Source organism: Schaalia turicensis ACS-279-V-Col4 (assembly GCF_000296505.1).
Lineage (GTDB): Bacteria > Actinomycetota > Actinomycetes > Actinomycetales > Actinomycetaceae > Pauljensenia > Pauljensenia turicensis_A.
The window spans coordinates 115343-173013 of record NZ_JH815210.1; the positions used below are offsets into that span (position 1 = coordinate 115343).

The following is a 57671-nucleotide window of genomic DNA, read 5'->3' on the forward strand; positions in this document are numbered from 1 at the left end:
TCATCGTGGGGGCAATCACTGTTGCGCGAGCCTCTACCCTAGCGGGCAAGTCCAACACCAGAGCGGGAGCCGTCTTTTCCGGTTCAACGCTTGGTGTGGTGACAACACGCCTGCGCGTCTTTCGAGGCGTAGATGCGGACGGTGCTAAGTGAGCCGACGCCGATCGCGCGCGAGTCTTGGACCCGCTTGCCTTCTGAGCTTCAGGCTCGTTCGCCGGCGTAGCATGTGCTATGGGCTCGCTCACATCCGGCTGGGCAGAATCCATCAAGACTGCCCTACGACGGTGACGAGGCCGCGCAGTCTTTTCAGACTTATTGTCTGTCTGGCCCGCGGAACCGGACTCAACCGGTGTGACCTGAGCGGTGGCATCAGCTTTCGATTCGCTCTTTTCAGCCTCAGTCGAAGAGGAGAGTGTTTCTTCTGACGACACGCGGACTGCGCGACGCGGACGACGCTTCTTCACAGGCTGTTCCTGTTCACTTTCGCCCGTTTCAACAGCAGGTGAAGCAGAGTCAGCGACGGTCGAACCGGCCTTTTCGTGCACACGCTTGCGTCCCTTAGCACCCTTTGATTCGGGAGCAGATTTCTCACCCGCGGAGGCGGCCTCGTTGACCGGAGAATCAGCGGAGGCAGACGCGTCGGATTCATCAGACTTGCGCGATGCGGCGGCGATAGCGGACAGGGCCTGCTTGGCCTTTTCGTGCTCGGCGGAGTCTTCGATGCGCTCAGCCTTCTTGCGCTTATTCGACTTCGGAGCAGACCCCGTGTGGTACTGCGAGCCCGAGAGCTCAACCGGATGCTCGTGAACGATGAAGCCACGGCCTTCACACGCTTCGCACGGGGTTGAGAAAGCTTCGACGAGGCCCTCACCCACGCGCTTACGCGTCATCTGCACCAAACCGAGAGAAGTAATCTCTGTGACCTGGTGACGCGTACGATCACGACCCAAGCACTCGACCAGACGGCGAAGAACCAGATCGCGGTTGGATTCGAGCACCATGTCAACGAAGTCGACGATGATGATGCCACCGATATCACGTAGACGCAGCTGACGTACGATCTCTTCGGCAGCCTCAAGGTTGTTGTGCGTCACGGTTTCTTCCAGCGTGCCACCGGCGCCAATGAACTTACCGGTGTTGACATCAATGACCGTCATCGCTTCCGTACGGTCAATGATGAGCGTGCCACCCGACGGCAACCAGACCTTGCGGTCCATACCCTTCGACAGTTGCTCGTCAATGCGGTGAGCAGCAAACACGTTATCGGTGCCCACCCACTTTTCGACGCGGTCAGACAGTTCCGGTGAAAGTTCATCCACGTAAGACTTGACGGTTTCGAAGGTTTCATTTCCTTCAATCACAAGCTTAGAGAAGTCTTCGTTGAAGATATCGCGGACAACGCGGACAGCAAGCTCGGGTTCGCCACGCAACAGCGTCGGAGCGGTCTTCGTATTCTTCTGCTGTTCTTCGATTGACGCCCACTGCGCGCTCAAGCGTGCGACATCGTCACGAATCTGTTCTTCGGTTGCACCTTCAGCTGCGGTACGTACGATGACGCCCGAACCGGTGGGAACAACCTGCTTCAAGATCTTCTTCAGACGGGTGCGCTCACGATCGGGCAACTTGCGCGAGATACCCATCATGGAGCCGTTCGGGATCAGCACCAGGTAACGTCCCGCCAGCGTGATCTGACTGGTCAGACGCGCGCCCTTATGGCCGATCGGATCCTTGGTCACTTGGACCAAAACCGGGTCACCCGACTTCAGAGCAGACTCGATGCGACGCGGCTTGCCTTCAAGACCAACGGCATCCCAGTTCACTTCACCGGCATAGAGGACGGCGTTACGACCACGGCCAATATCAACGAATGCGGCTTCCATCGAGGGCAACACATTCTGCACGCGACCGAGGTAGATGTTGCCGACCATCGACTTCTGGGTGCGACGAGCAACGTAGTGCTCCACCAGCAGATCATCTTCGAGGATCGCGATCTGATCCAGACCATCATGATCTCGGATCACCATCTGACGATTCACGGACTCGCGACGAGCCAGGAACTCCGACTCAGTAATACCGTGGCGACGGCGACCTTCACGACGGCCTTCCTTGCGACGCTGCTTCTTCGCTTCCAGACGAGTCGACCCCTTGAGAGCCTTCACCTGGTCGTTAACGTCACCATCGTCGGATGCGGTGGAACGTGTGCGACGACGGCGACGACGGCGCGTTGAGGTCTCTTCCCCATCGTCTTCTAACTGCGTAGCATCCGACGATGCAGCGTCTTCCGCCTGGGCCTCTTCACCTTTGTCCGCATCTGTCTGAACCGTGTCATTCGACTTGGTACGACGACGCGCGCGTTTCGTATCAGGAGCTTGAGAGGCTTCTGCAGAATCAGTTGCCTCTTCAACCTGGGCTTCACCGGTATCGGCATCAGCCTTTGCGGTCTTACGAGTCTTACGAGAACGCTTTTCACGCGTGGGGGTTTCCGCAGGGGCCTCGTCGTTTGAACGAGACTGCGAGCGCGACGAACGAGCCGGGGCGGGTTGCTCGACAGGTGCGTGAAAAACGGGAGCCTGGAACGCAGGCTGCTGGAACAGCAATGACGCTGCAGGCGCTGAAGGTGCCGAAGAGGCATTCTCAGTGGTCACAATTCTCCATTTGTGAGGGCACGGTCCCACACCGGGCCAGCCCTCGGCCTCGCCCTCTAGGGGCGGAAATCCTGACGGTTACCGCTAATCGCGGTCGAAACGTCGGCGCATGAGGCGTCTTCGACGTTTATCTCATTGCGAAGGTGTGTCCGCAATGTCCGATACACACTCAAGTTTGCCACATTTTTACCCGAGCCGTTTAAAGGGGCACAGTTATATACGGCGCATATATACGACGCGTCTCGTCCTCGTAAATTTATAAAACCAACTGTGAGCTAAATACCCACTTGAACATTGCCGAAGCACCATCTGAAAACTGGCAAGACGGGACTTTCGAGCCAAAAAACAGCCCAAATAATGACGAAAGTATCGGGTCTGTCAGATAACGGCCTTTTTCACAAAAATCAACTCAAAAGAGAACAATCATGGGCTAAATTGACAGGTAAGCACGTGACGATAGTCCCGCTTGTTGGGCCCAAAGTCACTACGCGCACCATCCATCAACGAACTATTTGAGGGAAGGCGAGCACAATGACCCTCGCGCAGGCAGCGCTCGACTCTGTCATGCTCGGCAGGTGGCAGTTCGGTATCACTACCGTCTACCACTTCGTGCTGGTTCCACTGAACATCGGACTGGCACTCCTTGTCGCACTTATGCAGACGTTCTGGCACAAGACCGGAAAGCAGGAATGGCTCCACGCCACCCGCTTCTTCGGCAAGCTCCTAATCATCTCTTTCGCACTGGGCGTTTCCACCGGTATCGTCCAGGAATTCCAGTTCGGTATGAACTGGTCAGAATACTCCCGCTACGTCGGTGACATCTTCGGTGCACCGCTCGCAGTCGAAGCACTCCTTGCATTCTTCATGGAATCCACCTTCCTGGGCCTCTGGATCTTCGGTTTCGGTCGTCTGAAGAAGGGCATGCACCTGGCTACAATCTGGCTGGTCGCCATCGGCACCGCCGTTTCAGCCGCATGGATCCTCGGCGCAAACTCCTGGATGCAGCACCCGGTCGGCGCAAAGTACGACCCCGAAGCTGGACGCGCAGTCCTCGACGGTTCCATGAGCTTCTTCAAGCTCCTCACAAACCCGGCGCTCATCTGGGAATACACCCACGTCATCACCACCGCATGGCTTGCCGCAGGCTCTTTAGTTGCCGGCATCTCCATCTGGTGGATGGTTCGCGCACAGCGCGAAGGAAGCGAAGAAGCAACCAGCCAGGCAAAGAACGTCTGGCATCCCGTTGCACGCTTCGGCCTGATCGCCATGCTTGTCGGCGCTCTCGGCGTCATGGGCACCGGCCACTTCCAGGGCCAGGAACTGGTCAAGCTTCAGCCGATGAAGATGGCAGTCGCCGAAGGCATCTGCGTCGACACCGATGGCGCTGCCTTCACCGTCGCCCAGTTCGGTTCCTGCCCACTGGATTCCTCCGGCGAAGCACCCACCAAGTTCATTGAGGTCCCCGGCGTTGCTTCCTTCATGTCGCACAATGACTTCAGCGCAACCTCCGCAGGTGTCGCTGACGAGCAGGCGCGCATGGTCGAACTGCTGAACTCGAACGCTGACTTCACCGCCAAGTACGGCGATGCAGCTCAGTACAACTTCGTTCCCCCGCAGATGGCAACCTTCTGGTCGTTCCGCCTCATGATCGGCCTTGGCATACTCTCCCTGCTCTTCGCACTCTGGGGCCTCTGGGCTACCCGCAAGGGCAACGTCCCCGGTTCGAAGTCACTGTCGACGATGGCACTGATCAACCTGACTCTGCCGTTCCTGGCAGCATCCTTCGGTTGGATCTTCACCGAAATCGGTCGTCAGCCGTGGGTTGTCGTCCCGAACATCGCAGGTCTTTCGAACGGCGATCCGGTCGGTTCCGTCATGCTGATGACCGACACCGGTATTTCAACGGCAGTTCCCGCCGGACAGGTTCTTGCAACCATGATCGGCTTCACGCTGCTCTACGCTCTGCTGGGCGTTATCTGGTTCCTGCTCATGCGTCGCTACGTGCGCGAGGGCATCCACACCGCTAAGAAGACAGAAACCGACGCTCCCGCCGGCGACCTGTCCTTCGGATACTGAGAGGCGGCGAAACTGCAATGACACTTTCAATCCTCTGGTTCATCCTCATCGCCGTTCTTTGGACCGGCTACCTGTTCCTCGAAGGCTTTGACTTCGGCGTTGGCATCCTGCTGAAAGTTATCGGCAAGAACGACGAAGAACGCACGCAGATGTTGCGCACCATTGGCCCCCACTGGGACGGCAACGAGGTCTGGCTGCTCACCGCCGGTGGCGCCACCTTTGCAGCATTCCCAGAGTGGTACGCCACGATGTTCTCGGGCATGTACCTTGCTCTGTTCCTCATCCTCTTCTGCCTGATCCTGCGCATCTCCGCTCTTGAGTGGCGCGCAAAGATCGCAACGGCAAAGTGGCGTAGCACGTGGGACACCATCCACACCGTGACCGCTGTCCTGGTTCCCGTTCTGTTCGGTGTTGCATTCGCAAACCTCGTTCAGGGCATGAAGATCGAGGTCGTCGATGAGATGACCGGCGCTGTTGTCACACCCGATATGGTCACTCAGTCGCTTGCAACCGCAACGCACCAGCTGACCGGTGGCTTCTTCTCACTGCTCACCCCGTTCACCATCCTCGGTGGTGTCGCAATCCTGGCCGTCTGCACGGCAGTCGGTGCACAGTTCCTGGCGCTCAAGACCGAAGGCGATGTGCGTGAGCGCGCAAACGGCCTAGCAGCTCCCCTGTCGATCGCAGCAACCGTCGTTGCCGCAATCTTCCTGATCTGGGGTCAGTTCGCTTACTCGGCTAACGTCCTGGCATGGATCCCCTTGCTCGTCGCAGCACTCGCGATCATTGCTTCGACCGCATTCAGCCAGAAGGCACTGCGTCGCGAAGGCCTGTCCTTCATCCTGATGGCTGTCGCAATCGCTTCGACCGTCACCTGGGTCTTCTCGGCGATGGCTCCGGCCGTCATGAAGTCCTCGATCGATCCGGCGTACTCGCTTTTGATCGACCAAGCATCGTCCTCACCGGCAACCCTGGTTGTCATGTCTATCGTTGCTCTGATCTTCACGCCGATCGTCCTGATCTACACGGCATGGTCCTACTGGGCTTTCCGCAAGCGCGTGTCGGTTGGCGACGTCGATCAGAACCCTGGCTTGATTCCCTCCAAGATCCGTCTTGGTGAGAACTTCCTTGCTGGCTGATCTTTAAAACACTTCGGTGGCCCGGTGCATCAGTGCCGGGCCACCGTTGTGTTTCACCACGATTGCAGTGCCACATTCACCACCATCTGGATACCGGTCTTTCGCACCTCGATTCACCCCGCGTTCCAGCCGTGTCCGCACTGTTTTTCAGTTACCGCTTCCCCTAGAAATTACGGCAAAATAGTTCAATGCGACCTTTCGATCCACGGCTTTTGAAATACGCGCGTTCTGCACGAATGCCCATCATTATTACGGGGCTCATCGGCACGCTGATTGCTATCGTCGTCATCACTCAGTCCCTACTGATCTCGGCAGCGCTCTCCCCTGTGATCACCGGCAACGCTCGTCTTGGTGACGTTGCAGGTTTCATTGTTGCGCTGGTGATCGTGATCATTATTCGCGGGTTGCTTGTTGGGGTGCGCGATTCGCTCGGTCAGCGCGCTGCAGACAGTGCCATCCGAGATCTTCGCTGCGAGGTTTTGCGTGCGACCGAAGAACTCGGTCCCCGCTGGCGCGCAGTTCACGGCGCCGACACGACAACGCTTTTGACGCGTGGCTTAGATGATCTGGGCCCGTACTTCGTAAAGTTCCTTCCTCAGCTTGTCCTGACGATGACGGCAACTCCTTTGGCTTTGGCTGTCATGCTCTATTTGGACGCATGGTCGGGCGTCATCGCGCTCTTCGTCATTCCGTTGATTCCAATTTTCATGGCGTTGATCGGTCGTTTTACTCAGGATTCGTCGAAGGCGAAGCTCGTCGCGATGGAGCGTCTGGGCTCGCAGCTTCTTGACCTCATGGCGGGCTTGCCTACCCTGCGCAGTCTGGGGCGCGAGAATGGACCTCGCGGACACCTTGAAGCCCTGGGCAAAGAAAACACGCGCACCACAATGGCAACCCTGCGCGTCGCGTTCCTGTCGGGTGCAGCCCTTGAATTCCTTTCCACCCTGTCGGTTGCTCTTGTTGCCGTCGAGGTCGGTATGCGCCTTGTCGCCGGCAACGTCACCCTCTTTACCGGCCTCGCCGTCATCATGTTGGCCCCCGAAGTCTTCGAACCGCTTCGTCAGGTTGGCGCGCAATTCCACGCTTCCGCGAACGGTGTGACCGCCGCACAAAGCGCCTTCGAGATCATCGAGACCGAGCGCCCGCAGGCTTCGCGTATCGTTTCACCCCTCGTTTCTTCCCCCAGTAACGAGGCCACGCTCACCACTTCAACTTCTTTCCCCAGTTCAGGGGCGGATGGGGACAGCACTTCACCTGTTTCTTTGCGCCAAGCTCCCCCAATTTCATCATGCACGATTGAGCTGGAAAATCTGAGCGTGGCGGCTCGCGGTACTTGGGCTCCTCACAATCTTTCAGCTTCGATTCAGCCGGGACAGTTGACCGTTCTTGAAGGTGCGTCAGGGGCCGGTAAGTCAACAACTGTTCTGACGATTCTGAACCTGCTGACTCCGACAAAGGGGCGCGTTGTCCTTGCTCCTCTTGACGGGGCTACACCACCCTGCGACGTCAGCGACTGCGATGCACACTCATGGTGGACGCAAATCACGTGGGTTCCTCAGGCTCCGACGATCCTTCCCGGCACGATCCTTGAAAATATGGCGCTGAAAACCGTGACAAGCAGCCTCGTCGAATCCGCGCAGGCAACAGGTTTCCACACCATTGTTGAAGCGATGCCCGATGGTTGGGATTCAAAGGTTGGCGTGGGTGGCATTGGCTTGTCAGTTGGACAGCGTCAACGTCTTGCACTGACGCGCGCACTGGTGAATGATTCACCGCTGGTGATCCTCGACGAGCCGACAGCGCATCTTGATGCTGTCAGCGAAGAAGAGATCACGCGGGCTATTCGAGCTCTTAAAGCACAGGGGAAAACGGTTCTGGTTATCGCACACCGTCAGGCGCTAAAGACGATTGCCGATCTGGTCATCTTGATTGAAAGTGCACCCGCTACCATCCAAGACATCGAAGAGTATCCGCAACTTGGGGTCAATGACTGGGCACAGACCAGCGTCGATGTTGATCTGCCAGGAATCTTGACGGTCAGTGCGACCGATACCGACCCGGAAAGGCGGTGAACTGATGCTGTTCATTACTCGCGAAGAAAAGCGTGCTCTGAAACGAGTCTTCCCCCTCATCGAGGTCGATATCAAAGCATTCGTCTTCTCTGTTCTGCTTGCCTCCGGTGCTCTTGGTGCTGCTATTGCCCTTGGTGCGACTGCTGCCTGGCTGATCGCTAGGGCATCAGAGCACCCACCGGTTTTGTTCCTGACCGTCGCTGCCGTTGGCGTACGCACATTCGGCGTATCGCGCGCACTCCTGAGATACGCGGGCCGTTTGGCCAGCCACCGCGTTGCTTTGCGTGGCATGGACGCCCTGCGCCAGAACCTCTATCAGCACCTCGCACACAATCCCATCGACCGCTTGACCGCGATGAAGCGCGGTGATCTGCTTGCTCGTACGGGCGCAGACGTGGATGATTTGGGCGATCTGGTTGTCAAGACCCTGCTCCCCACCTGCGTGGCAGTAATCGTTGGAATCTGTACGGTCATTGGTCTTGGACTCATTTCCGTTCCCGCTGCGCTACTGGTTGCGCTCTGTCTTTTAGTATCGGGTGTCGGAGCCCCCTTACTGTCGATGCGCGCTGCACGAATCGCTCAAATTGATACGCTTCGCGCACGCACCGACCTGTCGACGCAGATCCTGACCGTCATGGAGGGAACCTCTGAACTCCAGGTGTCCGGCGAACTTGAGGCGTTTAGAGCATCGATTGATGAGACCGAAGAAAAGCTCGTTGAAGCCTCACACCGTAGTGCGCGGATGGCTGCTCTCGCTTCCGGGATTGACCGAGCAGCAATGGGAGCAGCCGTTGTTGCCGCACTGCTGATCGGCATTCCTCAAACAACAGGTGGCATGATTACCGGCCTGCTTCTCGCAGTCCTTGTTCTCACTCCCCTGTCCTCGTTTGAAGGAACCGCTGAACTAGCCCCTGCAGGCGTTCAACTGGTCAAGTCAGCGACCGCGGCAGTCCGTATTGACGAGATGCTCGGCGAATCCATCAAAGTCGCTACCCACCCCGTTCCGCACACTGACGTTCCGTCACTTACCGCCACGAACCTGACGATCGGATGGCCAAGCGGCCCCAGCCTCGTCGATTCGATCGATCTGGAATTGCACCCGGGCAAGTCCATCGCGATCGTGGGCGAGTCGGGTATCGGTAAGACGACGCTCGCGCTGACTTTGTCTGGCATGATTCCGCCGAAGGCTGGATCTGCGCAGGTGAACGGCGTGGACGCGTGGGAAGCCGACCGCGTACAACTCACCAAGATCGTCAATGTCACGACCGAAGACGCGCATATCTTCGCCGCATCCGTCTTAGAAAACCTGCGAGTCGCCAACGGTGAGCTCAGCGAAGACAGTGCAATCGCTCTACTTGAACGCGTTGGATTGGCCAGCTGGCTTGCAGCACTGCCCGATGGGATCCACACCATGATCGGTTCAGATGGCACGACAGTGTCCGGCGGTGAACGTCGACGTCTGCTCATCGCACGAGGCCTCGCTTCACCCGCTCCCCTGCTACTCCTTGACGAGGCCGGCGAGCACTTGGATGCGTCGACAGCTGACGCGCTCATTTCCGACCTACTCTCGGATCCGACGCGCGGCATCCTGCTCATCTCGCATCGCCTGAGCGCCCTCGAAAACGCCGACGAGATCCTGTTCTTCGGACGATCAGGCGGCGAAGGAATCCAAGCAGAATTGATTGCACGAGGCACACACGCCGACCTTCTTGAAACATCTCAGGCCTACCGTTGGGCCGTCGGCCAGGAAGAGGAAAACTAATGCCATGGGGTTCAGAACATGCCCTGGTGAAGGCCGCCCTTGACCTCACCAGCACACTCGACCTGCGCAAGGCCCTGACCAGCTTCGTCGACCAAGCATGCAAGCTCACCCACGCACCATACGGCGCCCTGATCGTCCTTGACACATGGGGCGAAGCATCCCAGCTGATCGAACACACCAGCGAAGCACTGCCACATTCGCCTTCAATGCCAGAAGAACTGATCAGCCAGATCCCCGCTACCGGTCACCTACTGATCAACGACATGAGCGAATGCGAGGACATTCCTCCGGCATCAATCACCAGTTTCCTGGGCGTATCCGTGCTGATCAACGAGCAGGTGTATGGACGTCTCTTCCTGACCGATAAGAACGGCGGATTCACAGCCTCTGACGCCGATGTTTTGTCAATGCTTGCTCCCGCTGCGGGCGTCGCAGTGGAAAACGCTCACCTGTACGCGGACTCGCGTCGAACGGAACGCTGGATTTCCGCTTCCCAGCAGCTGACAACCACGATGCTTGAAGGCACCGACGAAGAAGAAGCCCTTGAACTGATCGCACAGACCGTGCGAGAGGTTTCACGTGCAGATACGGCAATCATCGTTCTGCCTTCCGTTGGTGACACCTGGGCTGCCGAAATCATTGACGGCTACCTGGCTGATACTCTTCTCGGCGTTGTCTTCCCGCCCGAGGGTCGCGCGATGAGCGTGCTCCACGAAGGAACGGGCATGATCGTCGACTCCATGGCGCGGGCACAAACCATGCGTCTTCCTCAGCTTGCGGCCTTCGGACCGGCGCTCTACGCGCCCCTCCGTTCGCGAGGTAACTCCGCTGGCATTCTGATCCTGCTTCGTCGCATCGGACAGCCAGAATTTGATCTATCCGAATTGTCTTTGGCTGAATCACTCGCATCTCAAGCTGCCTTGGCACTGGAGCTCGCCTCCGCCAAGCACGCTGAAGACGTGGCCACACTGCTCGACGAGCGAGATCGTATCGGACGCGACCTGCACGATTTCGCGATCCAACAGCTGTTCGCCACCGGCATGCAACTGGATGCCGCCAAGGTGGAAGTAGAAAGCGGACACCCGAATCCTGAGGCCATCACTGCCACACTGGACCGTGCTCTGGCCTCCATCGACGAGGCTGTGCGCCAAATCCGAGCAATCGTCCACAACCTACGTGAACCCGACAAATCAGTGGCACTGGTGGAACGTATTCGACGCGAAGCATCACTGACACGTTCCTTCCTTGGTTTTGCCCCGTCCCTGTTGATCACATTGGATGGTCACGCGATTAACGAAGTCGCAGACGACGAACAGCTGATGATCGAAACCATCGACAATCGCATCGACCCCGACTTGGGAGATGACATTGTCGCCATCGTGCGCGAAGGCCTATCCAATATCGCACGCCATGCACATGCCACCGCGGGCTCGGTGACCGTTGACATCATGGGAACGGGAGAAAACGGGCACGTCACCGTTTCAATCGCCGACGACGGACGAGGCATCGACCCGAACCACACCAGAAACTCTGGCCTGTCCAACATGTCCGAGCGCGCCCGAATCCGTGGTGGAAACTTCGAACAGGGAATCGGAATCGGAGGCCTCGGCGCCAGGATCACCTTCCGCGCTCCGCTAGCCTAAGTTCCACCTTCATGCAGGTCCGGGGCGCAGTTCGTACGAACTGCGCCCCGGCCTCGTAACCAGTAAGAAAGAACGAAGCTTTAGTTCCTCCACGCGGCCGCACGCTGGCCAGCGACCCACGCTGCCACCTGAGTGCGACGTTGCAAGCCCATCTTCGACAGAAGCGACGTGATGTGGTTCTTCACGGTCTTTTCTGCAACGCCCAGCTTCTCACCGATCTCGCGGTTCGACAGACCATCACCAATCAGTTCCAAAACCTTGCGCTCTGACGGAGTCAGGTCAGCAGTCGGATCATCATGATCAGCGCGACGACGCGTGATCGTGCGCTCGTCCAGCAGAATACGACCAGCAGCAACAGCCTTAATCACGTCCGTGATTTCTGCACCGCGCACGGTCTTCAACACGTAAGCGTGCGCACCAGCTTCAAGAGATTCAGCCAAAGCCTCATCATCGTCGAACGAGGTAAGCACGATCGGCAGGATCTCCGGATGCGAAACCGCAAGCTGCTTCAGAATATCGATACCCGTACCATCGGGAAGCTGAAGGTCAACCAGAACAACGTCTGGGCGAACCAGATCTGCGCGACGCACGGCGTCAGCGACGCTACCTGCTTCAGCAACGACCTCAAGGGCATCATCGCGATCAATAATCTCAGCAATACCGCGTCGAACGATCTCATGATCATCGATGATCATGACGCGAGTAGTCTTGGCATTCTTGGGGTTTTCAGTCACAGTCATATCCTAGACAAGCCCTAGGTCCTATATCAAACGGTCGGGCAAGACGCCGCAAAGAACCGGTTAAATTGCGATGATTCTTCGTCCTTTGGTCGCTTCTTAGTCACCAAGGCGAGAGTAAAGAAGCTCCATAGCCTGTTGCGCAACCGCGCTCTCGGAGTGCTTCTTCGACGATGCGCTGGCAACAGCCAAAGGTTCTTCAACATTCGACGCGAAGACGGTCGCAGTGAAAGAACGGTTATGATCCGGGCCCGAACCTTCAACCTCATAGCGAATTTCACCAAGGTTATGCGCCTTCGCATATTCGACAAGCAAGGTTTTCCAGTCATGATGAGAGCCTCGTACCTCGGCCTGGCTCAAAAGGAACTCAAGATTGGCCAGCACAACGGCTCGCGTGTGCTCCATACCGTGCGTCAGATACGTCGCCCCGATCAGCGCCTCGAATGTGTCGGAAAGGATCGAATCCTTGTCACTGCCACCAGAAGCGGCCTCTCCCCTACCGAGGAAAATAAAATCCCCAAGCCCAATACGACGAGCAGCCTGCGCCAGCGGAGTTTGCGAAACCGTTGAAGCGCGCATCTGCGACAAAGACGACTCCGTGACATCCGGGTAGTCGTGGAACAAACGATCCGCGGTCGTTACTGACAGAACCGCGTCCCCTAAGAACTCGAGGCGTTCATTATTCGGCAACCCCCCGGCTTCGTTCGCATATGAACGGTGAGTCAGGGCAAGTAGCAGAAGGTCAGGATCGACACTCGATCCCCAACGTTCCATGAGCTGGTCGTAGTCCGTATTGGCGGGAACTGGGAGTTTCTTCTTATGCGACATACGTCCGTCTTCAACTTCTGTTCGTACAATTGTGCGGTGAGGAGCCGCCCTAGCGTGCTTGGGCACCGATAGTAGTCCTAGTTGTCTTTGGCCTGATCCAAAAGACAAGCAAGAGAAGCCAAACGCGGATCCACCTGGAAGTGCTCATGATCTTCAGGGAGCTCATCCCACTTCTGCCCACACACGTCACACAAGCCTCCACAATCAGGCCGACACAGTGGACGATCATCCACCAGCGTCACGATCGAATCGCGAATCATCGGCTCCAGATCGATCGTGTCACGCTGACCAATCAAGCGAACGTCATCGGCTTCGTCGTCCTCATCTGTAGCCACGGGAGCCGTTTCAAAGAAGACATCCGACGTATCAATATCATGGTGAACACTGACCGGATCCAGACAGCGCACGCAGTCGCCCACTAGGTCAACACTGGTGGTCAAGCGAACCAATACGCCATCATCAACGCTGGTCAGATCAACCCCAAAATCTAAAGGAGTGCCCGGCTCAACCCCCATTGACGGAGTCCCCAAATCATCGGGCGCAACCCAATGCAGATCCTCGTGGCGGAAAGAACCAATCTGACGCGACAGTGTCACCAACGAGATGACAAGAGGAGAGTCACTCATTGTCGAGGTCAATGTCAGTCACGTCGATGCCCTGGCGCTCTGCGATGGCACGACGACCGGCCTCGGTGCGACGCTGCAGATCCGCCAACATACCCGACAGCTCAGCCAGCGACTTCGCAACATAGTCGTCAGCGCCCAGACGCAGTTCTTCTTCCTGCTGACGAGCCTGACCAACAATCTCACGACCACGATCTTCGGCCATACGAGTAATGTTCTCGCTGGAAACCAGACGCTTCGCTTGCTCGTTAGCATCGACCAGGATCGCTTCAGCTTCAGAGCGAGCCTGATTCACGGAAGCCTCAGCTTCTTCGTTCGCACGAGCAACCGTGCGTTCAGCCTGTTCGTTCGCAGAATCGACGATGTGCTTCGCCTTTTCTTCGGCTTCGTCCAGAGTTGACTGAGCACGAGAATTAGCTTCAGCAATAGTCGTTTCGGCAGCGGTGTCTGCGCGCCCTAAAACGGCATCGGCATCAGCAACAACAGCGTCGGCAGCAACCAGATCTTCCGGCAACGCTTCACGTGCTTGGTCCAGAAGATCCAGGATCTCCGCGCGGTTCAGCATGATCATTGCCGAAAGCGGAACAGCGCGGGCATCTTCGACGAGGGCCTCAATCTGATCGAGAGCAGCAATGACGGTCGACGGTCCGTAAACCGTGTTCTCATCCCACGTCTCGTTTTCGCTGGGTTCAGGCGTTACGGGATCCGACATTGTGTCCTCCAGATCGTTGAAGCGGTCTCAGTGACCTTTCTTTGCTCTATTTTGCGCTACGAACGGCTCAATTTCGTTCGGAACATACCGAGAAACGCTTAATCCCAGGTGGACAAGCTCACGAACCATCGATGAGGACACCAGCGAAAGCTCTGGGAGGGAGGGAATAAACAGAGTTTCCACCCCTCCAAGGTCACGATTCACCGCGGCCTGGGCAAGCTCGGTATCAACATCGCTTTGACTACGAACGCCCTTAACAATGAAAGAAACATCGTTCGACTTCGCGCAGTCGATCAGCGTCCCTTCCATTTTCACGGTGCGCACGTTCCCCAGTTGAGCCACGACAGCGTTCACCATGTCGACACGCTTGTCCTGATCGAACATGTATTTCTTCTTAGGGTTTACGCCCACAGCAACAACCAGTTCGTCGGCGAAGGAGGCAGCGCGGGTGATGATATCGGCGTGGCCGATGGTGATGGGATCAAATGATCCCGCAAAAAGAACTCGCATTGTCGTCCTGTTCTAGTAGCTCGAGGATATTGAAGTCGATAGTATCCCCCAAGCGTTGCTCGGTGGGATTACCGATGATGCTCAATGAATTGATCCGAGATCTCAGTCGCTCTCTTCTTTGGCTTTCACGGGCGGACCGGCAAACCATGCGACGGTCTCACCCCACGTCCGCTGATCTTCCTTCACAAGGAAATCCGGCCACAAAGGCTCCGGTGACCTGCTGGAACGCTCAACAACGACAAGCGCATCCGGGGTGATCCACGGTCCAAGAAGTGAGAGCACCTCCGCCACATCTTCTTCGCTCACGTCATAGGGAGGATCAAGCAACACAAGATCAAACTCTCCACTGAGCGTCTCAAAATCACGCGCCCTCAAGAAAGTGGTCGCCGAGGCAGTATGAACCCGCGCTTTCAGACCGGTTGCGCGGATGTTGTGAGCAATGATTCGCGCTGTCGGTGCCGATTTTTCAACCAAGTCCACGCGCGAGGCACCTCGTGACGCGGCTTCTAACCCCAATGCTCCCGAACCGGCATAAAGGTCAAGAACCAGACAGTTTTCAACCACGTTCATATGTTCCAGGCGAGAAAACAGCGCCTCGCGGACGCGTTCCGATGTTGGACGCGTCCCCTTCGCGGGAACTTTCAGCACGCGACCTTTGGCTGAGCCTGCAACGATTCGAGTCATGCCCCATAGTCTAACGGGCGAAGCACAATGCCCAGATTGCAGGGATCACCACGGTAGTACCCTTTAGCTCATCGAAATCCAAGCAAGAGAATCAGCCGACAAGCGCCTCAAAGCACATGCTAACTCCGGATGATTCATCAGCTTCGGATCCTCTTCGATAATCCGCAACGCATCGCTGCGAGCGTGAGAAATAATCCGTTCGTCACGTCGAACAGAAAGGAAACGCAGGTGCGAACTGCGACCGGACTGCCCAGCTCCCAACACATCTCCCTCACGACGGAGCTGAACATCTTTTTCTGCGAGCTCAAAACCGTCCGTCGTTGATGCAAATGCTTCAAGACGCGCCATCGAGTCCGGATTCAAATCGCTACGATGAACCGCCATCGTCACAGATGGCATCGACGAACGGCCGACGCGGCCTCGTAACTGATGCAACTGCGCCAAGCCGAACTGCTGGGCGTCAACGATCACCATCATCGTCGCACTCTTGACGTCCACGCCCACTTCGATGACGGTCGTAGAAACCAAAATCGGCGATTCTCCGGATGCGAAACGCTCCATGATCTGTGTTTTTTCCGCCGTCGGAGTGCGGCCCGTCAACGTTTCAATCCGGTGCGCTCTAAGAGCAGGAAGACGGCGCAGGGTTTGACTGACCTTTTCGACCGACGCAAGCGGGGGGCGATTCGCTCCCTCTCCTTCAACGTCGGTGACCTCATCCGTTTCGTCGATACGCGGACAGACAACGTAGACACGCCCACCGCGCTCAATCTCTTCGTGCGCTCGAGTCCACAAGCGCTCCATCCACACCGAATTCGCACTATCAACAAGGAACGTCTGCACCGGCATACGACCAGCAGGCATCCCCGCCATGCGCGTCTCTTCCAGATCACCGAACACCGTCATCGCGACCGTACGAGGAATCGGAGTCGCCGTCATCACCAGCTGGTGTGCGCTATGCCCATCACCGCTGGTGCGCAATGTGTCGCGCTGTTCAACGCCGAAACGATGCTGTTCATCCACAATCACAACGCCGAGGTCTTTGAAAGCAACACTGTCAGAGAACAAAGCGTGAGTCCCCACCACGATCAGTGGCTCCCCCGATTCAATGAGCGCGCTTATTTCGCGACGCGCGGCAGGCGGTGTCGAACCGGTCAGCAGACGAATATCAACTGGTTTCCCATCGACCATGACACCCTGTACTAACGCGCGCATCGACTCAAGATGCTGGCTGGCCAACACTTCAGTCGGCGCCACCAGGGCACCCTGGTGTCCAGCGTCAACCGCCGCAATCAATGCTGCGAGCGCAACAACGGTCTTCCCTGAACCCACATCCCCTTGAAGGAGTCGTTGCATGGGGACGGTCTGGTCCATGTCGGCGTCGATTTCTTTGAGCGCGCGTGATTGGGCGTCGGTCAGAGTGAAGGGAAGCGATGCAATGAATTCACTGACTGCGTGCGATGAGGTGAGCGGACACGCAGGCGCAGTTAAAGAGCGTTCCCCGTAGCGTCGTCCGGCCAGGATGCACTGAAGGGTGAAAGCTTCCTCGAACGCGAATGTGGTTTTCGCCTGTTTGTAGTCGTCGTCGGTAGATGGCTGGTGGAGCATCCTCAAAGCCGTGGCACGATTGGGCAGTTTTCGTTGTTCTCGGATGTCGGCCGGGATCACGTCGTCGATCGATTCATCGTCCAGAGAATCGAGAATCATGGTGATACTACGTGCCATGATCCAGCTGGTGATCCCCCCGCTTGTCGGGTAGATCGGGATGGGCCGTTGGGAGCGTTCTTCTGCTGAGTCGCTGGCGTCATCCATTCCTTCGAAGCTGGGATGTACCAGTGAAAGGGTACCGCGGTAGGATCCGACTTTTCCGGCGAAAAGAAACGAGGCTCCGGGTTTCAAGAGGCGCTGGTGGACGGCGAGTTTGTATTCATTGTGCGCGAAGAAGGTCGCGTTCATCGTGGTGATGCCGTCGGTCAGTTGTACTTCGAGGCGAACGCCCTGACGGCTTCGGTTTGCAACGAGGTGTGCTCGTGCAACTTGAGCGAGGATCGTGACATCTTCGCCTTCGTGCAGCATCGACATCGGGGTCAGTGCGCCCCAGTGGTAGTAGCGACGAGGCGCACAAAGAAGCAGGTCTTCAACGGTTTCAAACCCTGCTTTTGCGAGTTTGCGCGCGGTTGACACAGGGAGGCGAAGAGAAAGGGGGGTATCGAGTTCGCTCATGCCCACATGCCCGCTATGAGGCTTCGACCCGCTTGTCCCCCATCGATCACATCAATGTCATCGAGGAGACAGTCAGCGTGCATCACCAATTGCCGGAGAAGTCCAACCAAATCCGGACCGTCGTGTGCGGACAGGAGCAGGCGGAACTGCGTGGGGCTCCTGCGTGCGATGTCGGCGACCACCTGCGAAATAGCAAGGTCATCGTCTGAGTCGAGCGAATAGGTCACCTGGTTTTCAAGCGCTTGCGTCGCCCCTTGGGTGAGTAGGCGTTCCATTGTTGGCCCCACTTTGTGCCCGCCGGGTTGCGGGACGAAGTAGCCGGCGCATGTTTGCGCGACGTTGAACGCTGACAGTTCGTCGTTCGACTGCGCCACCACAATGATGGCGTCGTTTGACGAGGTGGCGCCTGCAGGCTTGGGGTCAAACGGGGATTGGGTCGCGTTCAGACGAGAGGCAAGCATAGTGCCGAGTGTTGAAGACTCATCGTCACACGGCACGAACAGACTGACGCCCGTCGATGAGGACGTGGCAATTTCCATGATTCCCGCCCCGTCTTGGGCGCTGGGATTGTATAGAACGATTGCACCTGTTCTGGCGGCATCTTCAATCAATCCGGGAGCTCGGGTGCATACAAGGACTCGGGCGCGTTCGACTCGTCGCATGGGGCGCCGTTCGAGAAGGCGAACACCGCGGTGGGTAATGCCTTCTTCGGCGAGCTCGTCGACGCCGAGCATCTCATCTGGACGCGCGTCAGCGACTTGGAATCTGATAAGGCATCCAGTCTTGGGGCGTACTGAAAGAGGGGCGGACGTATCGATGTGTAGGCGCCACATTCCTACGCCGAATGGATCAAGCGTTCCAACGCAGGAAAGGCGTGCTCCCATGAGTTCAATGGAAGTGAAAAAGTGGTCTGCGTCTGTTGCAGTCGCTTGCCAGACGATATCGACACTGAATGCGCGGTTCGGGGCGGGAATGTTCTGACTGGGGATATCACCGTTGTTTTCCGCTAATTCGCTGAGCATATGAGCGAGCGACTCGAGTACTGATGTTTGTCCTGAAACAACCGAGTCAAAGCAGGCGAAGAGGATGGTCAGGACGGATGCGCCTGCGTCGATACGCCCTGTTCTCTCATTCGTGGCGCCAATCAGGCCTTCTTGAGCTGCGAGTGAGTACCACGAGACCAGGTATTCGTTTGTTTCAATCGTGTCGCCCAAATCAATGGCGGCGGTTCTGGCTGTATCCAAGACCATCACGATCGCATTCGACAGGTGGGTTCGACGCAAAACGTCAGTGACATGGGAATCGGATTGGATCGCATGTGGTGTACACAGCATGCGACGAAGCTGAATCGGCGTGATCTGACCTGGACCATTGAGGGCTTGTGACCATGCGGAAAGAACAGCAGTAATGATGACGCCAATATGCCCTTGGGCAAGGATGATGCCAGCGTCAACAGCGGCTTCAAGCCCGGAAGCAAACGACGAGACCGGATCTAGACGTTCGACGGCGCTTGCCATGGAGGCCAGCGTATGTGCAGCGTTCGTGCCGGTATCGCAGTCTGAGCCGTCCCACCCGTCGAGGTCGTTCAGGAACTGAGCAAGCGTGGCAGATTCATGTGCTGCCACCCGCAACAGGGAGGCGACAGTCCCAGCATTCAGTTCCACTCTTGCTCCATCCGTTTAGCTTTGCGTTCATTATCGTTCAGGGATCAGCGTTCGGCGTGCCAGACACATCTAAGCCCGACAATCGTTGCATTTTTATCGCTTCGTACTCCACGGCTCACACTAGTTTTTGAATGCCTAGCTCCCCCAAGTTATACGAGGCGACAGTCCCCTTCCCACAGAGCCCACAATGTCGCCTCACACGACCGGAACTGCAGGCAGGGCCTTGCCATGGACGAGGAATGCACGGACGGATACCCAGACCGCACAGCTCGCCACCTACTGAGCCGTCGCTTGCATCACCGTCGTAGAAACCACACTGCAATACTAGGATGCTGCACGCCCCGCTCTAGCCTTCAAGCCGCTACGCGGCCCTGCCGCGAGCCGCACACAATCCGCGCTCTATCAACGAATGTGGGCTACCTGACAGCCCACAAAGGGCGCAAAACTTGGAGTTGAAGGCGTTAATCCGTTAATCTTTCATAGTTGCCTGCGGTGGACTACACCGCTCAATACTGTCCTGTGAAAACGGGAATAACCTATTTTGACAACCGAGGAGATCATCGTGGCTGCCGTTTGTGACGTGTGCGGTAAGGGACCCGGCTTCGGCAAGAGCGTGTCACACTCTCACGTTCGCACCAACCGCCGCTGGAATCCGAACATTCAGCGCGTTCGCGCCCTTGTTGAGGGCACCCCGAAGCGCCTGAACGTGTGCACCAAGTGCCTGAAATCCGACAAGGTTCAGCGCGCTATCTGATAGCCGCACACCTGTTGGATGACCTTTAAAAGGTCACCACACTTTATGAGTCTGGCTCGCAAGGATGCCCTTGCGAGCCAGACTTTTTCACCTCGAGTGCCTCTTACTCGTTCTTGAAGTGATCCCACTTCCCACGCAAGGGGCGGCCGTTCAGGAACATATTCGCGTTTTCCCCTTCACCGACCTCGCGGACGCGTCCCACAATGCGGAATCCTTCGGGAATGGTCGCATCTGGCCCAAAGGCAGCGATCATGCCGTGGTCTTCACCGCCGAAGACGACCCATTCCACCGGGTTCACACCGCAGATCTCGGCGAGCTGACGCAACGGATCTGCTTCGCGTTCCAACGCAGTCGGGTCGAGGTCAATGATCACACCAGACGCTTTCGCCATACGCGTGCCATCCATGGCAATGCCATCAGATAGGTCCATCATTGCGTGGGCACCGGCGCGCGCAGCAGCTGGCCCAGTCTCCAACGGTGGCTCGGGAGCGCGATACATGTTGAGGGCTTCAGCCATAATCCCCATTGACTCGTCGTCACGAATTGCAGGGTCAATGTGCTCGCCCAGCAACAGATCCAAGCCGGCGTGCGAGAAGCCAACTCGACCACTCACCGCGATCACATCACCAGGTTTTGCTCCCGAACGCACCACGGGATCGCCTTCGCACCAGCCCATGACGGTCATCGACAGCACCAGCTTTTCTCCCGCCGACATATCACCGCCGACGACGCCGGCACCGACTTCGCGAGCACGATCGCCGATACCTCGAACCACATCGATCAGCCATTCGACTTCGGTGTCAGGAGTGAGCACAACAGAGATAACGATCGATGACGTGTACCCACCCATACCGGCAATATCTGCAAGATTCTGCGCGGTAATACGAGCACCAATCTGGTAAGCGTCGGACCAATACCTGTGGAAGTGCTGGTCTTCGACGATGACATCCGTCGATACGACGAACGATCCTTCAGGGGTTGCAATCTGCGCACAGTCGTCACCGATTCCGATCATGGTGCGTTCACCAACGGGAAGAACTTCCTGATAGCGACGAATGAGTTCAGATTCCGAGCATTCACTTACCAACGTCATGGTTCAAGCCTAGTTGGTTCGTGGCGACAAAAGGACAGCTGACGCCTGATTCAGTCATTGATTCACGAGGCCGCGCACACTATTTCAGCGCTTCATTGGACAAGCGCGCGCACTGAGAAGCAAAAAGACACATTGAGGCTGCAGAGGCCACGTTCAGGGACTCGGCCTGACCGGTCATGTCGATGCGGACAAGAGTGTCACACGCATCGAGTTCAGCCTGGCTCATGCCCTTCGCTTCATTGCCGAAGACCCACGCATGAGATGAGGCAAGAGGACCCGCTCCCCCAGCGATTGCCTGAGTCATCAGCTGCCCAAGGTCTTCGGTGCCCACTCCGCCGCTGGTGCCCAGCAGGCGCGCATCGCGCGTTTTGAGCAACCGGGCGGCCTCGTCGAACGACGGAACAGCAATGAGCGGAAGGTGGAAGACACTGCCTGCGGAGGAACGGATGACCTTCGGGCTGGCAACATTGACGGTGCCCGCAACGACGATGACACCAGCGCATCCCATCGCATCAGCGGTGCGGATGATGGTACCAACGTTGCCCGGATCGCGCCCCTGGGCGAGCACAACATATGTCTGCCGAGGCGCAGTATCGCGCAACGTGGACACCACTGCGTCACGTGTTGCAACGGCAATAATGCCCTGAGCATCAGAGCTCATCGCAGAAGCGACCTCATCGGTCACCATATGGCACCAGCGGGTCACGGAAGAAGCCAGGGCGTGCACGTCGGGATGCAGACTCGCTGCACCGTCAGTGAAGTACACATCGCGAACATGCTGGCCGCTAAAAGCCAGAAGTTCGCGGACTGCTTGTGGTCCTTCAACAAGCAGAAGATTCGTCTTACGACGTGCCGAGCGCCCGGCCAACGCTGCCACTTTCTTCACGCGTTCAGCGTGAGGATTGGCGAGCATGGACGGGCGCTCGGACTGAAAAGTCACCGTATGTCAGGCCTTGGGGGCGTTGACGTCTGCCGGCAGAGCATCCTTGGCAACCTGCACCAGCGCGTTGAACGCGTTGATGTCGTTGACGGCGAGCTCGGCGAGCATGCGACGGTCGACCTCAACACCAGCAAGGCCGAGGCCCTGGATGAAACGGTTGTAGGTCATGCCCTGCGCGCGCGAGGCAGCGTTGATGCGCTGGATCCAGAGGCGACGGAAGTCACCCTTGCGGGCCTTGCGGTCGCGGTAGGAGTAGACGAAGGAGTGAGTGACCTGCTCCTTGGCCTTGCGGTACATGCGGGAACGCTGACCACGATAGCCGGACGCCTGCTCGAGGACTGTACGACGCTTCTTCTTGGCGTTAACAGAACGCTTGACACGTGCCATGTTTCAAATCTCCTTTTGCGAAGCTCACTTGCCAAGGAGACGACGGACGCGCTTAACGTCTGCGTTCTCAAGGACCTGGTCAGTGGCGAGGCGGCGGGTCTTACGGCTGGACTTGTGCTCCAGCAGGTGGCGTGCACCGGCCTGCTCGCGCATGATCTTGCCCGAGCCGGTCACGCGGAAGCGCTTCTTCGCACCGGAGTGCGTCTTGTTCTTCGGCATTTGCTATTCCTTCTTTGTTCCATCAACGCTTACGCGTCAATGTCAGTTCTTGTCCGTGGTGTCCGCTTTTGCGGAACGTGCCTGGTCCTTGATTGCGCGTTCCTGACGCTTACCGCGTCGTTCCTTACGCTCTGCTTCACGACGCTTGCGCTGTTCGTTCAAAGCATCAGACTTACGTTTTGTAGGCGCGAGAACCATGGTCATATTGCGACCATCCTGGCGAGGCATGGACTCGACTGTTGCGAGCTCACCAACCTCTTCAGCCAAACGCTGAAGCAGGCGAACGCCAGCTTCAGGACGGGACTGCTCACGTCCGCGGAACATGATCATGACCTTGACCTTGTCGCCTTGGGAAAGGAAACGCTCAACGTGTCCCTTCTTAACGCCAAAATCATGGTCGTCAATCTTCAAGCGGAAGCGGATCTCTTTCAGCTGGGTGTTCGCCTGATTACGGCGAGCATCGCGAGCCTTCTGGGCGGCTTCGTACTTAAACTTGCCGTAATCCATGAGCTTGGCAACCGGCGGCTTAGCGTCGGGGGCAACCTCTACCAGGTCAAGGCCGGCCTCTTCGGCCAGGCGCAGGGCGTCTTCAACACAAACGACGCCGACCTGTTCCCCTCCGGGTCCCACGAGGCGAACCTCAGGAACTCGGATGCGCTCGTTAATGCGAGTCTCGCTGATGAGTGGCTCCTTCCACGGTACTTCGTGAAGAGCAACGAAAATGGCCTCCGTTGCACTTCATGCGCACGGAGGCCAGCCCATTTGGCAGACGCCGAAACGTCTACCGAAGAACCCGATCCCCTTTCACGTCACGCCAATTGCGTGGACCTTGGCAAGCCAAGGCGGGCATCCAGGTGGGAGGAAACTCCGCTTGCATTCCAGGCATTCGCCCAGACGGTTGCTTCAACTTTAACATCTGCGCTGATAGCGCACCAATTTCAGTGACTTCGGCGCAGATGGGATCGCTCACACACGTGGACTATGCGACGTGCGGACTATGCGACGCTCACCCAACGTGGAACGATCTCAATCCTGTCGGCTGATACCTGAAGACGTTTTGAATCTCCGATAGCAGACACCGCTTCCATCAGCGACTTTTTAAGCCCACGCTGATCAGCATTGGCGTTGACGAACAGGGTGACAGTCACGTTTCCGACTGCCCCGCAGGTCAGCTGCACGTCAACGATCGGCGAGGTTCCGTTATGGCTTACCTGCGCGAGCATCTTCAACTCTTCGGCGAGTTCTTGGTCTTTCCAGGCTGGCAACCACGTGTCTCCCTGCGCAAGTGCCGCGACAAGGGGACGTGGTATCACAACGTTGGACCCGGCAGGATCCATGACAACTCGGCCTCCGGTTTCCACCAGCGCAGCAAGGGCAACGCTCCGGAATGCGAGAGCGGTAGGTCTGGCGAAAGCATCGAAAGCCCGAAGTTGATCGGCCGAAGAGAATACGGCAATCGCCTTGCCTGCCAGGCAGTCAACACGAACAAAGTCCGTCGGCGCCTGTCCGTCGCCGTCAATTCCTGCGTGGTGTCCGGTGACACGAGGATCCTCTTCAACAGCAATCGGGACAATCACGCGATCGTGAGCCAAAGCATCGGCGAGGGCTTCCAATCTGGCTGCGCCATTATCACTATCCGCTTCAAGAGCCAGCGCACGCCTCGTCGCTTCGAGAATCTGACCCGAGTCACCACGATCGCGATTCGACATCTTCAACCGAGCAGCAAGCCGGCTCTTCTGCGCATCATCGAGAGCTGGGATTGGGTGAGAATCCGTGGTTTCACTCATCGTTTAAAGCCCCCGCGCAACTTTCAGGGCTTCTTCAATCGTGAACGCGCCGGCGTAGAGGGCTTTGCCGACAATTGCACCTTCGACGCCAACGCCAACGAGACCTCGCAGGGTGGCAATATCGTCCAGCGTTGACACGCCACCGGATGCCACAACGGCGGCGTCGGTTGCGTCGCAGACGCGGGCAAGCAGATCAACGTTCGGTCCCGACAGCATGCCGTCGCGCGTCACGTCAGTGACCACGTAGCGCACGCAACCAGCCTTGTTCAGGCGTTCGATTGTCTCCCAAAGATTGCCTCCATCGCGGGTCCATCCGCGGGCAGACAAGGTATCTCCACGCACGTCCAAGCCGATGCCAATCTGATCGCCATATTCTTTAATGACTCGTTCAGTCCACTCTGGATTTTCCAAAGCTGCAGTACCAAGGTTCACGCGACGGGCACCGGCTCCCAAAGCGCGCTTGAGCGACTCATCATCGCGAATGCCACCGGACAGTTCGACATTCATATCCACGTTCGCGGTGATCTCAGCAAGTAGCGCAGCGTTCGACCCACGTCCAAATGCGGCATCCAGATCGACGAGGTGCAGCCACGTTGCCCCAGCATCCGCGAAAGAGCGCGTAGCGTCCATCGGATGACCGTAGTGTGTTTCCGTACCAGCTTCACCCTGGGTCAGGCGAACGGCTTGTCCGTCGACAACGTCAACGGCGGGAAGAAGAATCAGGTCGTTCATGGAAATCCTTTAATCGTTTATTGCGTGAAGTTACTTCAGTGTGTCGAGCCAGTTTGCCAGTAGCGTCATACCGGCATCTCCTGACTTTTCCGGGTGGAACTGAGTTGCACTCAATGGGCCGTTTTCTACGGCTGCAACGAAGCGGGAATTTCCGTGCCGTGCCCAGGACGTCAACGGTGGGGTGGTCACTCCCCCAGCAAGCGCCGCGGTCGGATCGTCATGGACACCGTAGGAGTGAACGAAATAGAAGCGCTGGTCTTCGACTCCCGCGAAAAGCTCCGAACCGGTAGCCGCCTCAATCGGCGACCAGCCCATGTGCGGAACCACTTCAGCGTCCAAACGCTTCACCACGCCCGGCCACTGGCCAAGACCCTCGCCTTCACCCTTCTCTTCGGACGAAGAGAACATGATCTGCAGGCCAACGCAGATACCCATCACCGGGCGCCCACCAGCAAGACGCATGTCAATAATGTTTTCGCCGTCAGCTACGCGCAACTGGCGCATCACCGCATGGAACGCGCCCACGCCAGGCACCAGCAAGCCATCAGCATTCAATGCTGCTTCACGGTCTGCAGTCAGTTCAACATCGGCGCCCACATGTTCCAAAGCTCGGCACGCAGAGCGTACATTGCCCGAACCATAGTCAAAAACAACTACGTGCGTCATCGTCTACTTCTTCCACAATCCGCCAAAGAAACCGCCCGGACGCTTACGGCTCGTCCCATCCGCAGACACGGAGTCCTCGTAGTCTTCGGGGGTCGAACGTCCAAGCAGTAGATCCTCGGTTGCCTGTGGCATTGCACCAAGTAAAACACCCGCAGGAATCGTTTCCTCCGGCTGTCCGTTCACATAACGCTGGGCTGTAATCCGACCAGAAACACCGGGTTCAACCCCATCGCCTTCAACCAGCCACGACATGACAGCAACCGCCCCATATTTGGACAGGCGTGAAACAACGCGGGCGGCCTCGTCGATGGGAGCGGGCATGGGACGCTGGCCGGAAAGCAACGCATCCAACTCTTCTTCGTCAGTCGGCTGAGTTTCCACGCGCTGCCAGATCGCCGTCCACGGCTTCAAACGGACGACGCTGAGCTTCAAACCAGACAGAGCCAAAAGAGAGTGAAGCGCGCCAGGCGATGGAATCGGGGCCAGAACCAAACCAACCGACAGCTTGCCACCGTCAAGATGGAGGGATTCATCAACCGGGACATCGTCAGGATCTTTCAACGCCTTGGTCGATGCGTCCCTGTTGTCTGTCTCGCTCGTCGTATCTGCGCCAGCGGGCTTTTCTCCCAGATTGTGTGCCGCCAGTACATCGTCGGCATACGCTTCGCCATCAAGCGTTTCCTTGCCTAAATCTTCGCCGTCAAGGGACGCGACAAGATCCGCGAACTCGGCATCGAAGTCGTCATCACGACGCAACATAACTCTCCCCTGCTACCTACGCTCGACTCGGCTTAGAGCGCACCCTTGGTCGATGGAATTCCGTCGACGCGAGGATCCGGCTCAACGCCAGCACGAAGCGCTCGTGCCAACGCCTTGAACTGGGCCTCGACGATGTGGTGCGGGTCGCGACCAGCAAGCACGTTCATGTGCAGGCAAATTCCGGAATTGAAGGTCAGGGATTCGAAGACGTGACGCGTCATTGAACCAGTGTAGTGACCACCAATCAGGTGGTATTCCTGACCGGCAGGTTCACCCGCATGCACAATGTAGGGACGTCCCGCGACGTCAACAACCGCGTGAGCCAGCGCCTCGTCGAGCGGAACAGTCGCCTCGCCGAAACGACGAATACCGCGCTTGTCCCCTAGCGCTTCCTTCAGCGCAAGACCCAGGCAGATCGCCGTATCTTCAACCGTGTGGTGCACGTCGATATCAATATCACCCGTCGCCTTCACCGTCAGGTCAATCAGCGAGTGCTTCGACAGTGCAGTCAACATGTGGTCGTAGAAAGGCACGGACGTGGAAATGTCATTCTTGCCTGTTCCATCCAAGTTCAGCTCGAGGTGGATCGAGGACTCAGACGTCACGCGGTCAATGACGGCGGTACGCGGAGTAGCAAAGGTGTTCGTCATTTCGTGATCTCCTCAAGTGCTGCTTTGAAGCTGGCGGTTTCTTCAGGTGTTCCAATACTGACACGAAGCCAGCCCTCAGGCCCGACAACTCGGATCAGAATTCCGCGATCAAGCAGAGCCTGAAAGATGGCTTCGCGGTCATCGAAGCGTCCGAAGAGGACAAAGTTGGCATCCGAATCGACAGCGTCGAAGCCTTTGTCTTTCAGCCACGTGACCAGCTGGTCGCGTTCGGCGCGCAACGAGGCCACCTGTGCCATCAGTTCATCCGTGTGGCGCAGAGCAGCAAGCGCCGTTGCCTGCGTAAGAGTTGAGAGGTGGTACGGCAGGCGAACCAACATGATCGCGTCGATGATTTCTTGGCAGGCGCTCATATAGCCGAGGCGCAGGCCCGCCATGCCGAAGGCCTTCGACATTGTGCGACTGACGATGAGGTGCTCATTCGCGTCCAAGAGTTCAAGAGATGACGGTGTGCCGGTTCTGCGGAATTCACCGTAGGCCTCGTCAATAACGACGATCGACGCAGACGCCTGACCGTCAATCTCCGGGCCACTTTCGCGCGCGATGTCCAGGATCCACTCAATGTCCTCGAACGGCAACGCTGTGCCCGTCGGATTATTCGGGCTGGCCAGCAGAACAGCAGAAGGACGCTGCGCTTTCAGTGTTTCTTCAACGATCGCGCGGTTCAATGTAAAGTCATCATCGCGACGCCCCTGCACCCACGCGGTATTCGTGTCGCGCGCGTACTCGTGGTACATCGAGTACGTCGGAGCAAAGCTGACGGCCGTCCGGCCAGGGCCACCGAATGCTGCCAGAATCTGCACCATCACTTCATTTGAGCCGTTCGCTGCCCACATCAGTTCCGGACGCCGACGAACACCGGATTCTTTTTCTAGGTAGTCCGCGAGCGCGCAACGTAGTTCCATGAAGTCGCGATCCGGGTAACGGTTGAGACCCGCAGCCGCCTTGGCAACGGACTCAGCGATATCGGCAATCACGTTTTCGGAGGGCGAATACGGGTTCTCGTTGACGTTCAGGCACACCGGAACGTTGAGCTGCGGAGCACCGTAGGGCGAGAGTCCTTTAAGATCGGATCGAATCGGAAGAATCGTCATGGTGTCACTCTCCGTCTTTAGCAGCTGTGCGGCGGATCAGGGCGGCTTGACCGTGTGCCGGCAGATTTTCCGCGATCGCAAGCGTGTTCAGCTTGTCGCTCAACTGATCCAGTGCTTCGGCCGTGTATTCCACGACCTGCTGGGAACGCAGGTACTGCATGACATTCAATCCCGATGCGAAGCGCGCTGTGCCACCGGTGGGCAGCACATGATTCGAGCCGGCAATGTAGTCGCCGAGCGGAACCGGCGTGTACGACCCAACAAAGATGGCACCCGCGTTCTTCACCTTCAGAGCATCATCGCGGGAGTTCAGGGTCTGGACTTCCAGGTGCTCTGCGCCGTACGCGTTCACGACAGTCAGTCCGTCTTCCACATCATCGACGAGGACAATACCGGACTGTGGGCCTGACAGGGCGGTAAGAATACGCTCAGTGTGCGTTGTCGCCTGCGCCTGCACCTTGATTTCAGCTTCCACTTCGTCAGCCAGTTCCTCGCTGGAGGTCACGAGGACCGATGCTGCAGCCGGGTCATGTTCCGCCTGACTGATCAGGTCGGCGGCAACGAATGCCGGGTGAGCACTGGAATCGGCGAGGATTGCGATCTCGGTTGTTCCCGCTTCGGCGTCAATGCCGACGGTTCCCTGAACAAGGCGCTTGGCTGCGGCAACGAAAATGTTGCCCGGTCCGGTCACCACGTCGACGGGCTTCAAGACGTCATCACCATCGGTCACACCGTAGGCAAAGGATCCAATCGCCTGAGCTCCACCAATCGCCCAGACCTCATCAACGCCCAGTAACGCGCACGCCGCCAAAATTGTCGGGTGAGGAAGACCGCCGAACTCTGACTGAGGAGGAGACGCCAACGCAATAGACTCCACGCCCGCAACCTGCGCACACGCCACGTTCATCACGACGGACGACGGGTAGACAGCCAAACCACCGGGAACATACAGGCCCACACGTTCAACTGGAATCCAACGCTGGGACACGGTTCCGCCCGGAATAATCTGCACCTGAGCAGGCGCGGGCAACTGTTGAGTATGCCCCATACGGTTGTGCGCAATCGACATCTCAAGCGCCTCGCGAATCTTCGGGTCAAGATTCACCAAAGCATCAGCAATTGCCTGAGCCGGAACACGAAGCGAAGCCGGGCGAACACGGTCAAACTTTTCAGCCAAGTCGTACAGCGCGGGCGCGCCCTCTTCACGAACACGCTTCAAGATCGGAGCAACCTGATCTGCGGCCTTCGACGTATCCAGCGCAGCACGAGGCAACGCATGAGCAAGATCTGTCGTTTCAAGAACAGTTCCACGAAGATCCAGTCGTTGCATCAGAGTATCCATACCCCAAGCATAGGCGGGCACACACATTTGGTTCTTCGGCGCCCAACGCGCGAACATAGAAGCACACAATGCGGACAACTCACCCGCAGCCCGTAAACGCCAGAAAGGAAACGTCCATGTCAGACTTCCCCACCATCGAAGTCAGCGGAGTCATCAGACTCGGACAGTTCCTCAAACTCGCCAACCTTGCCGAAGACGGGGGACTCGCACGCGAGCTCATCCAGGGTGGCGACGTATACGTCAACCACACAGTTGAAACCAGGCGAGGTCGTCAGCTCACAGACGGTGACGTCGTAGAGGTTAACTCCCCCATGGGATCAGATGGCGCCATCGTCGCACAGATCGACTAAGCCTGAGGCGCAACAACCAAGGCCACGCCATCCCATCATTCGATCCCGACACACGAGAAACGACCAACAACGCTGGGCGGCCTCGTCCTCTTAGCACGAGCCCCCCGAAGTAGCTCAGTGCGTGCTCAGGACTCCGTCGATGCCCACGATAGCCTTCACATGTGAGAAGAACGGTCCCGTCGGCGACACGCGCAAACGCTGATCCAACTCAACGATCGTCGTGCCCGTGCGCTCGCGGATATGTAAACGAACAGGAGAATCACCTGGGAACGCTTGAAGGACATCTTTCAACTCGCCCAGCAATTCCGCCGTACACCGCGTTGCAGGAAGCTGAAGCTCCAGCGGAGTATCGCCGTCCTCACGCAAGTCCAAAATCGTCATCGACTGGCCATAAATCGACATGCCCTCATCGCGGACATTCACGCGACCCTCAATCTGAACCACAATGTCCTGGGCAAGATGCGTTGAAATCGTCTCGTAAGAACGCGGGAAGAAAAGAACTTCAACCGACCCCGACAAGTCCTCGAGGGTCGCAACGGCCCACACACTACCCTGTTTCGTCACCTTCGTCTGAACATTCGAAATCAGACCCGCAATACGCACCGTCTGATTCGACATTGAATCCTCAGATCCGACGACCTGCGCAATCTCGTGATCCTGATAGCGAGCCAGCGCTCCTTCAATGCCACGAAGCGGATGATCCGACACGTACAAGCCAAGCATCTCGCGTTCCTGAGACAGCTTGAACTTGCGGTCGAATTCAGGGATATCCGGAATAGTGACCCCCAGGGCATGTGAACCGCTATCAGCGCCGGCATCCATACCCAACGCACCAAACAGGTCGAACTGACCAATCGCTTCGTTACGCTTCACATCGGTGATTGCTTCAACGGCCTCGTCACAACACGACAGCATTGCACGACGCGTGTAGCCCATCGAGTCAAACGCACCTGCACGGATCAGCGACTGAATCGTGCGCTTGTTGCACACAACCTGAGGCACCTTGTCCAAGAAGTCCTGGAAGGAAGTAAACGGGCCCTTTTCCTTTCGGGTCTCAACGATGGCTTCAACCACGTTCGCTCCCACGTTCTGGATCGCGTTCAGACCGAAACGAATCGCTTCACCGTCTGGCGCAAAGTTACCCTGCGACGCATTGACGTCGGGGGGAAGAACCGTGATATCCATGTGTCGGGCTTCAGCCAAGTAGAGCGCACGTTTGTCCTTGTTGTCCTTCGTGGACGTCAGCAGAGCCGCCATGTACTCGGTCTTGTAGTTCGCCTTCAAAAACGCGGTCCAGTAGGACACCAAACCGTATGCGGCCGAGTGCGCCTTGTTGAATGCGTAGGCGGAGAAGGGAACAACGACATCCCAGAGAGCCTGGATTGATTCCTTCGAATAGCCGTTGTCCAGCATTCCCTGCTGGAATGCCTCGAACTGCTTTGCCAGAACCTCGGGCTTCTTCTTACCCATTGCCTTACGCAGAATATCTGCTTGGCCAAGTGAGTAGCCCGCCAGCTTCTGCGCGATCTGCATGACCTGTTCCTGATACACGATCAAGCCGTAGGTCGTACCCAGAATCGATTCCAGTGCCTCAGCCAATTCGGGGTGAATCGGCGTAATTTCCTGCTTCCCGTTCTTACGTAGCGCGTAGTTCGTGTGCGAATTCGCGCCCATCGGACCTGGACGATACAGGGCGCCGACAGCGGAAATATCTTCGAAGTTGTCGGGCTTCATCAGCTTCAGAAGGTCGCGCATACCGCCACCATCAAGCTGGAAAACGCCCAGTGTTTCACCGGCAGACAGGAGTTCGTATGTCTTTGGATCGTTGAACTCCAGGTGTTCCAGATCCGGTTCTTCCTTGCCGTTCAGCACAATGTTTTCCAGCGCGTCCGAGACGACCGTCAGGTTACGAAGACCCAGGAAGTCCATCTTCAGCAGGCCGAGTGTTTCACACGTCGGATAGTCGAACTGAGTGATGATCGCGCCATCCTGGGGACGCTTCATAATCGGAATAATGTCGGTCAGCGTATGCGAACTCATGATGACCGCACATGCGTGAACGCCCCACTGGCGGGTCAAACCTTCAAGACCGAGCGCGTACTGAACGACCTCGTGAGTCTCCGGGTTTTCTTCGTAGTACTTACGGAACTCGACAGCTTCGGCGTAACGCTTGTCATCCTTGTCAAAGATGCCGTGAACGCTAATGTCCTTGCCCATGATGGACGGCGGTAGAGCCTTCGTCAGTTGCTCGCCCACCTTGAAGTCCTTACCCAAGATACGGGCAGAGTCTTTCAGGGCCTGCTTTGTCTTAATCGTGCCGTAGGTGACAACCTGCGAAATGCGATCCTCGCCATACTTGGCCTTGACGTACTGAATGACCTCATCTCGCCTACGTTCGTCGAAGTCGACGTCGAAGTCGGGCATCGAGATACGTTCTGGGTTCAAGAAGCGTTCGAAGATCAGACCGTGTTCAAGAGGATTCAGCTCTGTAATCTTCATGGCGTAGGCAACCATTGATCCTGCGCCCGAACCACGACCAGGTCCAACGCGAATACCTTGGCTCTTCGCCCAGTTAATGTAGTCTGCCACCGTCAGGAAGTAACCGGGGAAGCCCATCGAAATAATGACATCTTCTTCGTATTTCGCCTGCTTACGGACATCGTCGGGAATACCGTTCGGGAAACGATAGTTGAGGCCCTTTTCAACCTCTTTGATGAACCACGAGGTCTTGTCTTCGCCTTCGGGCACCGGGAAGTCGGGCATGTAGTTTGCGCCGTCATCGGTGGTTGTGAAGTACACCTCGCAACGTTCAGCGATTTCCAGAGTCGAGTTGCACGCCTGTGGGAGTTCCTTCCACAGCTCGCGCATTTCTTCACTGGGACGAATGTAGTAGCCGTCGCCATCAAACTTGAATCGATCGGGGTCAGAAATACGCGAACCGGAGTTGATGCAAAGAAGAGCGTCTTGGATCTGACGGTCTTCCTTCTTCACATAGTGGGCGTCATTCGTCACGACAAGCGGAGCATCCATCAACTTCGCCAATTCCAGTAGCTGGAGCTGGGTGCGACGTTCCATTTCGATGCCGTGGTCCATGAGCTCAACGTAGAAGTTTTCTGCGCCAAAAATATCGCGGAGCTCGGCTGCTTCACGAACTGCCTCGTCCCATTGGCCAAGGCGCATACGCGTCTGAACAGCACCCGAAGGACACCCGGTAAACACAATCAAGCCCTCGTGGAACTGAGAGAGTAGTTCCTTATCCGCGCGAGGATACTTACCAAACTGTCCTTCAGTTGAGGCGTAGGAACCGAGGCGAAACAGGTTATGCATGCCCTCGGTTGAATAGGCGAGCAGCGTCAGGTGGTTGTATGAACCCGAACCCGACACGTCATCGCTCTTTTGCCAGGGTTCTCCCCATCGCACTTTTTGACGGTCAAAACGCGACGTACCGGGAGTCACATAGGCTTCCAAACCAATAATCGGCTTGACCCCGGCCTTCTTACAGTTCGAGTAGAAGTCGTATGCGCCAAACAGGTAGCCGTGATCGGTCAAGCCAATAGCGGGCTGACCCAAACGAGCCGCTTCTTCAGCCATCGCCTTCGTCTTTGCTGCGCCGTCAAGCATCGAGTACTCGGAGTGGTTGTGCAAGTGAACGAAGGAATCAGCCATGGTCTTGATGGTAGCCGCCATCGGGTGATTAAGCACCCCGGAAGGAGCGTGAGAGCTTTCCTTGAAATCACGCAGATTCACAAGCTCGACCAGCAGTTTTCGGCGTATTGACGCACCTGCCTTCTTCATCAGGCGACCAAAGATTGCACACTCGTGAGGGGTGCATGGATATGCTTTCAGTACACAACATGCCGGCGTGGTTTGCCGGTGCCCGCTACGATGATTGCGGTATCAGTCGGCGATCCTCAACGATTCCAAAGCCGCTTGCAGATCAGCGGGATAGGGTGAGCGAACAGTTGTGGGCAGACCGGTACGCGGGTGGTTAAACGTCAGTTCAACGGCATGCAACCACTGGCGCACGAGGCCCAATTCTTTGGCCTTCTTTGGATCAGCCCCATAGAAAACGTCTCCGACACACGGATGCCCCACTGCCGCGGTGTGAACACGAATCTGGTGGGTTCGCCCGGTCTCCAAATGGATTTCCAGCAGAGACGCCCCCGCCATCAGTTCCAACGTGTCATAGTGCGTCACCGCATGCTTCCCACCATCGATGACGGCCATGCGCCACTCCCGCGACGGGTGGCGACCAATAGGAGCATCAATCGTGCCCGACGGCGGATCCATATGACCGGCAACGACCGCGTGATAAATCTTCGTCACGGTTCGTTCTTTGAACGCGCGCTTCATCACCGAATAGGCGAGCTCTGACTTCGCCACCATCATCGCCCCCGATGTTCCCACATCGAGACGGTGCACAATCCCCTGGCGCTCGGGGGGACCGTACGAGGTAATGCGATAACCGGCCGCTTCCAAGTTTCCAAGAACCGTCGGGCCACTCCAGCCTGGCCCCGTATGCGCAGCAACGCCCACGGGCTTATCAACGACAACCACGTCATCATCGTCGTAAAGAATGTCCATGCCGGTGACCGGTGGTGGGGTTGTATCGGGCGCTGGGATAGTGACTTCAATCAGATCCATCGCACCGAGCTTGGTCGACTTTGAAGGAACCACGCCGTTAATCAGGACGTTTCCATCTTCAACAAGCCCCGCACACTGCGCACGCGACATCCCGAGCATGCGAGCAAGAGCCACGTCAACGCGTTCTTCTACCAGCGCGTCAGGAACAGGAAGCAAACGCGTATCACTCATGCGCGGCCTCGTCACTCAATGAATTCACGACAGGTGCATCATCTGCGTTGTCTTCACCGGAGAACGCTCCATCACGGGAAAACTCCCACGCCAACCAAATCGCGCCAATCACAATCCAAATATCAGCCACATTGCCAACGAAAAAGCCGTTGTAGTTGATGAAGTCAACGACGTGTCCAACGCCGATGCCCGGGGGCTGGATCAGACGATCGATCAAGTTACCGATCGCTCCGCCACCCAGAAGACCAAGGCAGGCCGCCGCGCTCACACGCACAGAGCGACTCAGTCCAACAATCAGGATGCCGATGATGACAACCGAGAGGACGGTGAAAACCCACGTGGACGTTTCTCCCAAAGAAAACGCGGCACCCGAATTATGAAGCAATTGGAAAGAAAGCAGCGAGCCGATAATCGGAATCGGGTGAGTGTCATCAGCTAATGCTGACAACGCCCAGAACTTCGTCACCTGATCGAGGACCACTGCGACAATCGCAATCGCTCCCGCGATAACATAGCGAGACTTTGACTGGGAGGTATTCATGTCAGGTTCTCCTTTCTGGGTTCTTTGTGTTTGCCTTATCGTAGTGAAGGCGCCCCGAGGCCCTATCTGCTAGCCAAGGATGATGGTTCTTAGCTTTTCACATGGTAATGGCGGTGGTCCTGAGAGGTACCACCGCCATTTAACCGATGTGAAGATCAGATCTGATGAAAAGATCAGTCCTGCTGGGTGTCCGGGTTGACCTGGGAGAGCAGGGTCTCGAGGTGACCACGGATCGACGAGCGGTAATCCGACTCGAAGGAACGCAACTCGTTAATGGTGCCCTCAAGGCGAGTGCGTTCTTCGTCAAGCTTCGCAAGGATGGTTTCGTGCTGGTTCTGAGCGTCTGCAACGATCTCGTCGGCCTTGGCGTGAGCTTCTGCGATGATACGCTCGGATTCTTCCTTGCCGTCGCGCACGTATTCGTCGTGGACGCGCTGAGCAAGTGTAAGCATGTTGGTAGCAAAAGCAGCCGACTCGGTGTCGACGGGCGCTACGGTTTCGGCAGGGGTCTCGACGACGGTTGCAACCGGAGCCTCCTCAACGGTCTGTTCAACCGGAGCAGGAGCCTCTTCTACGACCTCGACTGCCGGGGCAACCGGAGCCTCGACAATTTCAGCACCGGAGGAGAGCTCGGCGATACGACGCTCGGCCGCTTCAAGCTTTTCCTTCAGATCCTGATTCTCGACGTTCAGGGTGTAGATCGTCGAAACGACTTCGTCAAGGAATTCGTCAACCTCAACCTGGTCGTAACCTTCGCGGAACTTTACGTACTGGAACTTCTTGTTAAGAACGTCCTCTGTAGTCAGCAGAGCCATGTGTTCGCCTCTCAATATCGTCGGGTCGATGCGATCCCAAGCGATTGACGTCGGTTGCGCATCAGGACAGTCGCCGGACAACTGTCCATCGACACATCATGGATTATCATATCTGACTCAATAGTCACACACGCAACAATGAACACATGACATGACACATTACTCACAATCTATGCGTGCGAGATTTGGCCAGTCAGGCACCTCTCCAACGGTTCAAAACAACCATTGCGGTCAAATAACAGCGTTTGACCAGCAACATCAGCGACCTTTAACCCACGAAGTCAGCCAATTGTTGCCAGAGAAATTCCTACTCGTTGCAACACGATCAGCGCGACAAAAACAATCAAGAATCCAAGATCCAGCGACAAACCGGCACCGATGCGCAGTGGCGGAATTCTTCGACGCAGGAATCGAATCGGCGGATCTGTCAGCACGTACACGAAATTCGCGATAACAAGCAGGATTCCGCGCGGTCTAAAGTTCGGCAGAAGAAACTCAAGCCAATCAAAGACCAGTCGAATGAACGCGAACAGCAGGTAGATGCTCGCAAGCCAGTAAATCGCCCAGCCGGCGTATACAAGTGCTGTCATCGAAAGCTAATCAGCCCTGGTTGAAGAGGGTTCCGCGACGGCTTCCAATCACATCGCCGGTGACCTCTACGGTTGCGGGCGACAGCAGGAAGACGCGGTTGGTCACGCGCTCAAAACCACCGCGAAGAGCGAAGGTCAGGCCGGCTGCGAAGTCAATCAGACGGCGTGCTTCTTCTTCGCGCATATCAGTGACGTTCATAATGACGGGCGTTCCGTTGCGGAAGGCTTCGCCGATCGTCTTAGCATCCGAGTATGCGGTCGGGTGGACGGTGACGATGCGCGAAAGGTCAGACGTTGTCTTCACTTCAAGGTCCTCACGGTGCAGAGGGGTGACGACGGAGGAAATCTCTTTCTGCGGAATTTCAGTCTCGTACGTAGTTTCATCTTCGTAGAGATCAAAATCCTGGGCTTCATCCTCGACTTCGTCAGCCGGGTACCAGCCCATGAACTTACGAGCTCGAGCTCCGAAACCATCCGCCATTGTGTCCTCCTGATTGTGTCGGCTCTGCAACGTTAATGCCCGCGCTGTCCGTTACGGCGCAACCTTGCCGGTATGTCGAAAAAACAGAGTGGATAATTCCGATTACGCCCCTGCCGCAAGGGACTCAAGAGCCTTTATCACCGCGCGACATGCCACTGCCTGCATCGGTCAACACATGCCCTACGCCGGGAAAATGATTGTGGCATTCCTACCGCACTCACGGTCACGCCGATAGGAGTGCAACGTGGGGTCTTCGAGAGTGCATCGCGGGTCAATTTCAATGCGGGTACACCCAAGCGCTCGCAGTTCTGCTTGAGCTGCGCGCGGAAGATCAAGAGCGGGCGTTCCCCACGATGTACGCGAGGCACTTTCAGGGCGCTCTACGGCGCACTCGTCACGCATTTGGGCGGGCACTTCATAGCAGTCACCGCAGATTGCGGGAGCAATATACACCTCAATGTCATGGCTTGGAGCAAGACGACGCATGAGAGTCACTGCTCGAGTAATGATGCCGTCGAACAAGCCTTTTCTTCCGGCGTGCACGGCTGCCACGATCGTTCCGCCCGCCGTTGACAGGACAATCGGTAGGCAGTCCGCTGTCATGACTGCAATCCCGGGAGCGTCCTGCCAGCCTCGCGCATCGATGATGACGCCATCGGCTTCAATAGTGTCCATCGGGTCGCTGAGGTTCAGCGTCGACGTGTGGGTATCGAGATTCAACGTTGGGTGCCCGTCTGCTGTCATGACGACGAGGCCGATCACATGAGAGTGGGTTTGATTCATCCAGAGGATCGGGCGCTCAAACTCGCTGGCAAGAAGCTGCCTTCGCTCCTTCACCAGCTGAAAGTCGTCACCCACGTGGTGCGCAACATTGTTCCTTAACGAGGCGGTGCCTCGACCCGCCTGGACGAGATGGATCGAGGCACCGTTGAGCTGGGTGAGCATCGCTCAGCGCAGGAAGTCCGGAATATCCAGATCCGCTGCGCTTTCAGATTCCTCATCAAAGATACGAGGAACTTCCAAAGAGGGTTCCTCTGCGACGGAGGGAGCTTCTTGCACCGGCTGCTGGGTAGCAACTGGAATCGTTGCCGTACGGGTCGGCACCTGGACAGGTGCACGATGGGCTGGGCGAGCGGACGGAACCTCACCGAGCGCGCGAGTTTCCTGCGGAGCAGCTACGGGAGCCGGGGTAGCAACAGGTGTCGTGGACTGCGCGGGAGTTTGGGTTCCGATAACGCTGGGACGCGACGCGATGTCGGTCTGCGGATCCTGCTCGTCAAAGCCAGCGGCGATGACGGTGACGATGATCTGGTCGCCCAGTGTCTCGTCGATGACCGCACCGAAGATGATGTTGGCTTCGGGGTGGACGTATTCCTGAACAAGCTTCGATGCGCGTGCGGTTTCCTGCAGGGACAGGTTCGAGCCGCCCTGGAAGAACAGGAGGACGCCACGCGCACCATCGATTGTCGATTCGAGGAGCGACGAGGAGATTGCGCGCTCGACTGCGTCGACTGCGCGATCTGTGCCGGTTGCCTGGCCAATACCCATGAGGGCCGAGCCGGCATCCTTCATCACCGACTTCACATCGTTGAAGTCGACGTTGACCATGCCGTTGATGGTAATCAGATCGGTAATGCCCTGAACACCGGAGTGCAGAACCTGATCTGCCGCTTCGAACGCTTTGGTGATCGGGAAATCTTCATCCTGAATCTCAAGTAGACGATCGTTCGGGATGACGATCAGAGCGTCGACGGCTTCACGAAGCGCTTCGACGCCCTTATTTGCCATGGATGCACGACGGTTGCCCTCGAAAGAGAACGGGCGGGTGACGACAGCCACGGTCAGCGCATCCTGTTCGCGAGCAATACGCGCAACAACTGGGGCTGCGCCGGTGCCTGTACCACCGCCTTCACCTGCGGTAACGAACACCATGTCAGCGCCTTCGAGAGCCTGAGCGATCAGGTCAACATTGTCATCGGCTGCTTTACGTCCGACCTCAGGGTCAGCACCTGCACCTAAGCCGTGGGTAATTTCGCGACCGATGTCGATCTTGATATCAGCGTTCGACAGAAGAAGATCCTGAGCGTCCGTGTTCACAACGATGAACTCGACACCACCCATGCCAGCTTCGATCATGCGATCGACAGCATTTCCGCCACCACCGCCGACGCCAACGACCTTGATTATGGCCTTGTTCTTCTGAGGTTCGTCCATTGGTCACTCTTTCTATATCAAACCCTCAACTTCAGGTTGAAGGTTCAACTTCACCCTGCTCTCGTTCGGAAGAAAGCTAGGGATTGAGTAGACCTTCTTCAAGGCGACACGCTGAACGAACAATCGACTATGACGTGACAGGATGAGTCGGCGATGAAACGTCATACACACGGACGCTCCTTTGAGCCAACAGCACGTCCAAAACCTGTGCTTTCAGCGCCCCATCATCAGGAGTTCCCCACTTCACTTGGGCACCGTTGGTCAGCGTAAACGACAGAGTTTTACCATCGGCACTCACACCCGAAACCTGCGCTTTTGTTGCCTCAGACAGGTTTGACCACAAGGAAAGAACATCCGAGGCCGCTTCGGCTCGTTCTTCATCAGTCTCCGGGAGGCTCACCAATGGAAGCCCCTCGATCAACGTAGGAGCATCAGCGAAACTCACTCCCTCATCGTCAACCTGGCGGAACGCGCCCGCACTTCCCTCGATCATCGCAGGAGTTCGCAAAGTAATTGTAATTGCCAAACCCGTTGGCCACTGTCGCTCCACTTCAGCTGAAGCGACAACAACATTCGATTCGATGGATTCAGCGATCGCCGCAGTCGGAACCCTAGGTAACGGGGTGCCCACGTACGGCGCAGTTGACGAAAGAACTGATTCCGCGGTGATCAAGGTTTCATCTGCGCCTTCAACGTGCACCGATGACGCGCTCAAAGCAAGCAGAGGCGAAAACAGCAATACCCACACCAAACCACCGATAAACGCTAGTCCCGCAGCAATCATTGCCATCGTCTTGATGCAGAGAATCCGACGCGCCCGAGCTCGCTCTTGGCGACGCAGATCAAACTCAGAACGCTCGTTGCGCTTTTCACCACCTAAGAGAGCAGCGGCATCCTGCTGCCCCACCGGCCGGGCAAGTGTGACACGAGCAGAACGCAACGAAGATTTCCTTGCCCCTCGCTTGTGTGCTGCCTGTTGACGCTCTGGGGGTTGCCCAGACTCTGGAGTATCCCTATGCGGTCGCTTTGGTCGGGCAACAACCGGACGTGATGGAGGTTTTTCAGAAGAAGACTTTTGGGTAGCAGATCCCTTTGACGACAAGCGAGAAGTGGACGTCGTCTGGTGTTGCGTAGAAGTCGATCCGGGTGGCGTTCGACGCGGCTGAGGTGGCTTCACGAGGCATCCATGCGTTGCCACTCATCGATAACATCATCTGCACACTGGGTGATTGAACCAGCACCCATCGTGATCAGAACGCCCCGCGAACCAGCCTGACGCGCTCCGATTCGGGCGGCCTCGTGCATATCGTGGACACACTCAGCGCCCTTAATCTGATCCGCAATCAGAGCGGAAGTCACGGCGGGATCATCATCCTCGCGAGCAGCATAAATATCCGCAAGAACCACATGATCCGCGCCCGACAACGCCTTGGCGAAACGATCCGCGAATAAGCGCGTACGCGAATACAGGTGAGGTTGGAAAACCACGGTCACATCAGCGCCATCGGCAACCAATCGCGCCTGTTCGATCGCGGCAGAAACCTCTGTCGGATGATGCGCATAATCATCAAAAACGCGCCTGTCCCCCACAGTTCCACGGAGCTCAAAACGGCGAGCTGTCCCCGTAAAACCAGCAAGCGACGAAGCCATCAGGCCAGGTTCAACGCCAAGCTCCACGCCGGCAATCCACGCGCCAACAGCATTAAGAATGTTATGCACGCCCGGAACACCCAAGGAAAGCTCCGCGCTGATATCGCCGTAGCTGACTCGTGCACGACATGAAGAAGGCGTCGTCTCTACATCACAAATCGTCACGTCAGCATCCACCACGGACTTATCGGAGCGCCCGTAGGTCACCACGCGAATACCCAGCTCACGCGCCGACTCGCTCAGGCGGGCAGTCCCCGCGTCTTCAGCGCAACACACCAAAAGACCACCCGGAACCAGACACTTTGCGTAGTCAACGAAAACAGCTTCGAACGCTTCGCGCGTCCCATAGCGATCCAAGTGATCGGGCTCAACGTTCGTGACAACTTCGATCGACGGAGTGTAGTTCAAGAACGAGCCATCAGACTCGTCAGCTTCGGCAACAAACACGTCCGACGTGCCCAAATGCGCACCGGAACCAAACTGCGGAACAATTCCACCCACCGCGACCGACGGATCCAGACCAGCCCCACGCAGACCAACCGCAATCATCCCAGACGTAGTCGTCTTCCCGTGGGCGCCGGCAACGCCAACAAAACGCATTCCACTGGCAGCAAGCGCCAACGCCTGCGAACGATGAATGACATCCAACCCCAATTCACGCGCCCTGGTCAGCTCTGGGTTCGACTCACGAATCGCAGTTGACACAACAACCGTCGCATCATCATCAACATGAGTGGCATCGTGGCCGACGAATGCGCGAATTCCTTTTTCATTCAAACGCGCAAGAACATCCGAATCGGCACAATCTGAACCAGTCACCCGCGCGCCACGCGCAGCAAGCAGTTCAGCAACAACACTCATTCCCGCTCCACCGATACCGATGAAATGGAAGTGTCCTTCGATAGGTTCCACGTTCTCCCCCTAGCGCGCGATCTGTGAAACAACCAGGTCAGCTAAACGCGAGGCAGCATCGATCTTTGCTAATCCTGCCGATGCTGTCGCCATAGCGGACAGTTCCGGTGAAGTCAGTAGCGGGAAAACCTTCTGTCGCACCGTATCTGCGTTGAATGACGCATCATCAACCAAGAGCGCTCCGCCAGAGGCAACATGGTCATGCGCATTCAGCTTCTGTTCGCCATTACCGATAGCCAGCGGAACATACACGCACGGCAACGACAGAGCCGTCATCTCGGCAACCGTTCCTGCACCCGAACGACAGACAACCAAGTCTGCACAGGCAAGAGCATCTTCCATGGTCGTCAGATAATCCAGAACCAGGTAGCGATCGCCCACCGAACACTCGTCAACCTTGCTCCGCACAGGGGCGTCTTTTCCTTTGCCGGTCAAGTGAATCACCTGCACATTGTCAGGCAAGTCGTCAAGCGCATCAATCATGGCATCGTTCAGGTGGAGAGCTCCAAGAGATCCGCCGGTAACAAGAAGGGTCGTCTTCTTGGGGTCTACGCCCAAGTTCTTCGCCCCACGCTCGCGCGCAACACGGACACCGTCGGCATCTTGGCGCGCCAACGCAAGCTCTTCGATAGCAGGACGCAAAGGAAGACCCGTTACTTGCGTGATGCCCCTGCGTGCCTTCAACGGAGTATTCGCAAACGTCAACGCAAGAACATTGGCGTAGCGCGCCCCCACCTTATTTGCCAATCCGGGCCTGGCATTCTGTTCATGAATGACAATCGGGACGCCGGCGCCTCGTGCGCCCCAGTACGCGGGAGTTGAAACATATCCGCCAAAGCCGACAACCACATCAGCATCACGAATCGCCAGACGACACTGGTTCACTGCTTTACGCCAGCGGAATGGGAAAGTGAGAATCGAAGGGGAAGGTCGACGTGGGAAAGGAACCTTTTCAATCACATGAAAAGGAAACCCTGCAACGGGAACCAAATCTGATTCCAAGCCCTGAGCTGTTCCAAGGACCTCGACGTCATATCCACGTTTGGCAAGAACCGTCGCCGTGGCCAACAGCGGATTCACGTGCCCAGCGGTACCGCCACCAGCCAAAACGACTTTGCCCAACATGTTGCCTACTTTCGAGCTTTGGATCCACCTGCTCGTCGAAGCTTCGGAGTAACCCGAGGATCACGACGACGAGTAGCAGGATCAGAATATCTCCACATAGTCATACCAGCATCACTACGCGCAAAGGACGCGACAACGCCGATGGCCAGCGCGGTGAACAGGAACGATGATCCACCATAGGACACAAGAGGCAGTGGGACACCAATAACCGGGCCGAGCTGAGTAACCGAGGCAATATTCACGAGAGCCTGGAAGCCGATCCACGTTGCCACACCGGCAGCGACGATAGCGACAAACGGGTCGGACGTTGAACGAACCAGTCGGAACATTCCCCACACCAACAAAGCAAGAGCCGTAAGCACTGCCAACGTACCCATCAATCCGAACTCCTCACCAACGATGGCGAAAATAAAGTCCGTGTGTGCCGCCTGCAGATAATTCCATTTCTCACGCGAGGCCCCCGGACCCAGTCCAGAAACACCACCGGAGCCAAAAGCCCACAGCGAATGATCAATCTGTTCGGGGGCAGACAAATCACGCTTGGGAGCAAAACCCGGAAGAACAACCAAGATTCGACGAAGACGCGTCGGGTTCTGAATGACCAAGAACACCAAAAGCGGAACAGCTAGGACGAACGCGTATCCGAACCAGCGCTTCGGCAAACCAGCAATCCACAATGCTCCCATGGCGGCGGCCGTCACAATCATTGACGTACCCAAGTCATGACCCAGCATGACGTCGATCAGCGTGACAACCACGGGTAGCCCCGCAAGAACACTCATCTGACGCCAGTTTGAAAAATCCCTATTCGGTCCGGTCAAAATGAAAGCAAGAAAGACGATCAAAGCGAGTTTCAAGAACTCTGACGGCTGAACAAGGACGGGAATACCGGGAAAATACACCCAGTTCGCGTTGCCGCCTTCAGAACGGCCAAGAGGGGTAATGACCATCGCCTGAACAATCAATCCCAGCCCGAAAGCATGGGGAGCAAAACGGACAAAAATATGGCGAGGGATCTTATGAACAACGAAGGCAATGATCAGGGCGATGACAATGATGACACTGGGACGCAAATACGCCATGTACGGGTTGGCGCCCTTGGCGATTGATGTCACCGATTGAGCTGAAAAGCCCATCATCAAACCAAAAATAGTCAGAACCACCGTGGGGACGATAATCATGTAGTACGTCGTCAGTGGTTGAATCTCATAGTGTTCATCATCCGCACCAAAAACAAAACGCGGAAGACGACGGATCACACTATCAATGGCGCTCTTGATCTTCGCCATCTACTTGGCACTCCACTGGTCACGCAAACGTTCAACAGCGTTCACAAACACGTCGCCACGCTGACCGTAGTTATCAAACTGATCCCATGACGCACAGGCCGGAGCAAGAACAACAAAATCACCGGGGCGCGAAAGAGCGACAGCCTCATTGACGACGGAGAACATCCAATCCTCATGGCCACCGACGTCAACGACCGGAACATTGGGTGCGCTCGCACGGAAAGCCTTGAGTAGGTCCGAACGGTCTTCGCCGATGATCACCGCACCGCGCAGAACCGGCTCAACGTCGCGAATAAGGTCGGTAAAGTCCTGTCCCTTGGCGTCCCCGCCAACGATCCAGACAACCGAGTGAGGAGGAAGCCCATAGAGGGATGCTTTGGCAGCGTGGGCGTTCGTCGCTTTCGAATCATCGATCCACGTGACATCAGCGACTTGCCCGACAACAGCTCTGCGATGTCCTGCTGGAGAAAAAACGCGCAGGCCATCACGAACCGCATGCGGACGCACACCGTATGCGCGTCCAAGTGCTGCCGCGCCAAGAGCATCCATCACAACAGCCGGGGAAAGACTCTCCCCATAGACCGTGCTCAAATCGCTCAAATCACCCAGGTGGGCAGCTTCACGGTGCCGGTTTTCAACGTAGGCGCGGTCAACAAGCGCACCTTCAACGATGCCCAGTTGCGACACCGAAGGCGAGCCCAGCGTGATCCCAATGGCACGCGCCCCTTCCACAACGTCTGCGTTTTCAACCATCGCTTCAACCACTCGGTCATTGGCCGGGTAGATGCAGGCAACCTGAGTGTTCTCGTATACGCGCGCCTTATCGGCAACGTATGCTTCTTCGCTTCCATGCCAATCCAGGTGGTCAGCATCCACATTCAAGCACAAGGACGCCAAAGGCGAAATCGTGTAGGAGGTATGGAGTTGGAAGCTGGAGAGTTCAACAGCGAAGACGCTGGCATCTGAGTCGATTGCTTCGGTGATGGGGGTGCCAATATTGCCAACCTCAAGAACGTCGTCACCGTTGGCCCGAAGAATTGACGCAAGCATGCCCACAGTCGTTGTCTTGCCGTTCGTGCCCGTCACAGTCAGCCAGGGGCGACCCGCATGGGGGCCTTGCTCTTGAAGACGCCACGCCAATTCAACTTCACCCCAGATCGGGATCCCGACAGCTTGAGCGCGTTCAAAGATAGGGGCGTGCGCAGGAATTCCTGGAGACACGATGATCGTGTCAACACCAGCGTCAATAACGGCGCAGGCGAGATCCCCAGCATCGGGAACAACATGAACGTCAATACCTAATTCGTCTGTGGGAGTACCGGAACGCTGGTCGAAAGCAAGAACCTCGTACCCGCGCTTCAACAGAGCTTTTGCTGCTGCTTTGCCCGATTTGCCCAGGCCGATGACGGCGTAACGATCACTCACAGCGTTGTCACCCAGTCAGCGTAGAAAATGCCCGCACCGGCCACTGCAAACAACGCGGCAATCAGCCAGAAGCGAATCACGATCGTGATTTCCTGCCAGCCTTTTAACTCGAAGTGGTGGTGCAACGGTGCCATGCGGAAGACACGCTTATGCGTTGCCTTAAAGACCGAAATCTGGATGACGTCGGACATCACGATGACAACGAAGAGTCCACCAATCACGATTGCGATGAACTCGGTGTTCGTCAGAATCGACAGGCCAGCGACCGCACCACCGAGTGCCAGCGCGCCCGTATCCCCCATGAAGATCTGAGCGGGCGAAGCGTTCCACCAGAGGAAGCCAGCAAGCGAACCGATGATCGCGGCGCAGAAAACTGCAAGGTCCAGAGGATCACGCGTCGGATAGCAGAGAGTTGTCGCCTGCCCCTGCGGGAAGCAGGATTGAATCTTCTGGAAGTAGGCGATAAACGTGTATGCGCCGAAAACGAAAATGGAACAGCCCGTGGCAAGGCCATCGAGGCCGTCGGTTAGATTCACCGCGTTTGACCAGGCGGTCACAATCAGGTTCGTCCAGATCAAATACAGGACAACCCCCAATCCGAGGCCAGCAAACCCGAGCGTGATGGGTGACAGGTGAATGAAGGACAGGTGAAGCGTACCCGGCGTTGTCCCATAGGCATTGGGGCGGGTCAGTGACATCCACGCGAAAACTGCGGCAACCGCGATCTGACCGATAATTTTCCCGGTCGGATGCAGACCAAGGGAGCGCTGACGCATGATCTTGATGCCGTCATCCAAAAGGCCAATAAAGCCAAGACCTGCGAAGAGAACAACCAGAGTCCATCCGGACCACGAGGGTCCGGATCCTGCGATCGACGCCCCAATCACCCACGCGATAATGGTTGCCAGAATGAAAACCAGACCACCCATTGTGGGTGTACCGCGCTTCGTCAAGTGCTGGGTCGGTCCGTCCTGACGGATGAACTGCCCGTACTGGTGAGCGATCAGGAATCGGATCAGCAAAGGGGTTCCCAACAGGGAAATCACCAGTGCAATGACGAAGGCGACAATAAGGCCAATCATCGCTGGACTCCCTTCTCGCGGAGTTGGTCCGCTACCTTCCACGAATATGAGAACAAGGATCCCTTCACAAGAATCACACAATCGTCTTTCAGTTTCGCACAAACAGCCGTGACAGCCTCATCAACACTACCGACGTGTTCCGCATCGATGGTGTCACCAGCACCCTCGGCGTAATAGGGACCGTCTTGACCCAACAGAATCAGCGACTCGACTCCGGCATCTTTCGCCATCAGACCAACCTGGCGGTGAATGTCAGCAGACTCGTCGCCGAGTTCAAGCATTTCGGAAAGAACAGCGATCTTCGTATGCCCCTCACCGATCGAAGTGAGCGTAGCGAAAGCGGCTCTCATGGAATCGAGGTTCGCATTGTAGGCATCGTCAATCATCGTGACTTTCATACTGTCAATGCTTAATTCAACGACATCCATTCGGTGCGGAGACAGCGCCCGAGCCTCGTTGATCGCACGAATCGCTTGATCGAGTTCAAGACCAAGCTGTACCGCGCCAGCGATGGCGGCCAGTGCGTTCGCCACGTGGTGCACGCCAACGATATTCAGATTCACGAGGCCACGACCACCGGGGGCTTCAAGCGTGAAGTGTGCGTGGCCAAGGTGGTCAACGTCCACGTCGAGAGCACGGAAATCGGCTCCCTCTTTGCCTGATGGCGAGAACGTCGTAATCGGACCTGTCGACAGTTTCGTCATATTCATGACGCGCGGATCGTCGTAGTTCAAGACCACCGGAGCACCGGGGCGCGAACCTGTAATCAGCTCCCCCTTCGCCTTTTCAATCCCGTCGACTCCCCCGAAGCCACCCAGGTGAGCGTGACCAACCATCAGTTCAATGGCAACATCCGGCGACGCAATATCTGTCAAATACTTGATGTGTCCGATGCCAGACGCACCCATTTCAAGAACCAGATGGCGGGTTGTTTCATCAGCTTGAAGAACCGTCAGAGGAAGTCCAACCTCGTTGTTGAACGAGAGCTGAGGGGCAACGCTGGGAGCATCAGTACTCATAATCTGGAAAAGCAGATCCTTCGTTGTCGTCTTCCCAGCCGAGCCGGTCATCGCGATAACATCCAGCCCAAAACGCTCACGCAAGTCTTCAAGGTGAGCATGGGCAAGGCGACCCAAAGCGTAGGTCGAATCCTCGACAATAATCTGCGCAATGGACGAGGGAACATCAACGAGGTGTTCAACGATCAGTGCAACCGCACCATTGTCAACGGCCTGTTTGACGTAGTCATGCCCGTCGGTGGCCTCGCCGATTCGTGCGACATACGCTGAACCAGCTGACGCCAAGCGCGAATCTGTAACAACACGGTTCATCACAACCTGACGGTCAGCACCGTTCAGGGTTCCTGCAACTGCTTCAGCAATCCACCCAGCTAACCTGTACATGCTATTTCCTCTACGATTCATACGACTTCACTTCATCGTCTCAGTTAGTCGGCGTCGTCGGGAACAGCGTTGCCGGCGTCGTCGAAGCTGGAATACCTAGATTACGCACTGACGCTTGCGCGACCTCACCGAACAGTGGCGCCGAGGAATCAGAGGAAATGTAGGCAACTTTAGGATTGTAAAGAACAACAGAGATAGCAAGCCGAGGCGCTTCAACGGGAAGCAGGCCGGCGGTCGTCGACACAATGCCATGCTGACCGTTGACGACGATATCTGCCGTACCGGTTTTCACACCGACGCGATACCCATCAACCTTCGCAGCCCCTGCAGTACCCAGATGATCTTCAACGACGGACTCCATCATCAGCATCAGATTCTGCGCCGTATCAGCTTTCATGGCCTGCGTTGGCTTGGGCTCTTCGGGGGTTTCAACGGTCCCGTCAGCGTTCGTCCACGACTTGACCAATCGGGGAGGAATGTGGACTCCACCGTTCGCGATTGTGGCCATGAACGAGGTCTCTTGGAGCGGTGAAACCGAATAGGACTGGCCGAACATCGACACATACTGATCACGGCCCGCCCACTCGCTTGGAGGACGAAGAATACCTGTCGTTTCGCCAGCAAGCTCCACGCCCGTCAGGTCACCAAAGCCAACGGCTTTCATCATGTCGTAGCGCTGTTCATTCGACAGAGTCTGACCAACCAGAACGGTGCCAGTATTCGACGATTCAGCCAAAATACCCGTCGCAGTGAGAGTTTCACCATCGTGCTCGTGGAAGTCTGTAATCGGACCACCCGCATCGGGAAGATCCAAAGAATAGGGCACATTAAAGACCGACGTGGGAGTGATCGTCCCCGCATCCAACGCGGCCGCGAACGTCACCACCTTGCCCACCGAACCAGGTTCGACCGTATACTGCACCGAAGCCACAGGCTGAGGATTCGCGTTATCTGGGATAGTCGACTCAGAGTCCGCCATCACCAAAATTTCACCGGTCGTCACATCTTCAACGACAACGGTGCCCCATTCGGCCTTGTGATGCTCCACGCGAGCATCCAGCATGTCCTGAACAAGATGCTGCAAGTCAGCATGCAACGTCAGTTGCAGGGAACCACCGTCAACAGGCTCAACCGTTGTCTTCTTCGCGCCAGGAATAATCGCACCATTCGGAGCAATCTCATACTGCTGCGAGCCAGGCGTGCCCGTCAGCAACGTATTGAACTGCGATTCCATGCCCGACGAGCCAACGCCTTCAGCATTGACCGTACCAATCACCGGAGCAGCAACATTCCCATTGGGGAACGTCCGTTCGTAGGTGGCTTCCCACTCAATGCCGTAAATATCCAGAGCACGAATCTCTCGATACGTCACCGCATCAACATTGCGCTTCACATACGTGTAGGTCGAGTCACCCAAAAACAAGCCGCCAAGCTCAGCTTCACTCATGTGCAGAAGCGGAGCCAGCTGGCGGGCGGCCTCGACCGGGCCTCGTCCCACAACCTTCGTCTTTTCAACCCCGTTTTCCTTCGTCGTTTCTGAGTGAACATAAGAACGCAAGTTGATCTGATTAACGGCAATGTCGTAGGTCAGAATCGAGTCCGCGAGGATCGTGCCCGTCGCGTCGGTAATTGAGCCTCGTTTAGCGGCAATGCCCGTCTGCGACGTACGAACGGCCTCGCCTTCGGTTGCAAGCATGGGCGCCTTGATGATCTGTAAATCGACTAAGCGGATCGCACAGGCCATCAGGCCGAAGAAGAAAATGATGAGGATGGCAAGAGATCGCCCAAAACGCTGAGTCATACGATCTCCTGTCAGTGTCCGGCCGTTCCGCCTTCAATGGTGCCAGCTCCAAGATTAATGAAGCCAGTCCGACCACCTTTCACCATTCCCTGAGCGGTGGCAGCTTTCTCAAGTTCGGAAGCCGATGCTGCCTTTTCAATTTGGGCTTGCATCGACCACGCCTGAGCTTCAAGCTCATTCAGCTCAATCTGCTGAGTACGGATTTCGAACGCCGTTTGAGCCATGCGAGTGTGAAGAACCATCGAAGCAAGAACCGTCGCAATGATCACGACGATAGAGACGATTCCCAACATCAGAAGCGAGCGGGTGGGCTTGCTCCCCTCGACAACTCGGAACTCCCTTCTTAGTTCAAACTCGTGACGTTCCGGACGGGAAACCGGGCGCCGGGAAGCTGCAGCACTGCTCATGAGAGTTCCTTCCATTCACGAACAAGCTGGGCGCCACGCAGACGCACAGATGCGGATCGAGGGTTATGTGCGCGTTCGGCTTCATCAGCTTGGTGCACTTTGCGAGTGAGGAGTTCGACGCTCGGTGCCATCGAATCTGGAATAACTGGAAGACCTTGGGGAACATCCACCGTAGACGCACGTCGGAACAGGTCCTTGACGATGCGGTCTTCAAGCGACTGGTAGGACTCAACAACCAAACGGCCACCGATGCGCAGGCTGGCAAAGCACGCAGGCAAAGCACGTTCGAGAATATTGAGTTCGTCGTTCACTGCGATGCGAAGGGCCTGGAAAGTGCGCTTCGAAGGGTTTCCGCCCGTACGACGCGCAGCAGCAGGAATGGATGCGCGAACGATGTCAGCAAGCTGCCCCGTGCGGGTCAGAGGTTGCGTTTCACGCGTTTCCACGATGCGACGCGCAATTCGAGAGGCAAAGCGTTCTTCACCGTATACGCGCAAGATCTGTGCGATCTCTTGAGCAGTTGCACTGACCAGAAGTTCGGCAGCGCTCTGCCCCCTAGTCGGATCCATTCGCATATCGAGCGGAGCGTCAGCAGAGTAGGAGAAACCACGTTCCGCTTCGTCGAGCTGAAAGCTGGAAACCCCTAGGTCCATCAGGATCGCATCAGCTTTTCCTGCCGGAGCATATGTCGCAACGACCTCGTCGACGTGGTCGTAGGTCGTGTGAACCGCGGTGAAACGATCTGCGAACGGCGCAAGACGCTCGGAAGCAAGCGAAATTGCTTGAGGATCACGATCGATACCGATCAGGTGAATGTTCGGGAATCGCTTGAGGGCAGCTTCGGAGTGACCTCCCATTCCCAGGGTGCAATCAACGAGAACAGCACCATCGTCAGTGAGGGCAGGAGACATCATGCCCATGCATTCGTCCAGGAGGACGGGAATATGACGCTCGGACGTTTGCTTGGTGAGCTCCATGTCGCCCCCTTTCCTGCAGATGATGTGAGTGCTTTTCATCCCTCTTGGTCCCCCACCGATCTCCGACATCGGGGAAGTGAAGTCGGGGCCTCGGGTGGAGACCAAAAGGGACGAACTAGAACATTCCTGGGAAGATCTCTTCGTTCGTATCCGAGAACGCGTCGTCTTCGACGGTGAGGACTTCCTCCCACGCTTCGGAATTCCAGATTTCAGCGTGATCACCTACACCGATGACGGTGAGCTGACGGCCGAGTCCGGCGTAGCTACGCAGTTCTGCAGGGAGGGATATACGACCCTGTCGATCTGGAGCTTCTTGGAACGCACTCGCCATAAAAACGCGTCGCCAGTTTCGAACCTGCTTCGACGAGGTCGGCGCAGAAATGATCGACTGCGCGCGCTCATTGAAGGTTTCAACCGGGTAGACGTAAATGCAACGGTCCTGTCCCTTTGTGAGAACAAGTTGCTCACCCATGTCTTCACGGATTTTTGCAGGCAGAAAAACACGTCCCTTGTCGTCGAGTTTCGGCTCGAACGTACCAGTGAACATGTCTCACCACCTTTCCTTGGTTCCCACTTCCACCACTTTACCCCACACCTATTACTTTTAGTACCATTTAGAGGCAGCTTCGAACACTTTCTCTTCTTAAAAAGTCTGATTTTCTGCGAGAAAATATCTAGTGGTGAAAAGTGGGGCACATTTTTAGTTCTAGCCGATTATTCCTGCACGAGCCCCTCTCCGCCCGCTACTCCTGCATCTGAGAGTGAGAGGACGAGGCCTGCCACATCACAAGCTCCTCGGCTAGAAAAGGCAGGATCCTCATCCCCAATCGCACCACCACATCACCCACCGCACCCAACGCGACAAAACCGAGCTTTTAGACCCACATCCGTCGCACCAAGTGCAGTCGGGAACAAAAAACCAACCCACACACGGCACCAACTACACCCAACGCGACAAATCCAAGCTTTTAGACCCACATCCGTCGCACCAAGTGCACCCGGGAACAGAAAAGACTCAGCCAGGCACCGACATCTAGAAGACACGAAGAGATGACACAACAGAAAAGCCCATGACCGTAGGACATGGGCTTTTCTTTACGTTTTTCGAGGCGAGGTGGAAGACGATCTCTTTAAAAATCGCGACGACGCTTTCGTTCTTCCCACCGCTGTTCTTGGTCCTCGATAAAACGCGACCACGAACCGAGGTTTCGTCGCTGTTCTTCAGGTGTAAGCGGAGCGGCTTTCTTTTCGGGCGAAGAGATCGCATACCAGACGCCACCAACCATGATGGCAAAACCGATCACGCCCATCACGATGGAAATACCTGAGTATCCAAGGGAAACTGCGCCAACCAGGACACTCAGACCTGCGATAAAAACGAAAATTCCAAGAGCGATGCGTCGGATTGAAAGCCGCAAAGCTGGAGCTTCTTCTTCCTGCTCCATTTGACGGGCAAGACGTGGCTCGTCACGACGGAACTCCTGTTCCATCTCTTCTAGTACTTGTTTTTCATAGTCAGATAGAGCCACGACGCATCCTTTTCCGCTATCCGTTAGTGACGAGTCTAACGGGTTGGGGGCGCAGATTGCGATTCGTGCCCGCTGACCTGCGGTAACAAAGTTGCTGGCCGTAGAGCATCCCTGCCAAATTTCCCCTGAATCTGGTCCATTGCTCGCTCCGAAGCCAACGGTTTTCCATCATCGTCAAGAGCTATCGCAACGCCAGCCGATCGCGGTTGAAGGACTTCAACCTTCACGCCCGCCAAACGAATCCCAGATGCCGGCATCACCTCTTTTGCGAAGAGCTCGCTTGCAGCCGCGTAGATTTGTCGTCCCACATCTGTCGGAGCGTGTAGCTTCACAGATCGAGCGATCGTGTGGAACGAGGCGTCCCTCAGTTTCAGCCCGATCCCCCATGCGACCATGTCGGCTCTGCGCAAACGCGCCGCACATTCGTGAGACGCCTGTAGCAGGAAGGCCTCCAGCTCACTCCTATCGTGAATATCAGACTCAAACGTTCGTTCGGTACTCATGGACTTTACTTCGCGACCACCGCGAACGGGACGCGGGTCGATGCCCCAGGCAAGATTGTGCAGGTGGCGCGCGCTTGCAAGGCCCACAAGTCGCGTCAGGAACGTCATGTCCAGGTTCGCGAGATCACCGATTGTGTCAACGCCAGCGAGAGCAAGCCTCTCCCCCGTTTTTCCGCCCACTCCCCAGAGTGCTCCAACGGGGAGCCCGTGCAGGAATGGGATCGTTTGATCGCGAGGAATCAGCAGTAGCCCGTCAGGTTTTGCGTTTGACGAGGCAATTTTTGCCACCGACTTTGTGGCTGCGATTCCAACCGATGCGGGTAAACCGACTTCGGCATGGATGCGGGATCGAATCAGATTTCCAATTTCGGTTGGTGACCCGAGGCGCCGACGCGACCCTGACACATCAAGGAATGCCTCATCAATACTCACTTGCTGTAAGACGGGAGTGATTTCCGACAGGATCGCCATCACTTTGTGTGAGTATTCGGAATACACGCCCCTACCAGAGAACACAAAAGTCGCTTCCGGGCACAGCGCATGTGCGCGAGCACTCGGCATTCCGGCTCGCACACCGCGAGCGCGGACCTCGTACGTGGCGCTGGTGACGACCCCTCGTCCGCCGAGATGCCCGACGATGATTGGTCGGCCTCGTAAATCTGGATTTTCCGCGATCTCTACTTGGGCGAAAAACGAGTCCATGTCGACGTGCAGGATGGGAGTCTGGGAATCGTCGTCACCCCAGAACTTTCGGGCACGCCCGTCACGGGGAGCGTTCGACATTGCTCCTCCTTCAGTGCGAGCGCGGTCGACTCTGCTTTCGTTCACTGACTACAGTGTGACGCGTGAGCCGAAAAACTGCGCGCGGAAGCGAATTCTTTGAGATCCCCTCTGGGAAGGTTGAGATCCGTTGGGATGGTGCGCTTGCGACGCTGTATTTGAACGGTATCGAGTCATCGTGCACGAATGTGGACGATCCGACCAGCCTCGAGTTTGAGTATATGCAGCATGCGACGTGCGCTCTCGATTGCGTGATTGACGAGGCCGCCCCAGTCCGCGCGCTCCACCTTGGTGGCGCGGGATGCACTCTGCCACTCGCCTGGTCTTACCTTCGTCCAAAGTCGAAGCAGACCGCTGTCGAGATCGATCCGGATCTTCCCGATTTGGCGCGACGTGTGTTTGATCTGCCGAAATCTCCGGCACTATCGATACGTATTGGAGACGGGCGGGAAGTGATGAGCTCGTTCCGCGATTCCACATTCAACGTCATCGTGCGCGACACCTTCGCTAACGGCCAGGTTCCAGCGCATCTTGCGACTCTCGAGTGCGCGAAGATTGCGCGGGAAAAGTTGAAGGACGGCGGACTCTATATCCTCAACAGCGCTCACGGTGGCGACAGTGATGCTCGCGCTGAGATTGCCGCTATTTCCGAGGTTTTCGGCCAGGTGATGAGCATCCAGGATCCGAAGGTGGGGCGAAGCGGTAGGCGTGGCAACATTATCGTCATCGGGTATGTCGGAGCTGACTATCCGGTTGAAGACCTTGACCGCGCACTGAGGCGCCTTCCTCTACCCGCTCGGGTGACGCACGGTGCGAATCTGACGAAGTGGCGTGCAGGCACACCCGCACTGCGCGACGCCGACATCGGATATAAGGAAACTGGCGCGAGCTGAAGCCGAAAAGACACTCAAACGTGGAGTAAAGGCCTGATTCAGATGGCGCCTGTTTCTCCGCTATCCGCCTCTTCGTTTGGATCGGTTTCATCGGTGGTGTGCTCTTCGACATGCAGCGATGCGTCATCCCCGCTATCGGCACGGTGACGAGGAGTCATGGCACGAACGGCCTCTGGATCTGTTGCACGCAGGTGAACACGCTTGAGCGCCGCGGTCAGGGGATCTTCTTCCACCATTTCTACGCTCTGGTCGTCGGCGCTCGGCTGATCGTCAGATACTGTTTCACTCTGCGACAAGTTCGCCAAGTAGCGCTCAATGACATCACCAATGTCCTTGTCCTGTTGAGGAGTATGACCCAGCGGAGTCTGAGTACCAAAAGAGTTCAAGGAAAAGGAAGATTCGCCAGGACTCCACGCGTCATAATGCTCTTCAAGGGACGTAATAGTCGCCATGATCTCTGGATTTGCTTCGATCAATTGCTCAATCGTGCCCTGATCCTGAGCTGCTCCTAACTCCAAGTTACCAACCGGCAACGACAGATCAGCAAAATCAGACAGGCTGGATAACAGCGCAGAGGAGCCCGCCGGGTACCCAGACTCTGCCATGTAGAACGGAACCGCAGCAAGAAGAGCAATACCATTCACACCGCGTTCAGCAAGACGACGCTGAACGAAGGAACTTGCCGGTGCAGGGAACTGCAGTGACCCCGCCATCTTCGGCTGAGGCGGAATCAAAGAAGCATCCGTGGCCTGCACGTGAACCGGGGTTGCACGAGTATGTGGAACACTCGAAGGAATGCCATGGAAGGACACGCTGATCTCAACACCAGCTTCCTTCACAAAGTCAGCAACAATGCGCGCAAATGCCTCCCACTTTGCATCCGGTTCAGGACCGTGCAGAAGCAAAATCGGGTTCCCCAAGTCATCGCGAACTCTGTCGATTGCGATTTCATGAGTCACCATTTCTTCGCTGACCCAATCACGGACCGTCATGATCGGACGATGAGAGCGGTAGTCCAAGAACTGATCGGAATCAAAAGTCGCAACACGTTCGTTCGGCAGGGCGCGAAGCATTTCAGCAACTGCCATACGACCGGCTCCGCCAGCATCCATGCTTCCGTAGAAGTGCATCACTAGGATGCGCGAATGAGTTTCACTGGCCGGCCCTCGCTCGAAAAGAAGGGCATCATTCGGTTTCATTACGTTCACATGCCCTTTCATTTCTGTTCTGTCCAATGCCATGCTCGTCAATTCAACTCGACGAACAATTCGTACTATCAACGCTACTCGGAAACAGGCCGGAGCGCCCGACGGGCCCACTGATATTCGCCTTGGGCGAATAGTCGGCCTCGTGAATCTATCTCCCCTGCGTCGCAGATCGCGGACAGTTGCACCTGGTCGCAGTTTTTCAGGCACAATAGATGGTCGCTATCTTGTCCATTCCTCGAAAGTACGCGCATGACTGACTCATCGACTTCTGCTTCGCCGGCGTCCATACCGGAGCAACGCCATGTCGACGCCGCGTATGCAAGGGTGGATGAGCTTCGAAAAAAGTACCGTGACCAGCAGGCGCGAACGCACGCAATCCACGGCGCAGGAAATCCTCAGGCCTGGACAGAACGCGAAGCACTCTCGGCTCACCTTGGTGATATGGCAGCACGCCTCGAGGCCGTTGAAGACCGCCTTGTATTCGGTCGCCTCGACATGGCTGACGGCGACCACCACCACATTGGTCGCGTTGCCCTATCGACCGCCGACGGCGAGCACCTCCTGATCGACTGGCGAGCTCCCGTAGCGATGCCCTTCTATCAAGCGACTGCCGTCGACCCAAAGGGTGTCGTGCGAAGGCGCCACATTACAACTCACGGGCGCACCGTCGTCGCGCTTGAGGATGAACTGCTGGATTCGTCGCGAGCCGAAGGTATGGATCTTCAAGGCGAAGGCGCGTTGATGAGCGCCCTTGATAAGGCTCGCGACGGTCGCATGGGTGATATTGTCGCGACAATTCAGTCCGAACAGGATGCCATCATTCGTGCTCCTCGCGACGGCGCGATCGTCGTCCAAGGCGGTCCGGGAACCGGTAAAACAGCCGTCGCCCTGCACCGCATTGCCTACCTGCTGTATGCCGAACGTGAGCGCTTAGAGCGTTCCGGTGTTCTTTTGGTCGGGCCGTCGCGCATTTTCTTGCGATACATCGAACAGGTACTTCCCTCACTGGGTGAAACTGGCGTCGTTTCGACGACCATGGGCGACCTGTTGCCCGGCGTAGACGCACGTGGAACGGAGCCACTGGGCGTTGCCCAAGCGAAAGGTCATATCGGCTGGGCGCAGCTAC

53 protein-coding genes (2 of these 53 running past the window's edge) are annotated in these 57671 nt (G+C 56.7%); 9 read left to right on the forward strand and 44 right to left on the reverse strand.

Features of this window, described 5'->3' with window-relative positions:
* Window positions 1-2644 carry the 5' portion of an Rne/Rng family ribonuclease gene (locus HMPREF9241_RS07285; protein ID WP_006681644.1) on the reverse strand. It extends 101 nt beyond the left edge of the window, so 2644 of the gene's 2745 nt are visible here — the first part of the coding sequence; the start codon lies at window positions 2642-2644; its stop codon lies beyond the left edge, outside the window.
* A gap of 531 nt (window positions 2645-3175) precedes the next feature.
* Between HMPREF9241_RS07285 and HMPREF9241_RS07290 the strand changes: the two genes are divergently transcribed.
* The 5 genes from HMPREF9241_RS07290 to HMPREF9241_RS07310 all read left to right on the forward strand — a co-directional run bounded on the left by HMPREF9241_RS07290 (window position 3176) and on the right by HMPREF9241_RS07310 (window position 11336).
* Entirely contained in the window at window positions 3176-4720 is a 1545-nt protein-coding gene (locus HMPREF9241_RS07290; RefSeq protein ID WP_006681645.1) for a cytochrome ubiquinol oxidase subunit I, read from the forward strand.
* Window positions 4721-4737: 17 nt separating this feature from the next.
* Window positions 4738-5859 carry a cytochrome d ubiquinol oxidase subunit II gene (gene cydB / locus HMPREF9241_RS07295; protein ID WP_006681646.1) on the forward strand — a complete coding sequence of 374 codons (1122 nt, stop codon included), beginning with the start codon at window positions 4738-4740 and terminating at the stop codon, window positions 5857-5859.
* 236 nt (window positions 5860-6095) lie between these two features.
* Window positions 6096-7931 carry a thiol reductant ABC exporter subunit CydD gene (gene cydD, locus HMPREF9241_RS07300; protein ID WP_006681647.1) on the forward strand — a complete coding sequence of 612 codons (1836 nt, stop codon included), beginning with the start codon at window positions 6096-6098 and terminating at the stop codon, window positions 7929-7931.
* A gap of 4 nt (window positions 7932-7935) precedes the next feature.
* The gene (gene cydC, locus HMPREF9241_RS07305; RefSeq protein ID WP_006681648.1) at window positions 7936-9693 is read left to right on the forward strand and encodes a thiol reductant ABC exporter subunit CydC; all 1758 of its coding nucleotides are present in this window, start codon (window positions 7936-7938) and stop codon (window positions 9691-9693) included.
* Entirely contained in the window at window positions 9693-11336 is a 1644-nt protein-coding gene (locus HMPREF9241_RS07310) for a sensor histidine kinase (RefSeq protein ID WP_006681649.1), read from the forward strand. Before cydC ends, HMPREF9241_RS07310 begins: the two co-directional genes overlap by 1 nt.
* Before the next feature lie 80 nt (window positions 11337-11416).
* On the opposite strand, the gene HMPREF9241_RS07315 is transcribed toward HMPREF9241_RS07310, so the two are convergent.
* The 8 genes from HMPREF9241_RS07315 to HMPREF9241_RS07350 all read right to left on the reverse strand — a co-directional run bounded on the left by HMPREF9241_RS07315 (window position 11417) and on the right by HMPREF9241_RS07350 (window position 19314).
* The gene (locus HMPREF9241_RS07315; RefSeq protein ID WP_040318714.1) at window positions 11417-12031 is read right to left on the reverse strand and encodes a response regulator; all 615 of its coding nucleotides are present in this window, start codon (window positions 12029-12031) and stop codon (window positions 11417-11419) included.
* A gap of 141 nt (window positions 12032-12172) precedes the next feature.
* On the reverse strand, window positions 12173-12901 hold the full coding sequence (rnc, locus tag HMPREF9241_RS07320) for a ribonuclease III (RefSeq protein ID WP_040318679.1): 729 nt from the start codon (window positions 12899-12901) through the stop codon (window positions 12173-12175).
* Between the two features lie 77 nt (window positions 12902-12978).
* Entirely contained in the window at window positions 12979-13527 is a 549-nt protein-coding gene (locus tag HMPREF9241_RS07325; protein ID WP_006681652.1) for a YceD family protein, read from the reverse strand.
* Window positions 13520-14236: a hypothetical protein gene (locus HMPREF9241_RS07330; protein WP_006681653.1), complete on the reverse strand. Its 717-nt coding sequence runs from the start codon at window positions 14234-14236 to the stop codon at window positions 13520-13522. The genes HMPREF9241_RS07325 and HMPREF9241_RS07330 overlap by 8 nt, the downstream gene beginning before the upstream one ends.
* 27 nt (window positions 14237-14263) lie before the next feature.
* On the reverse strand, window positions 14264-14746 hold the full coding sequence (gene coaD / locus HMPREF9241_RS07335; RefSeq protein ID WP_006681654.1) for a pantetheine-phosphate adenylyltransferase: 483 nt from the start codon (window positions 14744-14746) through the stop codon (window positions 14264-14266).
* 102 nt (window positions 14747-14848) lie between these two features.
* Complete coding sequence (gene rsmD, locus HMPREF9241_RS07340) at window positions 14849-15430, reverse strand: 16S rRNA (guanine(966)-N(2))-methyltransferase RsmD (RefSeq protein WP_006681655.1); 582 nt, start codon at window positions 15428-15430, stop codon at window positions 14849-14851.
* A gap of 63 nt (window positions 15431-15493) precedes the next feature.
* On the reverse strand, window positions 15494-17650 hold the full coding sequence (locus HMPREF9241_RS07345) for an ATP-dependent DNA helicase RecG (protein ID WP_006681656.1): 2157 nt from the start codon (window positions 17648-17650) through the stop codon (window positions 15494-15496).
* The gene (locus HMPREF9241_RS07350) at window positions 17647-19314 is read right to left on the reverse strand and encodes a DAK2 domain-containing protein (RefSeq protein WP_006681657.1); all 1668 of its coding nucleotides are present in this window, start codon (window positions 19312-19314) and stop codon (window positions 17647-17649) included. Before HMPREF9241_RS07350 ends, HMPREF9241_RS07345 begins: the two co-directional genes overlap by 4 nt.
* Before the next feature lie 562 nt (window positions 19315-19876).
* Between HMPREF9241_RS07350 and rpmB the strand changes: the two genes are divergently transcribed.
* Window positions 19877-20068 carry a 50S ribosomal protein L28 gene (rpmB, locus tag HMPREF9241_RS07355; RefSeq protein ID WP_006681658.1) on the forward strand — a complete coding sequence of 64 codons (192 nt, stop codon included), beginning with the start codon at window positions 19877-19879 and terminating at the stop codon, window positions 20066-20068.
* 103 nt (window positions 20069-20171) lie between these two features.
* Here the strand turns inward: rpmB and thiL are convergent, their stop codons facing one another.
* The 12 genes from thiL to hisD all read right to left on the reverse strand — a co-directional run bounded on the left by thiL (window position 20172) and on the right by hisD (window position 29755).
* Window positions 20172-21161 (reverse strand): thiamine-phosphate kinase, encoded by a 990-nt coding sequence (thiL, locus tag HMPREF9241_RS07360; RefSeq protein ID WP_006681659.1) that lies wholly within the window; start codon window positions 21159-21161, stop codon window positions 20172-20174.
* 79 nt (window positions 21162-21240) lie between these two features.
* Entirely contained in the window at window positions 21241-22074 is an 834-nt protein-coding gene (locus HMPREF9241_RS07365; protein WP_006681660.1) for a TrmH family RNA methyltransferase, read from the reverse strand.
* A 33-nt stretch (window positions 22075-22107) separates the two neighbouring features.
* Window positions 22108-22488 carry a 50S ribosomal protein L20 gene (gene rplT, locus HMPREF9241_RS07370; protein ID WP_006681661.1) on the reverse strand — a complete coding sequence of 127 codons (381 nt, stop codon included), beginning with the start codon at window positions 22486-22488 and terminating at the stop codon, window positions 22108-22110.
* Between the two features lie 24 nt (window positions 22489-22512).
* The gene (gene rpmI, locus HMPREF9241_RS07375; protein ID WP_006681662.1) at window positions 22513-22707 is read right to left on the reverse strand and encodes a 50S ribosomal protein L35; all 195 of its coding nucleotides are present in this window, start codon (window positions 22705-22707) and stop codon (window positions 22513-22515) included.
* Between the two features lie 42 nt (window positions 22708-22749).
* Window positions 22750-23337, reverse strand: coding sequence for a translation initiation factor IF-3 (gene infC, locus HMPREF9241_RS07380; protein ID WP_006681663.1), 588 nt, complete (start codon window positions 23335-23337; stop codon window positions 22750-22752).
* A gap of 365 nt (window positions 23338-23702) precedes the next feature.
* Complete coding sequence (locus tag HMPREF9241_RS07385; RefSeq protein WP_006681664.1) at window positions 23703-24494, reverse strand: SseB family protein; 792 nt, start codon at window positions 24492-24494, stop codon at window positions 23703-23705.
* A gap of 3 nt (window positions 24495-24497) precedes the next feature.
* Entirely contained in the window at window positions 24498-25226 is a 729-nt protein-coding gene (gene priA / locus HMPREF9241_RS07390; protein ID WP_006681665.1) for a bifunctional 1-(5-phosphoribosyl)-5-((5-phosphoribosylamino)methylideneamino)imidazole-4-carboxamide isomerase/phosphoribosylanthranilate isomerase PriA, read from the reverse strand.
* Window positions 25227-25256: 30 nt separating this feature from the next.
* Window positions 25257-25892: an imidazole glycerol phosphate synthase subunit HisH gene (gene hisH / locus HMPREF9241_RS07395; protein WP_006681666.1), complete on the reverse strand. Its 636-nt coding sequence runs from the start codon at window positions 25890-25892 to the stop codon at window positions 25257-25259.
* A 3-nt stretch (window positions 25893-25895) separates the two neighbouring features.
* Window positions 25896-26651, reverse strand: a complete 756-nt coding sequence (locus HMPREF9241_RS07400) for a hypothetical protein (RefSeq protein WP_006681667.1) — start codon at window positions 26649-26651, stop codon at window positions 25896-25898.
* Between the two features lie 32 nt (window positions 26652-26683).
* Complete coding sequence (gene hisB, locus HMPREF9241_RS07405; protein ID WP_006681668.1) at window positions 26684-27301, reverse strand: imidazoleglycerol-phosphate dehydratase HisB; 618 nt, start codon at window positions 27299-27301, stop codon at window positions 26684-26686.
* Window positions 27298-28413, reverse strand: coding sequence for a histidinol-phosphate transaminase (locus tag HMPREF9241_RS07410; protein WP_006681669.1), 1116 nt, complete (start codon window positions 28411-28413; stop codon window positions 27298-27300). The genes hisB and HMPREF9241_RS07410 overlap by 4 nt, the downstream gene beginning before the upstream one ends.
* Before the next feature lie 4 nt (window positions 28414-28417).
* Entirely contained in the window at window positions 28418-29755 is a 1338-nt protein-coding gene (gene hisD / locus HMPREF9241_RS07415) for a histidinol dehydrogenase (RefSeq protein ID WP_050998828.1), read from the reverse strand.
* 116 nt (window positions 29756-29871) lie between these two features.
* On the opposite strand from hisD, the gene HMPREF9241_RS07420 reads away from it, so the two are divergent.
* Complete coding sequence (locus HMPREF9241_RS07420; RefSeq protein ID WP_006681671.1) at window positions 29872-30105, forward strand: RNA-binding S4 domain-containing protein; 234 nt, start codon at window positions 29872-29874, stop codon at window positions 30103-30105.
* 114 nt (window positions 30106-30219) lie between these two features.
* Here the strand turns inward: HMPREF9241_RS07420 and dnaE are convergent, their stop codons facing one another.
* From dnaE to dinB, 22 genes are all read right to left on the reverse strand, one after another.
* Window positions 30220-33771 carry a DNA polymerase III subunit alpha gene (dnaE, locus tag HMPREF9241_RS07425; RefSeq protein WP_040318716.1) on the reverse strand — a complete coding sequence of 1184 codons (3552 nt, stop codon included), beginning with the start codon at window positions 33769-33771 and terminating at the stop codon, window positions 30220-30222.
* Window positions 33772-34002: 231 nt separating this feature from the next.
* A complete protein-coding gene (locus tag HMPREF9241_RS07430) occupies window positions 34003-34920 on the reverse strand; it encodes an RluA family pseudouridine synthase (RefSeq protein ID WP_006681673.1) in 918 nt (305 codons plus the stop codon).
* Complete coding sequence (gene lspA / locus HMPREF9241_RS07435; protein WP_006681674.1) at window positions 34913-35461, reverse strand: signal peptidase II; 549 nt, start codon at window positions 35459-35461, stop codon at window positions 34913-34915. Before lspA ends, HMPREF9241_RS07430 begins: the two co-directional genes overlap by 8 nt.
* Before the next feature lie 173 nt (window positions 35462-35634).
* Window positions 35635-36276, reverse strand: coding sequence for a DivIVA domain-containing protein (locus HMPREF9241_RS07440; protein WP_006681675.1), 642 nt, complete (start codon window positions 36274-36276; stop codon window positions 35635-35637).
* A 281-nt stretch (window positions 36277-36557) separates the two neighbouring features.
* Window positions 36558-36866, reverse strand: coding sequence for a YggT family protein (locus HMPREF9241_RS07445; RefSeq protein WP_006681676.1), 309 nt, complete (start codon window positions 36864-36866; stop codon window positions 36558-36560).
* 10 nt (window positions 36867-36876) lie between these two features.
* Window positions 36877-37347, reverse strand: a complete 471-nt coding sequence (locus HMPREF9241_RS07450) for a cell division protein SepF (RefSeq protein WP_006681677.1) — start codon at window positions 37345-37347, stop codon at window positions 36877-36879.
* 180 nt (window positions 37348-37527) lie between these two features.
* Window positions 37528-38292: a purine nucleoside phosphorylase YfiH/LACC1 family protein gene (locus tag HMPREF9241_RS07455; RefSeq protein ID WP_006681678.1), complete on the reverse strand. Its 765-nt coding sequence runs from the start codon at window positions 38290-38292 to the stop codon at window positions 37528-37530.
* A 3-nt stretch (window positions 38293-38295) separates the two neighbouring features.
* Window positions 38296-39561, reverse strand: coding sequence for a cell division protein FtsZ (gene ftsZ, locus HMPREF9241_RS07460; protein ID WP_006681679.1), 1266 nt, complete (start codon window positions 39559-39561; stop codon window positions 38296-38298).
* A gap of 127 nt (window positions 39562-39688) precedes the next feature.
* Window positions 39689-40501, reverse strand: a complete 813-nt coding sequence (locus tag HMPREF9241_RS07465) for a cell division protein FtsQ/DivIB (RefSeq protein WP_006681680.1) — start codon at window positions 40499-40501, stop codon at window positions 39689-39691.
* A gap of 121 nt (window positions 40502-40622) precedes the next feature.
* Window positions 40623-40763, reverse strand: coding sequence for a hypothetical protein (locus tag HMPREF9241_RS09430; RefSeq protein WP_165544437.1), 141 nt, complete (start codon window positions 40761-40763; stop codon window positions 40623-40625).
* Window positions 40735-42072, reverse strand: a complete 1338-nt coding sequence (murC, locus tag HMPREF9241_RS07470) for a UDP-N-acetylmuramate--L-alanine ligase (RefSeq protein WP_050998829.1) — start codon at window positions 42070-42072, stop codon at window positions 40735-40737. Before murC ends, HMPREF9241_RS09430 begins: the two co-directional genes overlap by 29 nt.
* A 60-nt stretch (window positions 42073-42132) precedes the next feature.
* Entirely contained in the window at window positions 42133-43248 is a 1116-nt protein-coding gene (locus HMPREF9241_RS07475) for a UDP-N-acetylglucosamine--N-acetylmuramyl-(pentapeptide) pyrophosphoryl-undecaprenol N-acetylglucosamine transferase (RefSeq protein WP_006681682.1), read from the reverse strand.
* A gap of 5 nt (window positions 43249-43253) precedes the next feature.
* Window positions 43254-44537, reverse strand: coding sequence for an FtsW/RodA/SpoVE family cell cycle protein (locus tag HMPREF9241_RS07480; RefSeq protein ID WP_006681683.1), 1284 nt, complete (start codon window positions 44535-44537; stop codon window positions 43254-43256).
* Window positions 44538-45962 carry a UDP-N-acetylmuramoyl-L-alanine--D-glutamate ligase gene (murD, locus tag HMPREF9241_RS07485; RefSeq protein WP_006681684.1) on the reverse strand — a complete coding sequence of 475 codons (1425 nt, stop codon included), beginning with the start codon at window positions 45960-45962 and terminating at the stop codon, window positions 44538-44540.
* Entirely contained in the window at window positions 45959-47044 is a 1086-nt protein-coding gene (gene mraY / locus HMPREF9241_RS07490; RefSeq protein ID WP_006681685.1) for a phospho-N-acetylmuramoyl-pentapeptide-transferase, read from the reverse strand. Before mraY ends, murD begins: the two co-directional genes overlap by 4 nt.
* Window positions 47041-48447 (reverse strand): UDP-N-acetylmuramoyl-tripeptide--D-alanyl-D-alanine ligase, encoded by a 1407-nt coding sequence (locus HMPREF9241_RS07495; protein WP_006681686.1) that lies wholly within the window; start codon window positions 48445-48447, stop codon window positions 47041-47043. The genes mraY and HMPREF9241_RS07495 overlap by 4 nt, the downstream gene beginning before the upstream one ends.
* A gap of 40 nt (window positions 48448-48487) precedes the next feature.
* Window positions 48488-50248, reverse strand: coding sequence for a peptidoglycan D,D-transpeptidase FtsI family protein (locus tag HMPREF9241_RS07500; RefSeq protein WP_006681687.1), 1761 nt, complete (start codon window positions 50246-50248; stop codon window positions 48488-48490).
* An 11-nt stretch (window positions 50249-50259) separates the two neighbouring features.
* Complete coding sequence (gene ftsL / locus HMPREF9241_RS07505; protein ID WP_006681688.1) at window positions 50260-50655, reverse strand: cell division protein FtsL; 396 nt, start codon at window positions 50653-50655, stop codon at window positions 50260-50262.
* On the reverse strand, window positions 50652-51632 hold the full coding sequence (rsmH, locus tag HMPREF9241_RS07510) for a 16S rRNA (cytosine(1402)-N(4))-methyltransferase RsmH (protein WP_006681689.1): 981 nt from the start codon (window positions 51630-51632) through the stop codon (window positions 50652-50654). The genes ftsL and rsmH overlap by 4 nt, the downstream gene beginning before the upstream one ends.
* Before the next feature lie 115 nt (window positions 51633-51747).
* Window positions 51748-52179: a division/cell wall cluster transcriptional repressor MraZ gene (gene mraZ, locus HMPREF9241_RS07515; RefSeq protein WP_006681690.1), complete on the reverse strand. Its 432-nt coding sequence runs from the start codon at window positions 52177-52179 to the stop codon at window positions 51748-51750.
* A gap of 583 nt (window positions 52180-52762) precedes the next feature.
* Window positions 52763-53161, reverse strand: coding sequence for a DUF3040 domain-containing protein (locus HMPREF9241_RS07520; protein WP_006681691.1), 399 nt, complete (start codon window positions 53159-53161; stop codon window positions 52763-52765).
* A gap of 35 nt (window positions 53162-53196) precedes the next feature.
* Window positions 53197-54447, reverse strand: a complete 1251-nt coding sequence (dinB, locus tag HMPREF9241_RS07525) for a DNA polymerase IV (protein ID WP_006681692.1) — start codon at window positions 54445-54447, stop codon at window positions 53197-53199.
* Between the two features lie 62 nt (window positions 54448-54509).
* On the opposite strand from dinB, the gene HMPREF9241_RS07530 reads away from it, so the two are divergent.
* The gene (locus tag HMPREF9241_RS07530) at window positions 54510-55337 is read left to right on the forward strand and encodes a spermidine synthase (RefSeq protein ID WP_006681693.1); all 828 of its coding nucleotides are present in this window, start codon (window positions 54510-54512) and stop codon (window positions 55335-55337) included.
* Window positions 55338-55375: 38 nt separating this feature from the next.
* Here HMPREF9241_RS07530 and HMPREF9241_RS07535 read toward each other — a convergent pair whose 3' ends face one another.
* Window positions 55376-56536 carry a PAC2 family protein gene (locus HMPREF9241_RS07535; protein WP_131367668.1) on the reverse strand — a complete coding sequence of 387 codons (1161 nt, stop codon included), beginning with the start codon at window positions 56534-56536 and terminating at the stop codon, window positions 55376-55378.
* A 258-nt stretch (window positions 56537-56794) separates the two neighbouring features.
* On the opposite strand from HMPREF9241_RS07535, the gene HMPREF9241_RS07540 reads away from it, so the two are divergent.
* Window positions 56795-57671 carry the start of a HelD family protein gene (locus HMPREF9241_RS07540; RefSeq protein WP_006681695.1) on the forward strand. Its footprint extends 1379 nt past the window's final position, so the window shows 877 of its 2256 coding nt (coding positions 1-877); its start codon is at window positions 56795-56797; its stop codon lies beyond the right edge, outside the window.

Excerpts from the sequence above, each read along its gene's own strand:
- HMPREF9241_RS07290 (WP_006681645.1), top strand. The coding sequence starts at position 3,176 with ATGACCCTCGCGCAGGCAGCGCTCGACTCTGTCATGCTCGGCAGGTGG.
- cydB (WP_006681646.1), top strand. The coding sequence starts at position 4,738 with ATGACACTTTCAATCCTCTGGTTCATCCTCATCGCCGTTCTTTGGACC.
- cydD (WP_006681647.1), top strand. The coding sequence starts at position 6,096 with ATGCCCATCATTATTACGGGGCTCATCGGCACGCTGATTGCTATCGTC.
- cydC (WP_006681648.1), top strand. The coding sequence starts at position 7,936 with ATGCTGTTCATTACTCGCGAAGAAAAGCGTGCTCTGAAACGAGTCTTC.
- HMPREF9241_RS07310 (WP_006681649.1), top strand. The coding sequence starts at position 9,693 with ATGCCATGGGGTTCAGAACATGCCCTGGTGAAGGCCGCCCTTGACCTC.
- HMPREF9241_RS07315 (WP_040318714.1), bottom strand. The coding sequence starts at position 12,031 with ATGATCATCGATGATCATGAGATCGTTCGACGCGGTATTGCTGAGATT.
- rnc (WP_040318679.1), bottom strand. The coding sequence starts at position 12,901 with ATGTCGCATAAGAAGAAACTCCCAGTTCCCGCCAATACGGACTACGAC.
- HMPREF9241_RS07325 (WP_006681652.1), bottom strand. The coding sequence starts at position 13,527 with ATGAGTGACTCTCCTCTTGTCATCTCGTTGGTGACACTGTCGCGTCAG.
- HMPREF9241_RS07330 (WP_006681653.1), bottom strand. The coding sequence starts at position 14,236 with ATGTCGGATCCCGTAACGCCTGAACCCAGCGAAAACGAGACGTGGGAT.
- coaD (WP_006681654.1), bottom strand. The coding sequence starts at position 14,746 with ATGCGAGTTCTTTTTGCGGGATCATTTGATCCCATCACCATCGGCCAC.
- rsmD (WP_006681655.1), bottom strand. The coding sequence starts at position 15,430 with ATGACTCGAATCGTTGCAGGCTCAGCCAAAGGTCGCGTGCTGAAAGTT.
- HMPREF9241_RS07345 (WP_006681656.1), bottom strand. The coding sequence starts at position 17,650 with ATGAGCGAACTCGATACCCCCCTTTCTCTTCGCCTCCCTGTGTCAACC.
- thiL (WP_006681659.1), bottom strand. The coding sequence starts at position 21,161 with ATGACGTTGGTAAGTGAATGCTCGGAATCTGAACTCATTCGTCGCTAT.
- HMPREF9241_RS07365 (WP_006681660.1), bottom strand. The coding sequence starts at position 22,074 with ATGCTCGCCAATCCTCACGCTGAACGCGTGAAGAAAGTGGCAGCGTTG.
- rplT (WP_006681661.1), bottom strand. The coding sequence starts at position 22,488 with ATGGCACGTGTCAAGCGTTCTGTTAACGCCAAGAAGAAGCGTCGTACA.
- rpmI (WP_006681662.1), bottom strand. The coding sequence starts at position 22,707 with ATGCCGAAGAACAAGACGCACTCCGGTGCGAAGAAGCGCTTCCGCGTG.
- HMPREF9241_RS07385 (WP_006681664.1), bottom strand. The coding sequence starts at position 24,494 with ATGAGTGAAACCACGGATTCTCACCCAATCCCAGCTCTCGATGATGCG.
- priA (WP_006681665.1), bottom strand. The coding sequence starts at position 25,226 with ATGAACGACCTGATTCTTCTTCCCGCCGTTGACGTTGTCGACGGACAA.
- hisH (WP_006681666.1), bottom strand. The coding sequence starts at position 25,892 with ATGACGCACGTAGTTGTTTTTGACTATGGTTCGGGCAATGTACGCTCT.
- HMPREF9241_RS07400 (WP_006681667.1), bottom strand. The coding sequence starts at position 26,651 with ATGTTGCGTCGTGATGACGACTTCGATGCCGAGTTCGCGGATCTTGTC.
- hisB (WP_006681668.1), bottom strand. The coding sequence starts at position 27,301 with ATGACGAACACCTTTGCTACTCCGCGTACCGCCGTCATTGACCGCGTG.
- HMPREF9241_RS07410 (WP_006681669.1), bottom strand. The coding sequence starts at position 28,413 with ATGACGATTCTTCCGATTCGATCCGATCTTAAAGGACTCTCGCCCTAC.
- hisD (WP_050998828.1), bottom strand. The coding sequence starts at position 29,755 with ATGGATACTCTGATGCAACGACTGGATCTTCGTGGAACTGTTCTTGAA.
- HMPREF9241_RS07420 (WP_006681671.1), top strand. The coding sequence starts at position 29,872 with ATGTCAGACTTCCCCACCATCGAAGTCAGCGGAGTCATCAGACTCGGA.
- dnaE (WP_040318716.1), bottom strand. The coding sequence starts at position 33,771 with ATGGCTGATTCCTTCGTTCACTTGCACAACCACTCCGAGTACTCGATG.
- HMPREF9241_RS07430 (WP_006681673.1), bottom strand. The coding sequence starts at position 34,920 with ATGAGTGATACGCGTTTGCTTCCTGTTCCTGACGCGCTGGTAGAAGAA.
- lspA (WP_006681674.1), bottom strand. The coding sequence starts at position 35,461 with ATGAATACCTCCCAGTCAAAGTCTCGCTATGTTATCGCGGGAGCGATT.
- HMPREF9241_RS07440 (WP_006681675.1), bottom strand. The coding sequence starts at position 36,276 with ATGGCTCTGCTGACTACAGAGGACGTTCTTAACAAGAAGTTCCAGTAC.
- HMPREF9241_RS07445 (WP_006681676.1), bottom strand. The coding sequence starts at position 36,866 with ATGACAGCACTTGTATACGCCGGCTGGGCGATTTACTGGCTTGCGAGC.
- HMPREF9241_RS07450 (WP_006681677.1), bottom strand. The coding sequence starts at position 37,347 with ATGGCGGATGGTTTCGGAGCTCGAGCTCGTAAGTTCATGGGCTGGTAC.
- HMPREF9241_RS07455 (WP_006681678.1), bottom strand. The coding sequence starts at position 38,292 with ATGCTCACCCAGCTCAACGGTGCCTCGATCCATCTCGTCCAGGCGGGT.
- ftsZ (WP_006681679.1), bottom strand. The coding sequence starts at position 39,561 with ATGGACGAACCTCAGAAGAACAAGGCCATAATCAAGGTCGTTGGCGTC.
- HMPREF9241_RS09430 (WP_165544437.1), bottom strand. The coding sequence starts at position 40,763 with ATGAGTGGCAACGCATGGATGCCTCGTGAAGCCACCTCAGCCGCGTCG.
- murC (WP_050998829.1), bottom strand. The coding sequence starts at position 42,072 with ATGAGTGTTGTTGCTGAACTGCTTGCTGCGCGTGGCGCGCGGGTGACT.
- HMPREF9241_RS07475 (WP_006681682.1), bottom strand. The coding sequence starts at position 43,248 with ATGTTGGGCAAAGTCGTTTTGGCTGGTGGCGGTACCGCTGGGCACGTG.
- HMPREF9241_RS07480 (WP_006681683.1), bottom strand. The coding sequence starts at position 44,537 with ATGGCGAAGATCAAGAGCGCCATTGATAGTGTGATCCGTCGTCTTCCG.
- mraY (WP_006681685.1), bottom strand. The coding sequence starts at position 47,044 with ATGATTGGCCTTATTGTCGCCTTCGTCATTGCACTGGTGATTTCCCTG.
- HMPREF9241_RS07495 (WP_006681686.1), bottom strand. The coding sequence starts at position 48,447 with ATGTACAGGTTAGCTGGGTGGATTGCTGAAGCAGTTGCAGGAACCCTG.
- HMPREF9241_RS07500 (WP_006681687.1), bottom strand. The coding sequence starts at position 50,248 with ATGACTCAGCGTTTTGGGCGATCTCTTGCCATCCTCATCATTTTCTTC.
- ftsL (WP_006681688.1), bottom strand. The coding sequence starts at position 50,655 with ATGAGCAGTGCTGCAGCTTCCCGGCGCCCGGTTTCCCGTCCGGAACGT.
- rsmH (WP_006681689.1), bottom strand. The coding sequence starts at position 51,632 with ATGGAGCTCACCAAGCAAACGTCCGAGCGTCATATTCCCGTCCTCCTG.
- mraZ (WP_006681690.1), bottom strand. The coding sequence starts at position 52,179 with ATGTTCACTGGTACGTTCGAGCCGAAACTCGACGACAAGGGACGTGTT.
- dinB (WP_006681692.1), bottom strand. The coding sequence starts at position 54,447 with ATGTCGAACGCTCCCCGTGACGGGCGTGCCCGAAAGTTCTGGGGTGAC.
- HMPREF9241_RS07535 (WP_131367668.1), bottom strand. The coding sequence starts at position 56,536 with ATGAAACCGAATGATGCCCTTCTTTTCGAGCGAGGGCCGGCCAGTGAA.